Origin of the sequence: Rubellimicrobium rubrum, assembly GCF_006152115.1 — a bacterium.
Classification (GTDB): Bacteria; Pseudomonadota; Alphaproteobacteria; order Rhodobacterales; family Rhodobacteraceae; genus Rubellimicrobium; species Rubellimicrobium rubrum.
The window spans coordinates 1-52,002 of record NZ_VDFU01000028.1 but is presented as its reverse complement, the minus strand read 5'-3'; the positions used below and the strand labels follow the sequence as shown (position 1 = coordinate 52,002).

Genomic DNA, 52,002 nt, shown 5'->3' with positions numbered 1-52,002 from the left:
AGTTCCCCGGCCGTGACCTCGTTGTCGCCGATGTTGAACAGCAAGAGGGCCTGGACGGGGTTCACGTCCAATATGTTCAGCCTCTCGAACTCGTCCTTGATGACATCGAGCAGAAGGCGATGAAGTCGTTCCACCAGCGTCAGCGCATCGAGATAGCTGCGCATGAACGCGGCATCCCGGGCCGGGAGGATGGAATCGACGGGTGTCCGGACATTCATGTCGGTTCTCCGTTGTGGCGCATTTGCGGCAAGGTGCCAGAAAAATTGCCAAGAACGGGTTAAGGCCGTTCCACGAAGGTTCTAAAGACGCCGACAAGTTACAGAAAAGCCGATCATTCCGGCCGGGTGAGACCCACGGCGGTTGCCCGGATGCGTGCAATCAGCGCGTCGTAGCGGGCGGGCGTGGGGATGGCTCCGCTGATCCAGGCCAGCAGGTCATGGTCGTTCTCAGCCAGCATTGCCTCGTAGAGGTCGAGCGTGTCGGGCGGGAGGCCCGTAAGCTCCCTGTCGGCGAAGTCGCGAAGGATCAGGTCCATCTCGCGGATGCCGCGCCACATGGAGCGGGTCTTCAGGCGGCCCAGGCGGGCTTCGCGGGTTTCCGTCATGGATCGCCTCCCTTGGTGCTTGTGAGCGACGCGGGCGGGGCGTAAGGCCGGATTGTCCCCTTGCGCCCGAGAGACCCCCATGGCCTTCCTGTCCACGACGCTCGACCGCGTCAAGCCGTCCCCGACCATCGCGGTCACGACCCGTGCCCAGGAGTTGCAGGCCATGGGCCGCGACGTGATCGGGCTCGGGGCCGGAGAGCCCGACTTCGACACGCCCGCCAATATCCAGGAGGCCGGCATTCGCGCCATCCGCGAGGGAAAGACCCGCTACACGGCGGTGGATGGCATCCCCGAGTTGAAGCGCGCGATCTGCCAGAAGTTCGACCGGGAGAACGGCCTGGTCTACCAGCCCAGCCAGGTGACGGTCGGCACCGGGGGCAAGCAGGTGCTCTACAACGCGCTGATGGCGACACTGAACCCCGGCGACGAGGTCATCATCCCTGCGCCCTACTGGGTCAGCTATCCCGACATGGTGCTGCTGGCGGGCGGGCAGCCGGTCTTTGTCGCGGCGGGACCCGAGGCCGGGTTCAAGATCAGCCCCGAGCAGCTCGAGGCGGCGATCACGCCGCGTACCAAGTGGCTGATCTTCAACTCGCCATCGAATCCGACAGGGGCGGGTTACACGGCAGCCGAGATCAAGGGCCTGACGCATGTTCTCATGCGGCATCCCCAGGTCTGGGTCATGGCCGACGACATGTACGAGCATCTCGTCTTCGACGACTTCAAGTTCGCCACCCCTGCCCAGGTGGAGCCAGGCCTTTATGAGCGGACCCTGACCGTGAACGGCGTCAGCAAGGCCTATGCCATGACGGGCTGGCGGATCGGCTATGCGGCCGGCCCCGTGCCGCTGATCCGTGCCATGGCCAAGATCCAGTCGCAGAGCACCTCGAACCCCTGCTCCATCAGCCAGTGGGCCGCCGTGGAGGCGCTGACGGGGCCGCAGGACTTCCTTGAACCGAACAGGATGCTGTTTCAGCGCCGGCGCGACCTCGTGGTGGGCATGCTGAACGAAGCCGAAGGCGTGCATTGCCCGAGGCCCGAAGGGGCGTTCTATGTCTATCCCGACATTTCGGGCTGCATCGGCAAGACGAGCCGCAGCGGCGCCCGCATCGAGACGGACGAGGACTTCGCGACCGCGCTGCTGGACGAGACGGGCGTGGCGGTCGTCTTTGGCGCGGCGTTCGGCCTGAGCCCCGCCTTCCGGGTGAGCTATGCCACCAGCGAGGCTCAGCTCCGGGAGGCCTGCTCGCGCATCCAGGACTTCTGCAAGGGCCTGAGCTGACTCAGGCCCGCCGTTTCTGGAATCCGCGCAGGACCCGGTAAAGGTAGAGCGCCACCATCGCGACGACCACGAAGGTCGAGACGGGGTTCACCCAATGCTCGACGCGTTCGTAGTTGTCCTCGAGCAGGTAGCCCGCTCCGGCGAGGATCGCGATCCAGGTGGCACTGCCCGCGGTGGTGTAGAGCAGGAACGACAGGAACGACATCTCGGACAGGCCAGCCGGCACCGAGATCAGCGTGCGCACCGTGGGAACCAAGCGGCCCAGGAACACCGCGACAGGGCCGTGGCGCTGGAACCATGCCATGGCCGTTTCCGCCTCCTCGCGCGACATGGTCAGCCAGACGCCATGCCGGTCCAGGAACCGAAGGAAGCGATCGCGCCCCCAGGCCCGGGCGAGGCCGTACCAGAGCAGCGTCCCCACCGTCGATCCCAGGGCGGCCACGATCAGCAGCCCGAACAGGCTGAAGCTGCCCTGCGCGGCCTTGAACCCGGCCAGCGGAACGATCAGCTCGGACGGGATCGGGGGGAAGACGTTCTCGAGGATCATGAGGAGGCCTACGGCCAGCAGGCCCCCCTGCTCGATCCAGCCGATGATGAAGTCGAACATTTACGCGTGCAGTCCTGACAAGGGGCGCGAGGCCCGGCGCCAGAACCGTGCCATGAGCAGCGCCGACGCCGCAATGAGCGAGGTGACGAGGCCGACCCAAACGCCGACCTCTTGCCAGCCCAGCACGAAGCCCAGGACATAGCCCACCGGCAGGCCGAACACCCAATAGCTGAGCGCCGCGAGGACCATGGGCACGGTCGTGTCCTGAAGGCCGCGAAGGAGGCCGATGGCCAGCACCTGGGCCCCGTCGAAAAGCTGGAAGACGGCTGCAAGCGCAAGGAGCGTCACGCCCACGGCGATCACCTGAGGCCGCTTGGGGTCGGACGGGTCGACGAAGACAGCCATGAGCTGTTCGGGGAACAGCAGGAAGACCACGCTGGCCAGCAGCGCGAAGAAGGCGGACAACCCGATCCCCACGAGGCCCCCCTGCACCATGCCCTCACGGTCGCCGCGCCCGAGCGCCTGGCCCGTGCGGACGGTCACCGCCTGGGACAGGCCGAGGTGGATCATGAAGGTGGCCGAGGCCATCTGGAGCGCAACGCCGTGGGCCGCAAGCTGCACCTCCCCTACCCAGCCCACCATGATGGCGGAGCCGGCAAAGAGCCCGACCTCGGCCAAGAGTTGGCCGCCGATGGGCCAACCCAGGCGGAAGACGCGACCCATCGCCGACCAGTCGGGGCGCCAGAACCGGGTCAGCAGGCCATACTGCGGCAGCCGTATCAGGGCATAGCCGAGCAAGAGCGCGGCCGAGAGCGTTTGCGTGGCCAGTGCGGCCCAGGCGGCGCCCTCGATCCCCATCTCGGGCATCCCCCAGACACCGAAGATCAGCGCATAACCCCAGACCGCGTTGAGCACCGCTGCCCCGATGGTCGAGATGAGGAGCACGGAGGGCCGTTCCAGCGCGGTGAGGAACGAGCGCAGCACCATGCCGATCAGCACCGGGATGATGCCCCAGCCCGCGATCTCGAGATACCGCCCGGCCAGACGCGCCACCTCGGGCTCCTGCCCCAGGGCGGCGAAGATGCGTCCCGAGGGCAGCAGGATCGCCAGCGACACGGCGGCATAGGCCAGCGACAGCCAGAGGCCCATCCGTGTCACACGCCGCACCTCGCGCACGTCGCCTTCCTGGGCGGCCTTGGCTGCGAGCGGCATCACCGCCCCGGCAAAGCCCGAGCCCATGAGCATGATGATGAACCAGAGCGACCCGGCCAGAACGATGCCCGCCAGCGCGGTCACGTCGTACCACCCCAGCAGCACCGTATCGGTGAGCTGGATCGCAAAACCCGCGAGATTCGAGCCGATCAGCGGCACCGCGAGCGCGAGAAGGCCACGCACATGGCCGGACCAGCCCGTCTGGGCGGGGGAAAGGGCTGCTGCTTGGGTCATGGCGGCGCACTTAGGCTGGAACGACCTTAGGGTCCAGCGGCACGATCACGGATTGTTCAGTTTGGCGCGGATTCGCGCGTCGTGGAAACCTTCGAGCCGCCCTTCCGCAGTTGTTTGGTGCGCGCCTGAACAGGCCGGTTAGGTCCCGGTCGCCGTGAACTTGGCCCGGAGGTAGGGACCCGAGCGGACGGGCGCGTAGGCGTCGGAGCCGTCGAGGGGGACGATCTCGGCCTCCCAGTCCGGCTGATGGAAGAAGGCGAGGCTCTGGCGTGCGGGCTGGCCGGGGATGGCCACGACGCGGTGGAGCGTGGACACCCAGCGGTCGGCGGTCCAGCGGGCCATCAGGTCGCCGATGTTGACCACGAAGGTTCCGGGTGGGGCCGCGACCTCGGTCCATTGGCCGCTGTATGGATCGCGGATCTCCAACCCCCGCGACCCAGGCTGGGGCCGCAGGATCGTCAGGGAGCCGTAGTCCGTGTGCGCCCCGGCGCGCTGCTGCCCCGGAAGAGCAGCCTCTGGCATGGCCGGGTAGTGGAGCGCGCGAAGGGCCGAGACGGGTGCGCGGAGGTAGGAGTCGAAGAAGGACTCGGGCAGGTTCAGCGCCACCCCCATCGCTCGCATGACGCGCGCGGCGAGGTCTTCGAGGGCGCGATAATAGGCTTCCCATGCCTCCCGAAAGCCGGGCAGGTCGGGCCAGAGCGTCGGCGCGTAGCAGAAGGCGTAGGCATCGGGATCGGCGATGCCTTCGGGACGCGTCAGGGGACCGCCGTTGAACGACTCCTTGAGATCGGGGGGCGTGTCCTCGCCCTTGGACCGAGCGAGCGCCTCGCGGTTGGGGCCCAGCCAGCCATAGGGATAGCCGGGATACGGGGCGGAAACCTGGGCCTTCTCCTCGGGCGGGAGGGCGAAGAAGCGCCGAGCGGCTTCCCAGACTCCTTGGACAGTCGCCTCGGGCACCCCATGCCCCGAAAGGACGAGGAACCCGGTTTCACGGCAGATGCGGTCAAGCTCCCGCGCCCTGCCCTCCCGGTCGGCGCCGGTCGCGCCCTCGAACGCCGCAAGGTCGAAGGCCCGGATCAAGGGGGCGGCTGCGACGTTGCTCACGGCAGGTCACGCCAGCCGTGCGAGGGAGCATAGTTCAGCAGGCGCTTGGCCTTGTCGGAGCTGTAGAAGGTCTCGAACTCGCCCAAGGGCCGCTTGAGCGGGATGCCCTTGTAGAAGCGCTCGATCACCTCGGCCGACGGAGTGCCCACCGAAGAATCGTCGTTCGAGACATTGAAGACCTGATAGCCCAGCCCGTCCGTCCGCAGGCAACGATCCACCATGTGGCCCAGGTCGCGCGCGTCTATATAGGCGAAGATGTTGCGGCGGCGGACCTCGGGCGTCTCGCGCCAGGTCTTGGCGTATTGCAGGTATTCGTGCGGCTCGATGACGTTGTTGATCCGCAGCGCGTAGATGTCGAGACCCGTGCGGGCCTGGAAGCTGCGGGCCGTCGCCTCGTTGCAGACCTTGGACATGGCGTAGCTGTCCTGGGGCACCGTGGGGTGCTCCTCGTCCACGGGGATGTAGTCGGGGCGCACCTCGCCATCGGCGAAGCAGACGCCGTAGGTGGTCTCGCTGGAAGCGACGATGATCTTGCGGATGCCGAGCTTGGTCGCGGCATCGAGGACGTTGTAGGTGGACAGGACATTGACGCGGTAGGTTTCGTTGTCCGCCGTCAGAAACATCGAGGGAATGGCCGCGAAGTGGACCACGGCGTCGTAGGGACCGATGGGGGCGTCAAGCTCCGCGCCCGAGGCCGGCGAGGCCATGGCGTTGAAGACCTGATGCCCGTCGGTCAGGTCCACGCGCAGGTCGGGGACGCCCGGATGGTTCAGCTTCGCAAGGTCGATGTTGGTGACCTGGTGCCCCTGCTCGACCAGATGGGCGATCGCGTGGCGACCGGCCTTTCCGGCCCCGCCGGTGAAGAAGACGCGCATGGGTGTTCCTCCTTTGCCGCGCCGGGAGTGAACCCTGCCCCGTTCCGGCTTTCAAGGCCGCGCGAGGGCGTCTAGCAAGGAGAGGTCCAGACAGGAGGACTCGTCCATGCCCGTGCTCTACGGCGCCCACCGCAGCCGCGCGACCCGCAACCTCTGGCTCGCCGGGGAGATCGGGCTCGAGCTGGAGTTGCGGCAGGTGTGGCAGGCCTACCGGCTGGACCGCGCGGACGGGCCAGAGGCCCCCCTCAACACCCGCTCGCGCGAGTTCCTGGAATTGTCGCCCATGGGGGCGATCCCGGTCCTGGTCGACGGCGACCTCGTGCTGACCGAGTCGCTGGCGATCAACCTGTATCTGGCGCGGCGCTATGGCGGCGACCTGGGTCCGCGCGACGAGGCCGAGAACGCGCTGATGACGCAGTGGACCCTGTTCGCGGCCACCTCCATGGAGGAGCCGGGGCTCGCGATCCAGAACGCCTACACCTATGGCCGCGCCGATACCGAGGCCGGGCAATCCGAGATCGCCCACATGGTCGAGCGGCTGGGACGCCCTCTCCGGGCCCTTGAGCGGCACCTGTCGCGCGAGCGTCACATGGTGGGCGGGCGGTTCACCGTCGCCGATGTGAACCTTGCGGAGATCCTGCGGTACGGGCAGGCCCACGAGCCTCTGCTGGCGGACTACCCATCCACGGATGCCTGGCTGCGCGCCTGCCAGGCCCGTCCGGCCTTCAAGGCCATGTGGGAGAAGCGGTCCGCCGAGCCCATGTGGCTTTGATGTGCCCTGCGTCACCCTGAAACGTTGCGGAAAGGCTGGAAAATGACTAGCTGGGAAGAACACAACGAGAACGCCCTAGCCATGCCCGACGATCTGCTGAACGTGACCGAAACCTACGACGCATCCTCCATCGAGGTGTTGGAGGGGCTTGAGCCCGTCCGCAAGCGGCCGGGCATGTATATCGGAGGCACAGACGAGGCGGCGCTGCATCACCTCGTGGCCGAGATCCTCGACAACTCCATGGACGAGGCGGTGGCGGGTCACGCCAACCGCATCGAGGTGGAGCTGCTGGCGGACGGGTCAGTGACCATCCGAGACAACGGGCGTGGCATGCCCATTGACCCGCATCCCAAGTTCCCCGGCAAATCGGCGCTGGAGGTCATCCACTGCACGCTCCACGCGGGCGGCAAGTTCTCGGGCAAGGCCTACGAGACTTCGGGCGGCCTCCACGGCGTCGGCGCGTCGGTAGTGAACGCGCTATCGGACAGCCTTATCGTGCAGGTCGCGCGGAACAAGGTCCTTTACGAGCAGCGATTCTCGCGTGGGATTCCGCTTGGGCCATTGCAGACCCTGGGGGCCGCACCCAATCGCCGGGGGACGTCCTCGACCTTCCACCCGGACGAGGAGATCTTTGGCCACCACAAGCTGCGCCCGTCGCGCATGTTCAAGATGGTGCGGTCCAAGGCCTACCTGTTCTCGGGCGTGGAGATTCGCTGGAAGTCCGAGATCGAGGACGGCGACACGCCCGCCGAGGCGGTGTTCCGCTTTCCGGGCGGGCTGGCCGACTACCTGACCGAGACGCTGGGAGCCGCCAGCACCTATGCCGACAAGCCGTTCGCGGGCACGGTCTCGTTCCCCGAGAAGTTCGGCGTTCCGGGCAAGGTCGAGTGGGCGATCAACTGGACCCCGGCGCGTGACGGGTTCCTGCAATCCTACTGCAACACCATCCCGACCCCCGAGGGCGGCACGCACGAGACCGGGTTCTGGACCGCAATTCTCAAAGGCCTCAAGGCCTACGGCGAGCTGGCGAAGAACCGGAAGGCCGCGGATATCACCCGCGAGGACCTGCTGACAGGCGGCTGCGCGCTGGTGTCCTGCTTCATCCGCGAGCCGGAGTTCGTGGGCCAGACCAAGGACCGCCTGGCGACCGCCGACGCCGCGCGCTTGGTCGAAGGCGCCGTGCGCGATCACTTCGACCACTGGCTGGCCGCCAACACGAAAAGCGCGGGGGCGATCCTCGACTTCCTGGTTCTACGGGCCGAGGAGCGCATCCGCAGGCGGCAGGAGAAGGAAACGGCGCGCAAGTCGGCCACACGCAAGCTGCGGCTGCCCGGCAAGCTCGTGGACTGCTCGGCCACGAACCGGCAAGGGACGGAATTGTTCATCGTCGAGGGCGACTCGGCGGGCGGATCGGCCAAGATGGCGCGGGACCGGCGAACCCAGGCGTTGCTGCCGCTGCGGGGCAAGATCCTGAACGTTCTGGGGGCAGCTTCCTCCAAGCTGGGAAGCAACCAGGAGATCGCCGACCTGTCGCAGGCTCTGGGCGTGTCGCTGGGCTCCAAGTTCAACGTGGACGACCTGCGCTACGAGAAGATCATCATCATGACCGACGCCGACGTGGACGGGGCTCACATCGCCTCGCTGCTGATGACGTTCTTCTTCACGCAGATGCGCCCGATGATCGACAAAGGGCACCTGTATCTGGCCTGCCCGCCGCTTTACCGGCTGACGCAGGGGACGAAGCGGCTTTACGTGGCCGACGACGCCGAAAAGGCAAAGTGGATGGCCAAGGGCATCGGCGGCAAGGGCAAGATCGACGTTCAGCGCTTCAAGGGCTTGGGCGAGATGGACGCCAAGGACCTCAAGGACACCACCATGGACCCTGCGACCCGGCGGCTGATCCGGGTGAGCCTGCAGGACGACGAGCCCGGCGAGACCGAGGATCTGGTCGAGCGGCTGATGGGCAAGAAGCCGGAGATGCGGTTCCAGTTCATCCAGGAGAACGCACGCTTCGTCGAAGAACTGGACGTGTGAGATGGAGGGGGCGCCGCAGTGCCCCCACCACCCGCCATCAGTACACCCGTTCGACCTCCATCCCTAGTGCCATCCGTCCGGCATACTCTGCCTGAGGCCCAGCCTGCATCGGGTGGTAGCGAGCGCCTTGTAGGTCGCGGAACCGTCGTTCCAGCCCGTTTCTGCGGTAGAAGGCCGCCCCACCAGCCGCCTCCATCGCCAACTCGCCCGCCGCGAGGGCGTGACGTGCGACCAGCGTCCTGCCCATCATTACCCGGTTGACGCTGTCGGCCGCTGGCGCGTTCTCGGCGATGACATCGAGCATGCCCTGAAGCGCGAGGCGAGCGCCCATGAGTTCAGTGTCCATCCGGCCGACAAGGGCGATCGTGTGGGCGTTGGGGTGGCGCTTGGCGAGCACCACGGCGGCGTCGCGGGCCCCCTCGGCCACACCGACATAGGCCGAATAGATGATCGGCACCGCGATGGTGGCGATGACCTGGAAGACCGGGTGCCACTGGCCAGCCGGGCGACGGAGCGAGACGCCAGCCTCGGGCACCACATGACCGTCGATCAGCACGTCCTGCGAGCCGGTCCCTCGCATGCCCAACGTATGCCAGGTGTCCTCCAGCCGGACATGGGGCGACCGGAGCGGCACGGCGAAATGCAGCACCTGATCCCCGCCGTCCCCGTCCCTGAGCACCGCCATGGTCATCATGAGGTCGCCTACAGGAGCCGAGGAGGAAAAGACCTTGCGGGCCTGGATGCGGTAGCCGCCCTCCACGGGAATGGCGTCGCCGCCGCCGCCGACCCAGTCGGAGCCACCGGTGGATACGAGGACCAGCTTCTCGGCGGCGATGCGCCTGAGAAGAGGCTCGACGGCGCCAACGCCCTGGTGCCGCCAGCGCCAGGCCGGGATCGCGACCTGGTGGGTGTGCATGGCCAAGGCAAGGGCCGTCGATCCGCAATGCCGCGCGAGGGTGCGCAGCATCAGCGACAGTTCAGGAATGTCCGCGCCGCCGCCGCCCAGTTCGGCTGGCACGCCCGCTTCCAGAAAGCCCGCAGCCTTGAGGTCCGCGAAGTTCTCGGCGGCGAAGGTGTCGGTGTCATCAAGAGCCTGGGCACGGTCTTCAAAGGCCGATCCCAGGATCTTGGCCTTCTCGGCCAGGGTGGTTGGGGTGGAAATGGCGTCAAGAACGGTCATGGAAACCTCCGGTTCAAATGCCGGAAAGTGTCTGCCCAAGGCGCGAATCGATCCAGTCATGAATCTGTACTGGACCGAGGATGGTCTCGGGCGCATCATCCAAGCAGATGCGGAGGCCCCTGATGAGCTCCTCCTATGGCCAGTTCTGTCCGGTCTCGATGGCGGCGGAGGTGGTCTGCTCGCGCTGGACCATGCTCGTCGTGCGCGAGCTTCTTTGCGGCTCCACCCGGTTCAACGACTTGCGGCGCGGGGTGCCGCGCATGTCGCCCGCGCTCCTGTCCAAACGGCTCAAGGAGTTGGAGCAAGCTGGCGTGGTCCGTACCGAGCCCACCCGTCAGCCGGGCGTGAACGACTACCGGTTGACCCAGGCAGGGGAAGAGCTGCGGCCCCTGGTTATGGGCCTGGGCACTTGGGGACAGAGGTGGGTCGAATCATCTTTGTCGCTGCGGAACCTCGATCCCACGCTGCTGATGTGGGACATGCGGCGCTGGATCGACGTCCGCGCCTTTCCGCCCGGACGCACGACGGTTCAGTTCCTGTACCCCGACGTGGATGAGAAGCGACGCCACTACTGGCTGGTGATCGAGGATGGCGAGGCGGATCGCTGTCTCATCGATCCAGGGCACGAGGTGGACCTGCACGTGCGCAGCCCGCTCCGCACGATGACGGCGATCTGGATGGGTTACACCACCCTTCGGGCCGAGATTGCTGCGGGCGTAGTCGAGGTGGACGGGCCGCCTGCCCTACGGAGCTCCATGTCGTCGTGGCTTGGGTTGTCGCCCTTTGCCAAGGAGGCTCGCCCCTCTTCGGTGGCCTGAGACGCGCCCTCTTGTTCCCGCTGGTTCCGCATGGCCTGATCGGGAGATGCGCCGAACCCTGCTTGCCCTTCTCCTCCTGACGGCCTGTGGCCGGCCCCTCACGCCTGGCGAGGTGGCCTTCCTGTCCGGTCTTCATGGGCCCGCTCTCGACACATCAAGGGTGCGACTCCACGACGCCCAACGGCTGAGCGCCACGCGAATTCTCCCCACGCCCCCACGGCTGACCTGTCAGGCACGGCTCTTCCCACCTCCCCAAGGCGAGACGATCCGGACGGCAACAGGGGCGATCTCCCTGTTCGAGGATATCTACGTGCGCCGCGACCTGTACCGCGACGACATGGTCGAAGGGTGGCCCGAGGTACTGCCGCTGGCGGACGCGATGCTGCTGGCGCACGAGATGGTTCATGCCTGGCAGTGGCAGAACCGGGCGCTGACGCGTTACCACCCGCTCAAGGCGGCTCTCGAGCATGCGGGTTCGGCGGACCCTTACCTTTTCGACCTCGATACCAGCACGGACTTCCTCGGCTACGGCTACGAGCAGCAGGGCTCCATCATGGAGGAATATGTCTGCTGCCGCAGCCTCGCGCCCGAGTCCGACAGGACGGAGCGGCTCCATACCATGCTGTCCGAGTACTTCCCGCTCCGGCCTCTCGACGAGCCCATGACGGAGTGGATCGCCCTGCCCTGGGACGGCGTGAAGGTCGAGGGGATCTGCGACGGAGCGCCCCTCCCCGACCGAGGCGACTGACGGACGTCAGCCCGGCCTCAGGGCTCCTGGATGCTTTCGAGATAATCGGCCAGCGCGAGCAGCCGTTCGGGCACGGGCGTTCCGACGCCGGGGGTTTCCTCGACCACGACGGTCTCGCCTAGGTCGGTCTCGCCGAACTCGGGCATAGCGGGGCTGAAATGCGCGCCGCGGGCGAAGCCGTCGATGGTGCTCATGACCCGGTCGCGCGGGAAGGTGCCCCCGTTCCGCGCCGCAATGGTCGTGAGGTCGGCGGGGCGGGGATCAAGGCCCTCGGCCATGGAGCCGGTGCCCTTGGCGTCCACGCCGTGGCACGAGGCGCAGGACTCAAGGAAGGCGTTGCGGCCCGAGACGTCCTCGTGGGGGTCGGCGGGCACGCAGGCCATGAGCGCCAGCGGCGCAAGAAGGATGAGGTGACGCATGGAGGCTCCTGCTCTGTCCCGGGTGGCGATCCTTGAGTCGCCTTGCCCCGACTATGCCGGAACCACCCGCCCCGCGTCGAGCCTCAGCACCCGGTCCATGCGCGACGCCAGGCCGAGGTTGTGCGTCGCGATGAGCGCCGCAAGGCCTGTCGAGCGCACGAGAACCATGAGCGCCTCGAACACCCGGTCAGAGGTGTCGGGATCGAGGTTGCCCGTCGGCTCGTCCGCCAGCAGCAGGCGCGGCGCATTGGCAAGCGCCCTGCAGAAGGCCACCCGCTGCTGCTCGCCCCCGGACAACTGCGCGGGTCGATGCAAGGCGCGGGGTCCGACGCCCACGCGGTCCATCAGGTCGCGGGCACGATCCTCGGCCGCCTTGCGAGGCGTGCCGTGAGCGAGTTGCGGCAGGACGATGTTCTCCAAGGCCGTGAACTCGGGCAGGAGGTGATGGAACTGATAGACGAAGCCCACGAGGTCGCGGCGGGCCAGTGTCCGCTGCCGGTCGCCCAGACGCGTCATGTCGGTCCCGTTGAGCTGAACCTGCCCTTCGTCCGGGGTGTCGAGCAGGCCCGCGATGTGCAGGAGCGTGGACTTGCCCGCCCCGGAGGGCGCGACGAGGGCCACCACCTCGCCCGGCGCGATGGCGAGGTCCACGCCGCGCAGGACCTCCACCGCGGTGGGGAGGCCCAGGTTGTAGGTCTTGCGGATGCCGCGCAGGGCGAGCGCCTGTCCGGAAGCCTCACTCATAGCGCAGCGCCTCCACAGGGTTCATGCGGGCGGCGCGGCGCGCGGGGAACAGCGTGACGACCCAGGACAGGAACAGCGACAGCGTCACGGCCGACAGCACGTCCGCCCATTCCAGCTTGGCCGGCAAGCGGTAGATGCCCCGGATCGACGGATCCCAGACGCCCCCGCCCGACAGGTAGTTCACGGCGGCGAAGATCGGGTCGATCCAGATGGCGAAGGCACAGCCCAGGATCACGCCCAGGATCGTGCCGATCGTTCCGATGGACGCCCCGCACAGGAAGAAGACGCGCAGGATCGCACCTTCCGTCAGGCCCATGGTGCGCAGGATGCCGATGTCCCGGCCCTTGTTCTTCACCAGCATGATGAGGCCGGAGATGATGTTCATGGAGGCGATCAGCACCAGCACCGACAGGATCACGAACATCACGTTGTCCTCCACGGTGAGCGCCTGGAGGAAGGCGCCCGAGGAGTCCTTCCAGGTCCAGGCCAGCGCCGTGGGCCCGGCGGCCTCCAAGATGGCGGGGACAAGGGCCTCCACGTTGTCGGGATCGGCGGTCATGACCTCGATCTCGTCCGCGACGCGCGCGCGGTTGAAGAAGGTCTGGGCCGCCTCCATGGGCAGATAGGCGCGGGTGCGGTCGATGTCGTAGCGTCCGGCGGTGAAGACGTAGACGACCTCGTAGGCCGAAACGCGAGGCGAAACGCCCATGGGCGTGCGCGCCCCGTCGGGCGAGATGATGCGAAGCCGGTCGCCGACCCCGACCCCCAGTTCACGCGCGATGCCCGAGCCGATCGCGATCCCTTCGGGGAACCGGGCGAGGTCGCCCTCCGACTCCTGGGGGGTGGCGACCCGGGGGATGCCGGCCAGATCCTCGGGCGCGATGCCGAAAACCTCGACACCCGAGTTGCGCCCCTCGAAGGTCGCCATGACTTGGCCGCGCACCAGCGGCGCGGCGCGGGTCACGCCGGGCACGGCCTCGATCCGGTCGGCCATTGCATCGGCCTCGGGGATGGTGCGGATCTCCTGCCCCTGAGGACCGATCTGGGGGGTCTGGTAGACCGTCACATGGGCGTTGGAGCCCAGGATCGTGTCCACGAACTCCTCCCGGAAGCCCGAGCGGACCGCGAGCGTCGCGATCAGCGCAAAGACGGCCAGAGTGACCCCCACAAGGCTGATCCAGGTCATCACCGACACGCCCCCTTCGGCCCGCTTGGCGCGCAGGTAGCGCCAAGCGATCATCCATTCGTAGGGCGCGAAAGGGGCGGGGCTGCGGGCCATGGGGCCTCCTCGGGGATGCGGGGCATCCTTGGGAGGCGCGCGCGGCAGGGTCAAGCCCACCACCGGTCCGAAACCCCGGTGCGCCTCGCTGCGTTCCGCAAGCGTGATCGGTTGGGAGCAGGACATGGCCGGAGCGAAGCGGACGAACCCGAAGCTATGGGAGACGGTAAAGGCCGAGGTCACGGCCGGCAACAAGGGCGGGGATCCGGGCGAGTGGTCGGCCCGCAAGGCGCAGATGGCCGTGCGCGAATACAAGAAGCGCGGCGGCGGCTACGACGACAAGGGTCCCAAGCAGGCCGACACCGACCTGCACCACTGGACCGAAGAGGATTGGGGCACCAAGTCCGGCGGCAAAAGCGACAAAACGGGCGAGCGCTACCTGCCCAAGATCGTCCGGCTCCTGCTGACCGAGGAGGAATATGCCCGGACCACGGCCAAGAAGCGGGGCGGGCGGCTTCAGTTCGTGGACCAGCCCGAGGACATCCGTGACAAGGCGGCGGCGATCCGCAAGGACGGCCCCACCCGCGCGATGCTGGACGCCCGCGCGCGGGAACTGGAGATCGAGGGACGTTCGACGATGAACGACGCCGATCTCCTTAAGGCCATCGAGGCGGCGACCGATGCCAACGGGCGCGCCAAGGCCAAGGGGTCCAGCCTGCAAGGTAGGAACAAGAGTGAGTTGATGGCGCTCGCCCGAGAGCGCGGGCTCGAGGGGCGGTCACGGATGACCAAGGACGAGCTCGCGCTGGCGCTGGGGGGCTGACGCCTACCAGTGACTACCGGGGCTTTGGAACTGGTCCACCCCTCGCCCGGCCGCGAGCGCCTTGCCCTCGGCAGCCCAGAGAAGCCCGCGTCGCAGCATCTCGAAGGGGGCGCCTTCGGCGATCACGTTCGCCTTGTGGCCGAGCGCGTTGTAGTACACGCGGCCCAGACCCCAGGCGCGGGTCCAGGCGACGGGCATCTCCACCGTGCCATTCGGGGAATGATACCAGGGCACCGTCGGGAGTTGGGTGGTGGCAAGGACGTTGTTCGCCGGGTCCACGTGCAGGTAGTACTGTTCGGTCTCGACCTCGAAGTCCGGGATGTCGCGCACCAGCGCTTCGTCGGGCCGGGTGATGCGGACCGTGTAGCGCTGCCCGTCGCCGCCCGGATGCGCGACCCACTGGCCCCCGGTGATGAACTGCCAGAGCGGGTTGCCGCGGAAGGCGTCGCACATTCCGCCATGGCAGCCCGCGATCCCGGTGCCGCGCGCCACGGCCTCGGACACGTTGGTGGCCCGCTCGCGGCTGAGTTCGCTCATGGTCCAGACCGGGACGATCAGGTCCAGGGCGCGCAGCCCTTCGGCATCGTCGAAGCAGTCGAGGGAGTCGGTCACGGTGACCTCCATCCCTTCGGCCTCCAGCATGCGCCGGAAGAGGTCGGCCACGACCTCGGGCTCGTGCCCCGGCCAGCCGCCCCAGGTGATGAGTGCTTTCATTCGTCGTCCTCCTTGCGGGGGACGGGACAGGATTCAGCCGGGCAGGTCAAGCCGAGCGGGACGGCGAGAACGCGCCGCCCCGGGTCGGTGCCGGTGTCACAGATGGGCGGCGTAGATCTGCGCCACCCGGTCGATCGCGGCCTCGGGCGACATCTCCTCGCTCTCGCCGGTGCGGCGGGAGGTGAGTTCGACCACGCCATTCTTGAGGCCCCGCGGCCCCACGGTGATCCGCCAGGGCAAGCCGATCAGGTCGGTGGTCGCAAACTTCTCGCCCGCCCGCGCGTCGCGGTCGTCGTAGAGCGGATCGAGGCCGCGCGCCCTGAGGCCCGCGTAGATCGCCTCGCAGGCCGCATCCGCCTCTCCGTCGCCCTGCTTGAGGTTGACGATCGCGGCATGGAACGGGGTGACGCCCTCGGGCCAGATGATGCCCTTGTCGTCGTGGCTGGCCTCGATGATCGCGCCGAGGAGGCGGGACACGCCGATGCCATGCGAGCCCATCTCCACCGGCACCTTGCGGCCGTCGGCGGTGGTCACGGTCGCGCCCATCGCCTCGGAGTACTTCGTGCCGAAGTAGAAGATCTGCCCGACCTCGATGCCGCGTCCGACCTTGCGGCGGTCCTCTGGGATCTGGTCGAAGAGCGCCCCGTCATGCGTCTCGTCGGTGCGGGCGTAAAGCGTTGTGAACTCCTGGCAGACGGCCGCGACCTCCTCGCGGTTGTCGTAGTCCACCTCGCGGTTGCCGAGCTTCAGGTCGGTTACGGTCGAGTCGTAGAAGACCTCGGACTCCCCAGTGCTGGCCAGCACCAGGAACTCGTGGGTGTTGTCGCCGCCGATGGGTCCCGAGGCCGCGCGCATCGGGATCGCGGTCAGGCCCATGCGTTCATAGGTCCGGAGATAGCTGACCATGTGGCGGTTGTAGGCGTGCAGGGCCGCGTCACGGTCCACGTCGAAGTTGTAGCCGTCCTTCATGAGGAACTCACGACCCCGCATCACGCCGAAGCGGGGGCGCATCTCGTCCCGGAACTTCCACTGGATGTGGTAGAGCGTGAGCGGCAGGTCCTTGTAGCTGGTCACGTGGCTCCGGAAAATGTCGGTGATCATCTCCTCGTTGGTGGGGCCGTATAGCAGCTCGCGCTTCTGGCGGTCGGTGATGCGGAGCATCTCCTCGCCGTAGTCGTCGTAGCGCCCGGACTCGCGCCAGAGGTCCGCGGTCTGCAGCGTGGGCATCAGGAGCGGGATATGCCCTGCGCGCTGCTGCTCCTCGTTGACGATCTGCTCCACGCGGCGGAGAACCTTCAGGCCGAGCGGGAGCCAGGAATAGATGCCCGCCGCCTGCTGCTTGATCATGCCCGCGCGCAGCATGTAGCGATGCGAGACGATCTGCGCCTCCGCCGGGTTTTCCTTGAGGACGGGGAGAAAGTAGCGGGAGAGGCGCATTCTTGGGTCCTTCACGGCGAAAACGGTCGCGCCGTGTTAGGACAAGGGAACCGGCCGGGCAAGCGCGCGGCTGCCCGGCCATCACTCGTTACTCCCCGGGGTCACTCGGCCGGCGTCAGGGCGGCATCGAACCGCTCGTCCCGCGACAGTGCAGGGGCGGCGCCGAAGCCATGACGGATCACGGTAAACAGGAACACCAACATGGACGCTGCCGTCATGAGCGAACCCAGGATCGCGACGGGCAGGAACTCGGGCCGGCCGGAGAACTCGGCCGCGAGGCCGCCGGTCATCAGGACCACGCCCGGTATAGCCAAAAGGGCATGCACCCGGGGCAGCCAGCCCAGCGCCGCAGCGGGCGTCAGGCGGTAATAGATGGCGAACAGCGCCATCGTCGCCCAGCCCACGAGGTTGAGATGGGCGTGGACCGGCGCATAGGTGAAGTTTTGGGCGATGCCCATCCAGATGCCCAGGGCCATGCCACCCGTGACGCAAAGAACGGCCGCAAGAAAAAATACGAAAGCAATGTCGCGCACGACGCACCCTTTATTCAATATCGACGATCAAGGTCATTTGCAGGAGGCGCGTCAAATTTGGCGCTTCCGAAGACAGGACCCGAAATGTGCCCCGGCTCTGATCCGAATTGAACACCTCGGGCCCTGTGTCCGTCAAGACTGCGCATGGGGGAGGTATGGAATTCCGGAAGTGGCGGGTCACCCATCCGTCAGCCCCGGCCTGGTGAGGCCTTCAAGGATCAGGGTGTAACGAGCGGGGCGTTTGGACGGGGACCGGTCCTGAGATTGGACCGAGTGACGAACCACATGCCTGTAAGCAAGCCCTGCACACACGCAAGAAGGGATTGTTCGGACAGCGCGGGCCTGATCAAAACCATCGGTCCTGCTTGGCTCCCCAATGGGCCGAAGCTGGCCCGCCCAGACCATTCCGGCCCGAAGCCTGGGGACCTTTATTCGTTTGTCGGGGCGCTAATCCATGTCCCCTGCGCAAGGCGTCGGGGTCGGTCCTGCGTCGCGCGGGGCTGGCAATCACGGGCAAACGGATTGGCCGATCCCGATCAACATTCGGGAAAAGACTTTGCTCCGAATGACCGATCAGAACGATCCCTGCGATGATGTCCGTTTCAACGACCGACGTTGAGAAACGGGCGAGGTCCATTCGCATGGACTGGATGGAACAGGGAATCGGACTTCCACGAGGCTGGTAATTCAACTGGAATCCATTCGGCTTCTTCTGCCTTTGCCCAGCCTGTTACGGCGAACGATGGTCAGTCGGTCCTTCAAGACGACGGACTGTGCCTGAACCGGGCGTGTGGGCAGCGGCGACCCTGCCCACAAGCCAGCAGCCCGGCGACTTGGCTTCGAGCCACCGCCTTCCCTGCAGGGTTCGCCACCCCTGCCGGGTTCAGCCCCAAGCAGCCGCCGCCATCATTCGGCGGCAAGGCCCAGATCGTGCCGGGTCAGCGCAGCGATGAGCCGGAGCTCGGTGACGGCCCGAACCTCGTGCGTGGTGCCGCAGGGGATCAACAGGCTTTCGCCAGCCCGGCGGCGCAGGATGCGGTCGGGCATGCGGAACTCAGCTATTCCGGACACGACCAGGCAGACTTCGTCCTCATGGGCGTGGCAATGGGGCGCGATGCAGGTTCCGGCCCTGATGGTCGCGTGCACGGCGCTGAGGGCTCCGGTGTCCTGGGACGACAAGGTGGTATGGAAAGTGATCGGACCGGGCTGCAGGCCTGCCGCCCCGAGCAGGTCACGGGCCATGGCGGCGGAATGGTCGGACACGACGGACAGGCCGCGGGCGAAAGCGTTCATCGGGAACTCCGTTCGAAATGGGAACGTGAAACGGTTTAATGCGCCGACGCTATGCGGGTCTGCCAATCCGATGAAGTCGGGTTTCCCCGACCCCGCGCCTGTCGCCCATCCTTGCCAAGCCTTATGACGTCGGCCAAATCTGGACAGAACTTGGAGAGGGGCGCGCCACGATGGCCGTGACGGTCGGGCAGCAGGCACGGATCTGGGGCGTCGCGGCGCTCGTGTTCTTCCTGCTGCTCTGGTTTCTGGGCGCCGTGCTCCTGCCCTTCATCCTGGGCGCGATCGTGGCCTATCTGCTCGACCCCATCGCCGACAGGTTGGAGCGGGCCGGGGTCAGGCGAGTTTGGGCGGTGGTGCTGATCACGCTCTGCGCTCTTTTGGCCATCGTGATCGCGAGCCTGATCATCGTGCCCACGCTGGTGAACCAGGCGACCGCCCTGATCCAGATCGCCCCGGACCTCGTGACCCGCACCGGAACCTGGCTGACGGCCCGCTTTCCCACGCTGGTCGAGGCGGACAGCCCCCTTCGCCAGCAGATCACCGAACTGGGAACAGGAATTCAGGAACGGGCGGGCACGCTCCTCAACACGATCCTGAGCTCTGCCGTGGGCGTCATCAACGGACTCCTGATCGTCGTGGTGGTCCCGGTCGTGACCTTCTATCTCCTGCTCGACTGGGACTCGATGGTCGCGCGGATCGACGATCTCCTCCCACGCGAACATGCGCCCACGATCCGGGCCCTGGCGCATGAGATGGACGACCGGCTCGCGGCCTTCATCCGGGGCCAGGGCCTCGTCTGCCTCATCCTAGGGACATATTATGCCGTGGCGCTGGCGCTGGTGGGGCTGAACTTCGGCCTCGTGATCGGAGCCATCGCCGGGGCGCTGACCTTCATTCCTTATGTGGGCGCGCTGGTGGGCGGGCTGCTGGCCATCGGGCTTGCGCTGTATCAGTTCTGGGGAGACTGGATCTGGGTGGTGGCGGTCTGGGCCATCTTCCAGTCCGGCCAGTTCGTCGAAGGCAACTTCCTGACCCCCAAGCTCGTGGGGGAACGGGTGGGCGTGCATCCGGTCTGGCTGCTGTTCGCGCTGTCGGCCTTTGGCGCGCTGTTCGGCTTTCTGGGCGTGATCGTGGCCGTGCCGGTCGCGGCGGTGCTGGGCGTCCTCGTTCGCTTTGCGATCGCCAAGTACAAGGAAAGCCGCATCTACCAGGGTGCGCGGCTGCCATGACCGACGAGCAGCTGAGCTTTCTTGCGGCCGACGACTGGCCAGAGAAACAACGTCGGGTGCCGCGCACGACCGCCCCCGCGCTCGATGCGGAGCAGTTGAGCTTTGACTGGGCGCTGCCGGTTTCCCTGGGACCCGAAGACTTCTTCGTGTCCGACTCGAACGCGGACGCTCATGCCATGATTGCAGGCGGGCTGCGCTGGCCTGACGGCAAGTTGGCTCTCGTGGGGCCAGAGGGATCAGGCAAGACCCATCTCGTGCGGATCTGGCAGGGCCTGACCGGAGCCGAGAGGCGGGACGCGCGCGAACTTTCCCCCGACCTGCCCGTCCCCGGTGCGGCAATCGCGGTGGAAGATCTCGAAGCCCTGCCCCGCGAATCCGAGACCGCCCTGTTCCACTTGCACAACCATCTCGTCTCCACCGGGGGACGGCTTCTGCTGACCTCGGACCGACCCCCCGCACGTTGGGGGGTCCGGCTCCCCGACCTCGCCTCGCGCATGGAGGCCACGACGGTGGTGCGGCTGGACCCTCCGGACGATACCTTGGTCGAGGCTTTGCTCGCCAAGCAATTCGCGGACCGGCAGTTGTTCCCGGCTCCCGGCGTGCTGACCTTCGTTGCGCGGCGAATCGAGCGGTCCCACGCCGCCGCCGCCGGCGCGGTCGCGACCCTGGATCGGGCCAGCTTGTCCGAGGGCCGGCGGGTCAGCCTCGCATTGGCGCGGCGGGTCCTCGACAGCGGCGAGCCTGCGTCCTAGCCTTTGGGCTCCAGGAGATCCCCGATGCCCGACGCCGACTTCCTCAAGGCGCCCTTTCCGTCCCCCCTTGCCTCGCCCGCCGACATGACGGGCCCTGCCCGCTTCTTCAACCGGGAGCTCTCGTGGCTGGGCTTCAACTGGCGCGTCCTGGAGGAGGCGCAGAACCCGCGCGTGCCGCTTCTCGAACGGCTGCGGTTCCTGTCGATCTCGGCCACCAACCTCGATGAGTTCTACACCGTGCGCGTCGCGGGCCTGCGGGAGCTGGCGCGGGCCGGAAACACGACGCCGTCGCCGGACGGCCTGACCCCGGCCCGGCAACTGGCCCTGATCGACGCCGAGGCACGCCGGCTCATCGCGCGCCAGCAGGCCACCTGGGAGGTGCTCAAGGCCAAGATGGCGCAGGAAGGGATCGTGATCCTCACCCGTGCCGACGTGACGGACGAGGACCGGCCCTTCCTGGAGGATGTCTTCCTCAGTCGCGTCTTCCCCATCCTGTCGCCCCTGGCCATCGACCCGGCGCACCCGTTCCCCTTCATCCCGAACGAGGGCTTCGCTCTTGCCCTGTCGCTGGAGCGGACGGGCGAGAGGCGTTCGCTGCGCGCGCTGCTGCCGCTACCTCCGCAAGTGGACCGCTTCGTGCCGCTGCCCACGGCCGGGGGCCAGCGCTTCCTTCCGCTCGAGGAGCTTTTGCTGCTGCATCTCGACCGGTTGTTTCCGGGCTACCGGGTCACCGGTTCCTGCGCCTTCCGGGTGCTCCGCGACAGCGACCTGGAGGTCGAGGACGAGGCCGAGGATCTCGTGCGCGAGTTCGAGACGGCGCTGAAGCGGCGGCGGCGGGGCGAGGTCGTTCGCCTCAAGATCACCGCCGGGGCGCCGCCCTCCTTGCGGACCCTGGTCATGGACAACCTGACCGTGGAGCCGCAGGAGGTCGTGGAGGTGGACCGGATGCTGGGCATCGGGAGCCTGTCGGAACTGGTGCTCGATTCCCGCCCGGACCTGCTGTGGCCGCCCTTCCTCCCCCGCGTCCCCGAACGGGTGCAGGACCATGGCGGCGACATCTTTGCCGCGATCCGGCAAAAGGACATGCTGCTCCACCACCCCTACGAGACCTTCGACACCGTGGTCCGCTTCCTCCAGCAGGCGGCGCGGGACCCGGATGTCGTGGCGATCAAGCAGACGCTTTACCGGACATCGCGCAACAGCCCCATCGTGGACGCTCTCTGCGAGGCGGCCGAGGATGGGAAGTCGGTGACGGCGCTGGTGGAGTTGAAGGCCCGATTCGACGAGGCCGCCAACATCCGCCAGTCGCGGCGGCTCGAACGGGCCGGCGCGCACGTCGTCTACGGCTTCACGACCCTCAAGACCCATGCCAAGGTCAGCGTCGTCGTCCGCCGCGAGGGGGACCGGCTGGTCACCTACACCCATTTCGGCACCGGCAACTACCACCCGATCACGGCACGCATCTATACGGACCTGTCGCTGTTCTCGACGGACCCGCGGCTTGGGCGAGATGCGACGAAGCTCTTCAACTACGTGGGCGGCTACGCGACCCCCGAGGGGATGGAGAACCTCGCCATCTCTCCGCTGACGCTCAAGCCCCGGCTCCTGGAGATGATCGCCGCCGAGGCCGAGCACGCCCGCGCCGGGCGGCCCGCGGCGATCTGGCTCAAGGCCAATTCCATCACCGAGGAAAGCCTGATCGACGCGCTTTATGCGGCATCGCAGGCGGGGGTGAAGGTCAGCGTGATCGCGCGCGGCATCTGCTGCCTGCGTCCTGGCATTGCAGGGCTGAGCGAGAATATCCGCGTCAAGTCGATCATTGGCCGCTTCCTGGAGCATTCGCGCATCGTCTGCTTCGGCAATGGCTATGGCCTCCCCGCGCGGCGGGCGCGGGTGTTCCTGTCGTCGGCCGACTGGATGGGCCGGAACATGGACCGCCGCGTGGAGTCGCTGGTCGAGGCCATGAACCCCACCGTCAAGGCGCAGATCGTGGACCAGATCATGGCTGCCAACCTTGCCGACGTGGCGCAGTCCTGGGTCATGAACCCCGACGGCAGCTTCGCCCGCGCGCGCCAGCCCGACGACGGCCACGGCTTCTCATGCCACAAGTTCTTCATGGAGAACCCGTCCCTATCGGGGCGGGGCTCCAAGGGGGCGGCGGACGTGCGCCCCCTAACCCTGGGCGAGCCTTGAGCGGGCATTGACGCCCGCTGCCGCCGCCCCAACTCAGCCCAAGACCAAGATCAGGAATACCATGACCATGGCTCCCGACGCCGCCCTCGAGTACGGCGCCCCGCCACCTTCCGCTTGGGGAGAGGCCCGATCCCTGTTCGACGGAAGCGCTGGCGAGACCCTGCATGTGGGCGTGATCGATGTGGGCTCGAACTCGGTCCGCTTCGTGGTCTTCGACGGGGCCGCGCGCTCTCCGGCATACTTCTACAACGAAAAGATCATGTGCGCCCTGGGCTCGGGCCTGAGCGAGTCGGGCCGGCTCAATCCCAAGGGCCGCGTGCGGGCGCTGGACGCGCTGTGCCGCTTCGCGGCGCTGGCACGGGGCATGGGGCTTGAGACGATGATGGCCGTGGCGACCGCAGCGGTGCGCGAAGCCGAGGACGGTCCCGCCTTCGTGGCCGAGGTGGAGCGGCGCACCGGCCTGCAGCTGCAGGTCATCCCCGGGGACGAGGAGGCGCGACTTTCGGCCCAGGGGGTGCTGCTGGGCTGGCCGGGCAGCTATGGCCTCGTCTGCGATATTGGCGGCGCGTCCATGGAGTTGGCCGACCTCGCGCAGGGGCGCGTCGGGCGGCGGGTGACCTCGCCCCTGGGCGGGCTCAAGCTGCAGGAGGTCAAGGGCGGCCCCAAGGTGCTGTCCGCCCACATCGCCAAGGTCATGGCGCGGCTTCACGCCGACATGGACCATGAGACGGGGATGCGCCTGTTCCTCGTCGGGGGGTCATGGCGGGCCATCGCCCGCGTGGACATGGACCGGCGGAACTGGCCGCTGACGGTGCAGCACGAATACCGCATGACCCCCGCCGCCGTCGCGGCCACCAAGGCCTATATCGAGAAGGCGGACTTGGGCGCGCTCCAGCGGAAGCTCGGCATCTCGGGCGACCGCATGGCCCTGGTGCCGGTGGCGGTTCAGGTGCTGGACGAATTGGTCCGCGTCTTCAAGCCCAAGGACATCGCCGTGTCCTCCTATGGCATCCGCGAGGGGATGCTCTACGAACGGATGCCCCCCGCCCTGCGCGAGCGCGACCCCCTGCTCGAGGCCTGCCGATTCCAGGAGCGGCGGGACGCCCGGCTGCCCGGCTTCGGGCGGGTGCTCTTCAACTTTGTCCTGCCGCTCTTTCCCGACGCCGATTGGCAGCGCCGTCGCATTATCGAGGCGGCCTGCCTGCTGCATGACGTGAACTGGCGCGCGCACCCCGACTACCGCGCCGAAACCTGCGTGGACGCGGCCACCCGCGCCAACCTGGGCGGCATCAAGCACGAGGAACGGGTCTACATGGGCCTCGCGCTCATGTACCGCTATTCCTCCCGGCGCGAGGGGACGCGGTTCGACGCCCTGTTCAAGCTGCTGTCGGACGCCGACGCGCGCGAGGCCGAGGTTCTGGGCCGCGCCATGCGGCTGGGCGCGATGCTCTGGCTCGGGGCGCATGACGCACCCGGCGTGTTCCGCTGGCGGCCCGAGAAGAAGACCCTCACCCTTACGGTCGAGGCTCGGGCACGGCCCCTGTTCGGAGAGGTCGCCAAATCACGCCTCGACGCCCTGGCTCAAGCCATGGGCGCGGAGGCCAAGGTCGCCTTTACTGACGACTGAGCCGCCTGTCCGGCGACCGCACCGAACCGGTCAGAGCTCGACCTCGGGCCCGATGGACTGCCCGTCCAGATCAAGGTTCGGGGCGGGGTCCGCTTCGGGAGGCGGCGTCAGATCGAATTCGGGTTCCCGTTCAGGCCGTTCCGACTGTGGCCTCTCCGGTTCGCTTGGTTCGACTGGGGGCTCAGGGGAAAGCTCCGGCTCTGGCGCGCTGTCCGGTTCGGCATCGGTCTCCGAAGGTGTCCATGCCGGGGCATCGGGACTGCGGCGCAGGACGATGTCGCCATTGGGCAGGATCTCGGGCGACTCGTAGTTGGTGATGGAGTCGACCCGGCCAAGGACATCGACGAAAGCCGGCCCCATCTCCTGCGCTAGGATCTGGAAGGTCGGCAGGACCTCGGCGCTGATGCCAGCGAGTTCCTGAAGCGGCGGTGCGACCTCTTCGAGCAGCCCCCGCAGGATCATGTCGGCCCCCTGGTCAAGCAGGCTCCCCCCATCCTCCGAGTCCTGGGCTACGACGGGGAGGGCCAAGAGCGTGGCGGCGAAGGCGAATGGCAAAAGGCGTGTCATGCCCCGGATATAGGGCGCGCTACGCTGCGTTTAAGGCTCAAAGGTCGAGCGTGACCGGGAAATGATCCGAGGCGTGCAGCAGGGCGCTTCGCAGATCCTCGTTCTTCCAGCAGGCCGGATCGTCGAAAGGGTGCCAGATCCGCCAGCGGGGCCGCTGGGCCCTGATATCGGGCGAGACCATGATGTAATCGAGCAGCGCCGACAGCCAGCGTCCGTCCGGCGGCATGCGGAAACGCGCGGTGGCCGGCGCGGCCGCGGTCGGGCCGCTGAGCGCCTGGGCAGCGTGTGGGTCGAACAGGCGGGTGCCGCCGTTCTCTCCCAGCACGATCTCCACGCCCGAACGGCCAAAGAGCGTCTCGAACTCGTCCAGACCCGGACCGTCGTTGAAGTTCCCCAGGACCACCAGCGATTCGTTCGCCGCAAGGTGCCGGTCCACCCGCGCCCGAAGCCAGAGGCATTGAGCCAGTTGCTTGCGGCGGTTCTCGATGGCAATGCGGCGAGCCTGCGCCTCGTTCCCCGCGCCGTGGGGAGCCTTGGACTTGGCGTGGACCCCGATCAGGCGCAGATCCCGCCCCTCGCTGGTGCGAAGGGCCACCTCCAGCGGGGGCTTGGACCAGGTAACAGGCTCGGGCTGACCGTCACCGTCGAGATCGACGCGGAAGGCGCTGTCGAATGGCGGCGGATCGCCATCCTGCGGATCGTGGACGGCGTCGATCCTGTCCGGGTCGAAGATCAGCGCGATCTCCTGCTGGGAGCCGCTGGGGAAGCCCATCAGCACCTTGCGCGCCCTGAGGTCGAAGCGGCGCGCGAAGCCGGCCAAGGCCTCTGCACCGTCACGTTTGCGATGCCGGGCGTCCGGAGCCTCGATGATCATCACCGCGTCGGCGTCCAGCGCCCGGAAGACCCGGCCCAACGCAACGGTCTGCTCATGCCGCGTGACACCTTCGCGGCCGCTAACGGCGCCGTCGTCCCACAAGCGTCCCTTGTTGTCGAACAGCGTGTCGAACCACTGGACGTTGTAGGTCGCCAGCCGCATCAAGCCGCCTTGGCCGAGATCTGCTCCCAAGCGCGGTTAATGCAGATGAGCCGCTTCTCGGCCATGCGGATCGCCTCTTCGGGGAGGCCGTGGGCGATGAGGCGGTCGGGATGCGTCTCGCGGACCAGTGACCGCCATGCGGCGCGGACCTGATCCATCGGCGCGCCATGGGGGACACCCAGCACGTCATACGGGTCGCGCTCGGCGTCGGGGACGAACTCGGCGCGGATGCGCATGAACTCGTGGTCGGGGAGGTCGAAGATCTGCGCGACGCGGAGGAGGAACTGGTTCTCCTCGGGGTGGTAGTCGCCGTCGGCCACGGCGATGTGGAACAGCCCCTCCAGCAGGTCGGCCAGTTGCACGGCCCCTTCCCCGAACATCCGCCGGATCCGGCTGGCGTAATCCTCGAACCCGGCGATGTCCCGGCGAGCCAGATCATACACGCGGGCGACGTTCGCTTCCTCCCCTTCCGGGATGATGAAGACCTCGCGGAACGCGGCAACCTCGTTTTTCGTGACAAGGCCGTCGGCCTTGGCGATCTTGGCCCCCAGCGCGACCATGGCTATGGCAAAGCCCACCGTCTTCTCGGGCGGGGTGTGCAGCCGTTCGAACAGCGTGGACAGGCCATCGCCGCCTCCGAGGCTCGCAAGGAGGTCCATGACGCGCGTCCAGATGGACATCAGGCGAAATCTCCGCGGTTCCGAGGTCACAGCCGACGCCCCATCAGCACGAGGTCCAGCCAGCGTCCGAACTTGTAGCCCACCTCGGGCAGGCGTCCATATGCCTGGAACCCGCAGGCGGCATGGAAGGCGATGGCCGCCTCGTTCTCGGCGCTGATCGCGCCGATCATGGCATGTTTGCCCTGCGCGGCGGCAGCCTGCGCGAGGGCGTCCATCAGGCTGCGGCCGATGCCCCGACTTCGTGCATTCGGCGCAAGAAGGATCGTGTGCTCCACGGTGCGGGTATAACCGTTCCCGGCGCGAAAGGGAAAGCAGCGGGCAAAGCCCAGCACGCGCCCATCGTCCGCCCAGACAAGGAACGGGTCTTCACCCTGGGTCAGCGCGGCGATCTCCTCCTCGGAGCGTTCGGTGGTGTGGAAGATGTGGGTCGTTTCCCGGATGACGGGGGTCCAGATGGCATGAAGGTCGCCCGCGTCGGTGGGCAAGGCGGGACGGATCACAGCGTGACCTCGCCCCTGGGGGTCAGGAAGCGGGCGCGCAAGGATGGCTCGTCGGTTGTGATGATGGATAGGCGCGGGTCCGTAAGGCCGGCCAGAAGTTGCTTCAGACGCGGCGCGCGGGGGTGGCCCACCTCCAGCCCGATCAGCCTGACGCCCTTGTCCGGAAGCCGGTCGGCGGGATGCAGGCCGGGACTCCATCGGATCAGCGTCGGATGGGCTCCGCCCCAGGGAAGGCTGCCGTCCGGCGGGACCGTCACGGTCCAGGACAGGTCGCCCCGCGACAGGGGTAGCGCCTCGCCCACCTCGGGCGGCGCATCGGCGAGCGCGGCATCGAGGTCCGGCACGCGCACGATCCAGTTGCCCAGCCGGGGGTCACCAGCATGGTCGAGGTCGAACCACCGCGTCACGGCGGGGGCGGTCCCCGGCTCGGGCGCGATCACCTCCAGGTAGAGACCGGGGCCGAGGGACAGGAGACGGTTCCACGTCCCAAATCGCTCATGCCGCCCGCCGGGGTCGAGAGGCACGCCCAGGCGCTCCTCCACCCAAGCCGCGCCCTCCTCCAGAGAGGCGCAGGTCACGGCGAGGTGGTCGATTTCCATGGGCGCGGATCCTTGGTCAGTCACTGCGCCGGTTGAAGCCGTCCTTGGCGGATAAGGTCAAGGACCTCCTTGGCGGCCTTGGGGATGGAGGTGCCGGGCCCGAAGATCGCCTTGACCCCCGCCGCCCTGAGCGCCGCATGATCCTGCGCCGGGATGACTCCGCCGCAGACGACCAGGATCTCCTCTGCGCCCGCTTTGCGCAGGGCCTCCACGAGGCGCGGCGCAAGGGTGAGGTGCCCCGCCGCCTGGCTGGAAATCCCGACCACATGCACGTCGTTGTCCAGCGCGTCCTGTGCCGCTTCCTCGGGGGTCTGGAATAGCGGACCTACATCTACGTCGAAGCCGAGGTCGGCAAAGGCGGTGGCGATGACCTTGGCGCCTCGGTCGTGGCCGTCCTGGCCCATCTTGACCACCAGCATTCGGGGCCGACGGCCCTCCTCCTCGGCGAAGCGGTCGATCTCGGCGCGGATGGCGTCGAAGCCTTCGTCCCCGTCCCAGGCCTGGCCATAGACACCGTTCAGGGTCCGGACTTCGGCGCGGTGGCGGCCGAAGACGTCCTCCAGCGCCTGGCTGATCTCTCCGACGGTGGCGCGCGCCCGGGCGGCGGGGATGGCAAGCTCCAGAAGGTTGCCGTTGGCGCGGGCCCCTTCGCGCAATGCGTCGAGAGCGGCCTGACAAGCTGCCTCGTCTCGGGACGCGCGGACCTGGCGGAGCCGCTCGATCTGATTGGCGCGGACGGCGTGGTTGTCGATGGCCCGGATGTCGATGGGCTCCTCGCCGTCGGCGCGGTACTTGTTGACGCCGACGATGACCTCCTCGCCCCGGTCGATCCTGGCCTGCCGTCTCGCGGCGGTTTCCTCGATCCGCAGCTTGGGCATCCCCGACGCGACCGCCTTGGTCATGCCGCCCATCGCCTCGACCTCCTCCATGAGCGCCCACGCGGCCTCGGCCATCTCGTGGGTCAGGGCCTCGACGTAGTAGGAGCCGCCGAGGGGATCGACGACCTTGGTCACGCCGGTCTCCTCCTGCAGGATCAATTGCGTGTTCCGCGCGATCCGGGCGGCAAAGTCCGAGGGCAGCGCCATCGCCTCGTCGAAGGAGTTGGTGTGCAGCGACTGGGTGCCGCCCAGCACGGCCGCCATGGCCTCGTAGGCGGTGCGGACCACGTTGTTCATCGGGTCCTGCTCCTGCAGCGATACCCCCGAGGTCTGGCAATGGGTCCGAAGCATGAGGCTTTCGGGTTTACTGGCGCCGAAGCCGGACATGATCCGATGCCAGAGGAGGCGTGCCGCCCGCAGCTTGGCCGCTTCGGCAAAGAAGTTCATGCCGATGGCGAAGAAGAACGACAGGCGCGGCGCGAAGCTGTCCACGTCGAGCCCCCGCGCCAGGGCGGCGCGCACGTATTCACGCCCATCCGCCAGCGTGAAGGCCAGCTCCTGCACGAGGTTCGCCCCGGCCTCCTGCATATGGTAGCCCGAGATGGAAATGCTGTTGAACCGGGGCATCTCGCGGGCGGTGTAATCGATGATGTCGGCCACGATCCGCATGGAGGGCTCGGGCGGATACACATAGGTGTTCCGCACCATGAACTCCTTGAGGATGTCGTTTTGCACGGTGCCCGACAGGACCGCGCGGGGGACGCCCTGCTCCTCTCCCGCGACGATGAAGCTGGCAAGGATCGGAATGATCGCGCCGTTCATGGTCATCGACACCGACACGCGGTCGAGCGGGATGCCGTCGAACAGGATCCGCATATCCTCGACCGAGTCGATAGCCACGCCCGCCTTGCCGACGTCCCCTTCGACGCGTGGATGGTCGCTGTCATAACCCCGATGGGTGGCGAGGTCGAAAGCCACCGAGACGCCCTGCTGCCCGGCGGCCAGCGCCTTGCGGTAAAAGGCGTTCGACTCCTCGGCGGTGGAAAAGCCCGCGTACTGGCGGATCGTCCAGGGGCGGCCTGCATACATCGTGGCGCGCACTCCGCGCACGAAGGGCCCCTCGCCGGGCAGGCCGGTGTCCGGAAGGCCGGCCGTGTCCTCGGGGGTGTAGAGCGGCTTGACCGCCAGTCCCTCCAGCGTGCGCCATGTCAGCGCGTCCGGCGAGCGGCCCCTGAGCTCTGCCCTCGCCCGCTCCTCCCAAGACGACAAGTCACCCATCGCGTGCCTCCCTTGGTTTGTGATCCCTGTTTTGCATGTGCGGCGCGCTGCGCCAAGCCGCGGGGTGTTGCGGCCTTGAATACCGCGCATCTTAGCAAGAGGCGGCCGGAGGCCTATATGGGGATCATGCTCCGTATGGCCGCCCTCCTGCTTTTCGCCGCAAGTCCCGCCTGGTCCCAGGATGTCTTGCCTGATCCCGATCCGATAGCAGCGGACTCTCCCGCCGTTCCGGAGGTTCCTGCCGATCCCGTGGCGGCCTGGGAGGCCGACCGGACGACGATCCTCGATGCGGCCGAGGTGGACCTCGAGGCCTTCGAATACCTGGCCCGGCCACTGGTGGTGTTTGCCGACAACCCGCGCCAGCCGCAGGTGGCCGAGCAGTTGCGCCTGATCGAGGCCGACCTGAATACGTTGGCACTTCGCGACGTGGTGGTGATCGTCGACACCGATCCCGATGCCCGCAGCGCCGTCCGACAGACGTTGCGGCCGCGTGGGTTCGGCCTCGTTCTCGTGGACAAGGACGGGCGGGTCACCCTCCGCCGCCCCGCCCCGCTGTCGGTGCGCGAGATCGCCCGCGCCATCGATCGCACACCGATCCGGCAGGAGGAACTGCGGAACGGGCGCAGTTCGACTAAAGCCGAGTAGGGGTTCAGGCGAATTCCAAGATCACCTGATCGACCGCCAGCGTCTCGCCCTCGCGGGCCTTGACGGCGCGGACCGTGCCGCGTCGTTCGGCCTTGAGCGTGTTCTCCATCTTCATGGCTTCGACCGTGGCGAGGGCCTGACCCTCCTCCACCTCCTCGCCCTCGCTGACCAGCAGCCGCGTGAGCAGCCCCGGCATCGGGCAGAGGAGCGACTTGGAGGTGTCGGGCGGCAGCTTGACGGGCATCAGCGCCGCCAGTTGTGCCTCGTGTGGGGTGCGGACATGCACGCGAAGGTCCGCGCCATGCGTCCGCAGGCGGAAGCCGCCCGTCGCTTTCTGGACCTTGAGCACCAGAGGTCGGCCGTCCACCGTTAGACGGGCCAAGCCCTGCCCAGGTGTCCATCCGCCCTCGACCCGCAGGGTCGGCCCATCCTCGAAAGTCACGTCCGATCCGCCGGGCTCGGCCAGGATGGCGACGCGATGCGGCTCGTCCCCGATCTGGACCACCCAGTCCGAGCCGACCTTGCGCTCGTGATTGTCGAGACGGCCCGAGATGCGCGCGCGCCGGATCTCGGCCACGCGATGCATGGCGACGGCTGCAGCGGCAATGCGGCGCATCTCTGCGTCGGGAAGAGTGACCCCCTTGAAGCCGTCGGGCCATTCCTCGGCGATGAAGGCCGTGGTGAGGCGCCCCTCGCGAAAGCGCGGATGCTCCATGACGGCCGCCAGGAAGGGCAGGTTGTGTCCGATCCCCTCCACCTCAAAGGCGTCGAGCGCCTCGCCCATCGCGTCGATGGCCTGTTCGCGCGTCGCCGCCCAGGCGCAGAGCTTGGCGATCATCGGATCGTAGAAGCGGCTGATCTCCCCACCTTCATAGACCCCGGTGTCGTTGCGGATCACAGCATCGCCCCGGGTGCCCTCGGCCGGCGGGCGGTAGCGGGTCAGGCGTCCGGTGGAGGGCAGGAACTTTCGGAATGGGTCCTCGGCGTAGAGACGGCTTTCGACGGCCCAGCCGTTGAGCGGGATCTCCTCTTGCGCGAACGGCAAGGGCTCTCCGGCGGCGACGCGGATCATCTGCTCCACGAGGTCGATACCGGTGATGAGCTCGGTGACCGGATGCTCCACCTGCAGGCGGGTGTTCATCTCCAGGAAGTAGAAGTTGCGGTCGCCGTCCACGATGAATTCGACGGTGCCGGCCGACTCATAGCCCACGGCGCGGGCGAGCGCGCAGGCCTGCTCGCCCATGGCCTTGCGGGTGGCCTCGTCGAGGAAGGGGCTCGGCGCCTCCTCCACGACCTTCTGGTTCCGCCGCTGGATGGAGCATTCGCGCTCGTGCAGGTAGACCGTGTTGCCGTGCTTGTCGGCAAGGACCTGGATTTCGATGTGACGGGGCTGGTCCACGAACTTCTCGATGAAGATACGGTCGTCGCCGAAGCTGGCGGCCGCCTCGTTCTTCGAGGCCTGGAAGCCCTCGCGCGCCTCGGTGTCGGACCAGGCGATGCGCATGCCCTTGCCGCCGCCTCCGGCGCTCGCCTTGATCATCACGGGGTAGCCAATCCCCCCGGCGATCTGCACGGCCTCCTCGGCGTCGGCGATCAGGCCCATATGGCCGGGAACGGTGCTCACGCCCGCCTCGGCCGCGATCTTCTTGGAGGTGATCTTGTCGCCCATCGCTTCGACCGCCGAGGCCGGGGGGCCGATGAAGGCCACGCCCGCCTCGGCCAGCGCGGCGGCAAAGCGCGGATTCTCGGACAGGAAGCCATAGCCGGGGTGGACGGCCTGCGCCCCGCTAGCGCGGACGGCTTCCATCACGCGGTCGATGTTGATGTAGCTTTGCGCTGCGGGCGCGGGGCCGATCAGGTAGGCCTCGTCCGCCATCTGCACATGCAGGGCGCGGGCGTCGGCCTCGCTGTAGATGGCCACGGTCCGGATCCCGAGTCGGCGGGCGGTCTTGATGACGCGGCAAGCGATCTCGCCACGGTTGGCGATCAGGATCTTCTGGAACATTCGGGCCATCTTCCGGGCGGGGTTGACATGAAAAAGGCCGCCGGGGCGCGAACCCCGGCGGCCTTGACGACGATCAGGGGCCAGTCGCCCCTGGAATCAGTAGCAGTTCGGAGCGCCGGGCGTGACGTTGCAGACGACCGCGCCAGCAGCCGCGCCGTAGAGCGCGCCTTCGGCGAGACTGCCATCGGTCGCCGCCGCAACGGCGCCGCCGATCGCGGCACCGGTAGCCGCGCGCTCCACGTCCGTCTCGCCGCAGGCGGCGAGGGTCGCGGCGACGGCCAAGACGCCGAACAGGCGGAGGGTGATTGCCATGAAAGTTCTCCAGATGGTGTGGCCCCAGATACGGGCAGGGATGCCATTCTCAACGAGGGGGTGCAAGGCAGGGTTTCCCGCCCTGCGGGAAATCCCGCCGGAGCCGTGGCAGTTGATCCCAGGTTCCCGGCAGTCCTGGACCGCAGCCCGTCCGGACAGCCGGCCGGCCCTCGATCCCGTTGTGCCCGGAAGTGAGGCCCGGAGGCACGGGCAGGCAGCCCTGCCCTTTCGCCCGTCCGTCGCCTCCGGGGCCCCTCGGTCATTCCTCGAACACCTCGGGGAACGACGCGCGCGCGCGATTTACGTCGATGCGCAGCAGCGCCTCATAGCTTTCAGGGTCGAAGGGTTCTTCGGCCGGCACGACCTCGCGGCCGAAGAACCAGGACAGCCGGCCGGCGTCGAGGTTCCCGCGCACGAAGGGCTCTTCCCCGAACTGCTGCCATAAGGCCGCCATGAAGGCCTCGTCGGCCGCGCGATCAAGAGCCCTGCGATCGCGGTAGCGCTCGCGGGAGACGAGCTTGGTCGCACCCTCCTTGGCGGCGCGGCGGATGGTGAACTGGAGGTCGGTGCCTGACAGGCGGCTCGGGAAACCCCGGTGCTTTTCCATCAGAAGGCTTGCGGGACGCAGGTCCCGCCCTCGATCCGGAAGCCCTCGAAGAACTGGACCGCCTCGGGGGCGGGGGCACCGAACTCCACCTGTCGGTCCGACAAGGCAATGACCACCTCGCTCGCAGTCCAGCCATTCGCCGCCAAGGCTGGAAGGGCCAGCGACTCGCAAAGCCAGGCAAAGTCCTGCGCGACGGCCTCGTAATCCGCGCCGCCTTCCCCAAGGCCAGGCACGACGAGCCGGAATCGCGCCAGCCCTCCGCTGGACGCACCGGCGGCTGAGACTTCGGTCTTCCGGTCCGGCGCCCGGTCGAGAGCGCCATCGTCTGTCGGTTCTTCCTCGGGCAGCGCCTCGGGGTCGGTAAAGGCGTCAGGCGCCATCGCGCCCTCGGCCGCCTCCAGCACCACGTCGTACAGCATGGCCGAGTGACCCGATGGGAGTTGCACCTCCTGCGCAGCAAGGGGCCCGCCGATCCCCAGGGCCATGGCGAGCCATCCGGCGCGGGCAGGCCAGTCAGAGCGGGATGTTGTCATGTTTCTTCCAGGGGTTCTCGAGCTTCTTGTTCCTCAGCATGGCAAAGGCACGTGCCACGCGGCGGCGGGTGGAGCGGGGCTGGATCACCTCGTCGATGAAGCCGCGCTCGGCGGCGACGAAGGGATTGGCGAAACGGTCCTCGTAGTCGCGGGTGCGCTGGGCCAGGGCCTCGGGGTCACCCCGCTCGGCCCGATAAAGGATCTCGACGGCGCCTTTCGCGCCCATTACCGCGATCTCGGCGGTGGGCCAGGCGTAGTTGACGTCGCCGCGAAGGTGCTTGGACGCCATCACGTCATAGGCGCCGCCATAGGCTTTGCGTGTAATGACGGTGACCTTGGGAACCGTCGCCTCGGCATAGGCGAACAGCAGCTTGGCCCCGTGCTTGATGATGCCGTTGTATTCCTGAGCCGTGCCCGGAAGGAATCCGGGGACGTCCACCAGCGTCAGAATCGGGATCTCGAAGGCGTCGCAGAAGCGCACGAAGCGCGCGGCCTTCCGCGAGGCATCGATGTCGAGGCAACCCGCGAGATGCAGGGGCTGGTTGGCCACGACACCTACGGTCGAGCCTTCCAACCGGATGAAACCCGTCAGGATGTTCTTGGCGAAGTCGGCCTGGATCTCATAAAGATCGCCCTCGTCCGCGACCTTCTGGATCAGTTCCCTCATATCGTAGGGGGTGTTTGCGTTGTCGGGGATGAGCGTGTCGAGGCTGGGCTCCACCCGCGCAGGATCGTCGAAGAAGGGGCGCGTGGGGACGCCCGAGCGGTTCGACAGCGGCAGGAAGTCGATCAGCCGCCGCGCCTCGATGATGGTCTCGACGTCGTTCTCGAAGGCGGCATCGGCGACAGAGGACCGGCGGGTGTGCGTGACCGCGCCCCCCAACTCCTCGGCGGTGACGACCTCGTTGGTGACGGTCCTGACCACCTCGGGTCCGGTGACGAACATGTAGGACGTGTCCTTCACCATGAGGATGAAGTCCGTCATCGCGGGGGAATAGACTGCCCCGCCGGCGCAGGGTCCCATGATCAGGCTGATCTGCGGAATGACGCCCGAGGCCAGGACATTGCGCTGGAACACCTCGGCGTAGCCAGCCAGGGAAGACACGCCTTCCTGGATGCGCGCCCCGCCCGAGTCGTTGATGCCCACCACCGGAGCGCCGTTGCGCAATGCCATGTCCATGATCTTGCAGATCTTCTGGGCATGCGTTTCCGACAGGGAGCCCCCAAAGACGGTGAAGTCCTGGGAGAAGACATAGACCAGGCGACCGTTGACCGTGCCCCAGCCCGTCACCACGCCGTCGCCGGCAGGGCGGTCCCGCTCCATCCCGAACTCGGTGGCGCGGTGGGTGACGAACATGTCGAACTCCTCGAAGGAGCCCTCGTCGAGCAGAAGCTCGATCCGCTCGCGGGCGGTGAGCTTGCCCCGCGCGTGCTGCGCCTGGATGCGCGCCTCGCCCCCGCCCAGCCGGGCGGCCTGCCGCCGGGCCTCGAGCTCGTGCAGGATGTCGTTCACGCTTTCCTCCCTCATGCCGCGGTACGCGCGACGTGGCATCACGAAAGCCTAGATCAGGGCCGTTGCCAATCCCCCTGGCCGTCTGGTTGCGCTAACCGCCCGCTTGGGCCAGAGCAGGAAGGCCCTCCGGAGTCTTTCCATGCCCGCTCTACCCATTCCGCTCACCACCATCGGCCTGCTGCTCGCCTCCAACATCTTCATGACCTTCGCGTGGTACGGGCACCTCAAGCACAAGGGGGCGTCCCTCCTCCTCGTGATCATGGTGTCTTGGGGCATCGCCTTCTTCGAGTACTGCCTGCAGGTTCCAGCGAACCGGATCGGTTCGACCGTGTTCTCAGCCGCGCAACTCAAGACCATTCAGGAAGTTCTGACGTTGTCGGTCTTTGCCGTGTTCTCGGTGACGTACCTCAAGGAGCCGCTGACCTGGAACCATCTCGTGGGCTTCGGCTTCATCGCTTTGGGCGCCTTCTTCATCTTTCACAAATGGAGCTGACATGGCCACGCACGCCGCCGTGCGGTTCCTGGACCGCACCACCCCGCCTCACATCGCCACGCTGATCCTCGCCTCGGGGATCGCTTCGCTGAACGTGTCGGTGTTCCTGCCGTCGCTGGCGCGGATGGCAGACCATTTCGGCGCGAGCTACGCCGTGATGCAGCTGGCGGTGTCAGGCTATCTCGCGATGACGGCCGTGCTCCAGATCGCCATGGGGTCGGTCGCGGACACCCTGGGCCGCCGGCCCGTCATGATCGGAGCGATGGCTCTGTTCATCCTGGCGACGCTGGGGGCCCTGTTCGCGCCCACGGCCGGGGTCTTTCTTGCCTTCCGCATGGCGCAGGCGGTCGTGATCACCGGGATCGTGCTGTCCCGCGCCGTGGTCCGCGACACGGTGGGCGCCACTGAGGCCGCTTCCCGGATCGGCTACATCACCATGGGCATGGCGCTCATTCCCATGGTCGGCCCGATGATCGGCGGTGCTCTCGACGAAAGCTTTGGCTGGCAAGCGTCCTTCGTGCTCCTGGCGGTCGGCGGAACGCTGGTGCTGATGCTTGTCGTCGCCGACCAGGGCGAGACGGCGCAGGCGCGGGGCGATGGGCTCGCGGCGCAGCTTGCGCATTATCCGGCCTTGCTGGGATCGCGACGGTTCTGGGGCTATTCGCTCTGCGCCGCCTTCGCTTCGGGGGCCTTCTTCGCGCTGCTGGGCGGCGCGTCCTTCGTTTCCGGAGAGATCTTCGGACTGTCGCCGGTCTGGACCGGGATCGCCCTGGGCTCGCCCGCCATCGGCTACACCTTGGGCAACTTCTTGTCCGGTCGCTTTTCGGTCCGCGTGGGCATCGACCGCATGGCGGCCTGGGGCTGCGTGGTGGCGACGCTGGGCCTTGTGGCGTCGCTCGTGCTGACGGTGTCGGGCCCGGATAACCCCTGGGTTTTCTTCGGCTTCTGCACGGCCCTGGGTCTGGGCAACGGCATGACCCTGCCCAACGCCATGGCGGGATCGATCTCGGTCCGCCCGGACCTTGCCGGAACGGCGAGCGGCCTGTCCGGCGCGATCATGACAGCCGGAGGGGCCGCGCTGTCGGTCCTGGCCGGAGCGATGCTGAGCCGGGAGTCGGGGGCTTGGCCGCTCCAGGCGCTGATGGCCGGATCGGCGGCGCTGGCGGGGGTGTCTCTCCTGCTGGTCCGGGGCACGCAGGACGGCTAACGCGCCGCCCGCCATCCCGCGGCCTGGGCCTCCTCCTCCGAGCAGAACCAACGTTCGCCTGCAGACTCGTCGATGCGGGTGGCTGCGTAGCTGCGACCGCCGGGCCTATGGTAGATGCGGTCCGTTCCGGAGATGTTACCCTTGATCTGGCATCCTCCCGCTGAATCCACCACCGCGACATCCGTCACAACGAGGGTCGGACCCCGGCGGTAGTCCTGGGGTATCTGGAACTCGCCCCGCCACACGCCGACCCTGGCGCCCTGTGCCGATGCTTCCTGCGGAAGGTAGTCGTCGGAATAGTCACGATAGGCCAGCGCCATTCCGCCCGAGACGAGCGTCGCCCCTAGGTCGATGCCATTGACCTCGCAGCGCGCGACCGTTCGCCCGTACCGGTCGATGTCGAGCCGTTCGCAACCGGCGGTGCGGCCCTCCCAGCGGGCCTCGGCCTGCTCGACGGACCAGGCACCGCAGGGCCACTCCTGACCATCGGCATCGAGACAGGTCTGATCGCTTTCAGGCGCATCGACGCCATGGAGCCGGACCCGGATCTCGCCCACATCGAAGGTATCCGCATCGATGACATGAACCCTCCCCGACAAGTCGGGGGCGTCCTCGACCGACAGGCCCAGGACAGCGGACAGGAGCAACGCCAACAGCAGGGAACGGTGGACCATGCCGCTTTATGTGGAGGAAGATCGGCGTGGATCAACGGAAAGATTACCAAACGATGAACGCCCGGAAAGCCATCGGCTCCCGGGCGTTCAGCCTGCGTTTCAGAACCGCTGGCCGACCGTCACTGGTCGGTCGCGCTATCCTCGGCTGCGGGCTCGGTCGCGCCTTCCAACTGGGTGGCCGCGCCGTCGTCCGCCGTCGTGGCGGCACCATCGGTGGCCGTGGCTTCCACGTCGGTCACCTCATCGGAGGAGGCGTCGGCCGTGGCAGGCTGGGCGGCGTCACTTCCGAAGGCGGCGCGAAGGTCGGTCGTGGCCAAGTCCACGGCCTCCTTGGCCTCGGGCACCACGGCTCCCATGCCGAAGAACTCGTGGGTGACGCCGGGATAGGTCATCTGGTTGACCTCCACCCCGGCCTCCTCGAGGAGCGAGCCGAGCGCCACACCTTCGGTCGTGAGCGGGTCGATCTCGGCGTTGATGATGGTGGCCGGCGGCAGCCCCGCAAGGTCGTCTCGGCCCACGAGGTTGATGCGCGGGTCGGCGGTCTGGGACTGGTCGGCGAAGACGTTCTCGACGAACCACATCATGGCAGCGCGGCTGAGCGGCTTCGCCTCGGCATAGGACTGGTAGGAGGCCGTCTCCATGTCGTTGCCGGCGATGGGATAGACCAGCAGCATGTGGTCGGGCTGCGTGAGTTGCGCATCGCGCGCGTTGATAGCGACGTTGATGGCCAAGTTGCCGCCCGCGCTCTCGCCCGCGACCGCGAGGCGCTCACTGTCGGCGTTGAGCGAGCCCGAGTTCTCTATGATCCAGGCATAGGCCGCGTTGGCATCCTCGTGCTGGGCCGGGAACTGCGCCTCGGGGGCGTGGCGGTATTCGACCGAGACGACCACCGCGCCGGCGCCAGCCGACAGGGCGCGGGCCGAGGCGTCATAGGTGTCGATGTCGGCGATCACCCAGCCGCCGCCGTGGAAGTAGACGATCAGCGGGAACGGTCCCTCGCCTTCGGGCGTGTAGACGCGAAGCGGCTGCTCCGAGCCGTCGGCGGCAGGATAGGTGATGTCGCGCGTCGCAATCGCCGCGAGTTCGGCGGGCATCTCGATGCCTTGCTCCTCCATCACGGCCATCACGGCGTCAGCCGGCGAGGGCTGCGTGCGTGCCTCCTCGACCGACAGCTCGTCGATGGGGCGCGCGCCAAGCTCGGCGTGCTTGTCGAGGACGGCGGCCATCTGCTCGCTCGGCTCGGCCGGGATGTCGCCCGCAGCGGTCTGGGTGTCCTGGGTGCCCGCCGTGTCGGTAGCGGCATCTTCGCCGGCGGCCGCGGCGTCATCCTGGGCGACCGTCGTGTCGCCGGCAGCGGTGTCCGGCGCTGCCGTGCCTTGGGCGGTCTCGGTCTGGGTGCCGTCGGCAGGCTCGACAGCGGTGCCCTCCTCGGCGGTCATGGTGCCGCTCTCGGTCGCCGCTCCGGTCGTGGCGTCAGCGGCCGCGGCATCGCCTTGGGCCGCCGTGCCCTCCTGGGCCATCGTGGTGTCATTGGTCGCCGCCGGATCGGCCGCAGCGTCGGGGGCCGCCGCTCCGCCAGCGGTGGCGTCCTGAGCCAGCAGGGCGATGGGCGAAACGGAAAGAGCGGCCGCGAGCGCCGCGCTCGCGGTCGTCGTCTTCAACAGGGATTGCATGGAAAGTCCTTTCGGAATCCGGTGCGGATACAAGCGGACAACAAAAAGGCGGTGGCCGGGTTCCGACCACCGCCTCCTCACGAGTCCGTCAACACTCCGCTCGTGCGGGCTTAGCTCGCCTTTTCCTTGTCGTCGTCCGGCTCGGACAACCAGCGGTTCATGCGGGCCAGCATCGGTTCGGGCAGGACGCCCGCGAAGGTGGTGATGAGCTTGTTCATCAGGCCGGGCGTCATGCCCGCCTTGCCCGCCTTCATCGCCTCGTAGCCCAGGCGCGCCGTGTGATCCGGCGTGTCCTTGAGGGAGGTCTCGCCCATGGGCGTGTTCTCCATGTCGCCGCGCTTGAACACTTCGGTGTGTACAGGGCCCGGCATCAGGCAGGTGACCGTGACGCCGTGCTCCCGCATCTCGTCGTTCAAGGCGAAGCTGAGGGAATCGAGGTAAGCCTTGCTGGCATTGTAGACGGCCTGGTAGCTGCCCGGCATGAACCCGGCGATGGAGCCGGTGACGAGCACCCGCCCCTCGCCCCGCGCCTGCATCCGCGGCAAGGCGCGATGAAGGAGCAACGTCGTCCCCTCGATGTTGAGGCCGATCATCTCGCGGATGCGCGGCCACTCCTGGTCCACGAAGGCATGGCCCAAGGTCAGCCCCGCATTCGCCATGAGGTAGTCCACCTCCCGCGCGCCAACCTGATGCCAAAGGGTCAGGACGCCTTCCTCGGTGGACAGGTCGGCCTGCACCACCTCGACCGAGCCGCCGTGCTCACGAAGCTCGCGGGCGGCGTCCTCGATCTCGGCCTCGTTGGCGCAGATGATGAGGTCGCAGCCATCCTCGGCGGCGCAGCGGGCCAGTTCGCGTCCGATGCCGGAGGACGCGCCCGTGACGATGGCGAGCTTGCGATCAGGCATGGGCCAGCGCTCCCTTGGTTTGTTCCGTGCGAACCTCGGCCCCGGTGGCCAGCGACGTCTCGGTCCGGGCGCGCCCGTCCTGTCGGCGGCCCTTTTCCCACTGAGGCTTCAGGACGACCTTGGTCCATTCGTTCTGGTTGTAGGCAAAGTTCTTGTACCCGGTCGTCGCGTCCTCGAGGGACATGATGTCCGAGATCAGGAAGGTGGTGTCGATCTCGCCGTTCTCGATGCGCTGCAGCAGTTCCTTCTGGTAGCGTTGGACATGGGTCTGACCGGTGCGCAGGGTCAGGCCTTTCTCCATCAGCGCTCCGGTGGGGAACTTGTCCGACATACCACCATAGACGCCGGGCACGGACACGCGACCGCCCTTGCGGACAGCGAGGATGGCTTGGCGCAGCGCGCCGATGCGATCGGCCCCGATGCCCACCTTCTGCTTGAGCGTGTCGATCGGGTTGAAGTTGGCGAAGCCATGGCTTTCCATGCCCACGGCGTCGATCACGGCGTCGGGCCCTTGCCCGCCCGTCATCTCCATGAGCGCCTCGAGGACGTTGGTCTGACCGAAGTCGATCACCTTGCAGCCAAGCTTGCGCGCAAGCTCCAGCCGATGCGGGTAATGGTCGATCACAATGACCTGCTCGGCGCCCATCACGCGGGCCGACTGCGCGGCAAAGAGGCCCACGGGCCCCGCGCCCCAGACGACGATGGTGTCGCCCTGCTCCACGGTGGCCTGATCCGCCGCCATCCATCCGGTCGAAAGGATGTCGGTCAGGAACAGCACTTTTTCATCCTCGAGGTGGTCGGGGATGACGAGAGGTCCGACATCCGAGAACGGTACGCGGACATACTCGGCCTGCCCGCCGGGATAGCCCCCGGTCATGTGCGAGTAACCGAAAAGGCCCGACATCGAATGGCCGTACAGCGTCTCAGAGGCGTCCTGCTTTTCGGCAGGGTTGGAGTTGTCGCAATGCGAGAACTCCGCGTTGCGACAATGGAAGCAGGCCCCGCAGGAGATGGTGAAGGGGATGGTCACCCGCTGCCCGACCTTGAGGGTCGAGGACGGCCCGACCTCGACGACCCGGCCCATGAACTCGTGACCCAGGATGTCGCCCTTGAGGACGCCCGGGATCACGCCGTCGAACAGGTGCAGGTCCGAGCCGCAGATTGCAGTCGAGGTGACCTCGATGATCGCGTCGCGAGGGTTGACGATCTGCGGATCGGGGTGGGTGTCCACGCGGACGTCGTGCTTGCCGTGATAGGTGAGTGCGCGCATGATGTCCTCCTCAGACGGTCGCGGTCTGGGCCAGGTCCGCCTGGACGGCCTGCTGGTTCTGCTGGAACTTGTCGGCCTTGTCGCGCCGGTTCGCGTTGGTCGCGACCTCGCCGGTCTCGATGAGCATCTTGAGCCGCTTGAGGTCGCGCCGGGCCTGAATCGACGGCTCGGCCTGGAACAGCTTGGCGATGGCCTGCCCTGCCAGGCCCATGGGCGGCTTGTAGGCGATGATGGCTTCCACCACCGTTCCGCGCCCGCCGAGGGCCTCGCGGAACAGCACCTTGCCCTCGGTCTGGATCTGGCTGTCCTCGGTGGACCGCCAGGCGATCTGCTCGCCGGGGCGGTCGTTCACGATCCGTGACTTGACCTGCACGGTCTGCCCCAGCGGCGCCCGGATGGTCCAGGTGGACAGGCCGGGCTCGATCTCGCGCGCGTCCTGGATGTTCTCCATGAAGCGCGGGAGGTTCGCAAAATCGCGCCAGAAGCTGTAGATCCGCTCGGCGGGGGCGTTGATCGTCACGCTGCGGCCCGTCACGGCATAATCACCGAAGCGGGCCTGCTTGGCCGTCCGGCCGGGCGCATCGTCGGTCAGGCGCGGGGTCTTGGCGTGACGCTCGGACTGGGACTGGGATGGGCCCAGGTAGGAATAGGCCGCAAGGCCCGCCAGGGCGCCGAGCCCTAGGGTCATTGCAGCGGCGACGACCTTGCGTTCGGTCATCGGCGCGGTCCGGTGGTCTTGGTCCATGTCGTCTCCTGCGATGAACGGGACGCCCGGGCGGGCCGCAATCGCGATCCGCCGACCGGGTCATGTCCCTTGGTCGGAGCTTGGGGTTCGGGGCGCTCAACGCGGAACGGCCCTCTTGGGTCCGGCGGGTCGGAACCGTCCGGTGCGCTCGGGAGACTAGGTCGCGATTCGCGCCTGGCCAGAGGCAGGCCGTCAGGCGGGTACGCCGCCGCTCGCGGTTGGGCGAGAACGGGATGGCCAGGGCGGATCGAGGACGATGCGGGGAAGTCGGAGAGCAGCCGACCTGCGCGAGCCGCACTGCCTACGAGAGAGCGAACCGTTCTCGTCCGATCCGACCATCGCAAAGACCGAACGCAAAACGGCCGAGCCCGAAAGCTCGGCCGTGTCAGTTCAGGTAGGACGCACGCCTCTTGGCGTCACTCGGCCGCCGTGGAGGCCGCGCCGGTTTGGACCGTCATCCGTTCGGCCAGTCGGCGGTAGGTCGCGAGAGCCTGCCCAACGACCTGGTCCATGTTGTAGTAGCGATAGGTGCCAAGCCGCCCGAGGAAGATCACGTCGTCCCGCTGCTGAGCCAGGGCCTCGTACTTCTTGAAGAGGATCTGGTTCTCGGGACGCGGGATCGGGTAGTACGGGTCGCCCACGGCGCTCGGATACTCGTAGGTGATCGAGGTCTGATCGTGCACCTGCCCGGTGAGGTACTTGTATTCGGTGATCCGGGTGTAGGGCACCTCTTCCGCCGGGTAGTTCACCACGGCGACCTCTTGGAACCGGCGCTGGTCCAGCGTCTCGTGACGGAACTGGAGGCTGCGGTAGGGCAGCGGCCCGAAGCGGTAGTCGAAGAAGTGATCGATGGGCCCGGTATAGACCGTGAGCGGCGCGAGGTCCGAGGGCTTCAGGTCGTGGTAGTCCGCCCCCAGCGCGAGGTCGATGTTCGGATGGTCGAGCATGCGCTCGAACATCCGGGTGAAGCCTTCCTTGGGCATCGCCTGGAACGTGTCGGTGAAGTACCGGTCGTCGAGCGAGGTGCGCGTCGGCACCCGTGACGTCACGGACTTGTCCAGTTCGGACGGGTCGAGGCCCCACTGCTTGCGCGTATAACCCTGGAAGAATGTCTCGTAGAGATGCGAGCCCACGGCGTTCACGACCACGTCGCGGGACGTCTCGATCTTCTCAACCGGCTCGGCCTGCGCCGCAAGGAACGCCGCGGCGTCCTCATCGGACTGGAGATTCAGGTTGTAAAGGCCGTTCAGCGTGGTCCGGTTGATCGGCATGGGCAGCAGCTTGCCATCCACCTGCGCCAGAACCCGATGCTCGTAGGGCCGCCAAGCCGTGAACCGGGACAGGTAATCAACGACCTGTTCGCTGTTCGTGTGGAAGATATGGGGACCGTACTGGTGGATCAGCACGCCCGCCTTGTCGTGAAGGTCGTAGGCATTGCCCGCGACGTGGGGCCGCTTGTCCACCACCAGAACCCGCTTACCGGACCCTTCGGCCAGACGCTCGGCCATGATCGCGCCGGCAAAGCCCGCGCCGGCGATCACGACGTCATAGGGCCTGGAGCCGCCACGACGGATGCCGGGGGCGGCAAAGCGGTCGGGGGCGCGACGCGACCGGCGCATCTGCACCGCCTCAGCCACCAGACGGTCCATGCGCTTGAAGGTGGAGTCCCAGCTCAGGTCGGCGAGCATTCGGTCCACCTCGGGACGCCAGGCCTGCGGTGCCTTGGACAAGGCCAAGGCCGCGTCACAGGCTTGGAGGAAGGCTTCGGGCGTGTCGGCGATCTTGACGCCTTCGAGGTTGCCGTAATGGCGCACCACGTCGCGGATGGGCGTGGATACCACGGGGCGGCCAGCCGCAAGGTATTCGGGCGTCTTGGTGGGCGAGATGAACCGCGTCGCCTCGTTGATGGCAAACGGCATCAGCGCGACGTCCCAGCTCGACAGGTAGGCCGGCAGCTCGGCATAGGACTTGCCGCCCGGATAGTGGATGTTCGGCCGGCGCGGCAGGTCTTCGGGCCCGATCTTGGACAGTGGCCCTACCATCACGATCTGCCAGTCGGGACGGGCCGCCGCCACATGGTCGATCAGGGTGAGGTCGATCCGTTCGTCGATGACGCCGTAGAAGCCGAAGCGTGGGCCGGGGATGCCGGCCATGTCGGCGGGGGTCGGCAGGCCCTTGCGTGCCTGGGCGAAATGGGCGCCGTCCACCGAGGACGGAAAGGGGTGGATGTTGTCGTGCTGGAGGCGCTTGGCCTCGTAGATGCTGTAGCCGCCGGTGAACACCACATCAGCCGCCTTGAGGAGCGCCGCCTCGCGCTCGCGCAGCTCGGGCGGAGCGAACTTGAAGTGCGACAGCTCGTCCATGCAGTCGTAGACGACCGCGTCGGCTGCAACATGGGCCCCGATGGGCCACATCATGGGCGTGTAGAACCACAGAACCGGCTTGGGCCCACCCTGGAGCGCCAGAAGGTCGTCCAGCATCCCGGCCTGAGCCTGCTCGGACTGCTGAGCCGACCAATCCCGCGGGATGCGAGGACGGATCGAGCGGACCTTGTCATCGGCAAAAACGTGGATCTCGTAGTAGGCCTTGTCGTGATCGGTGGGGATAGCTTCTTCCCAAAGGATCACCCGACGTCCTTTAGCGAACCGCTTCATCAGATGCTGTGGCCGTTGCAGCACGAAATCCCAGCGAAGATGAGAAAAGCAGATCAGGAGGCCGGCGTTCTCGTTCAAGGGAAAAGGGGTCGCGTCCGCCATCGTATCTCCTGTCTCGATTGTCCCAGTTCACAACCCATCCCCCGGCGAGCGCCGATTCTGCGTTCTTCTTGGGGTCGGTTGTCGTGCGCCCGTCGCCTAGGCGTGGCTGTCTAACGCTAACCGAGGGCACATTGGTTCCATCGACTGGACAGAAACCCCAATTCGCAGGGCCTGACCAAGCGGAAGTGACAGGAACCGTGCCGGTTGGAAGCCGTTGGAGGCCGACCGGAACGGGGCGCCTGATGCCCATTGGAACGATGATGAGGGACCTGATTGGCGGATGACTTTCCTCTCGGCCTGGAAGCCGCGCGCCTTCTCACGTTGCTTGAGGCATCCGACGGCCGCCCCCTGCTCCACATGACGACCGGGGAGCACAGGGCCGAGGAGATCGCGCGGTTCCTGGTCCAGGTCGCCCCATCGACGCGGGCTGTGGCCTTCCTGCCCTGGGACGTGCTGCCCTATGACTTCGCCTCCCCGTCGGCCACGGCGATGGGCCGGCGCATGGCCGTGCTGCGCCAGCTTGCAGAGCCCGAGGCCCCGTCCATCGTCGTCGCCACCCCTGCCTCACTGCTTCAGCGCGTGCCTCCTCCGGGAGCGGCGCGCGGTTTCCGGATGCAGGTGGGCGAGTCCCTGGACGAGGAAGCCTTGCGCCGCTTTTGTCTGGAGACGGGCTACCATGTCGACGAGCGGGTGGACGAACCGGGCGAGGTCGCGGTCCGCGGCGAGGTCATCGACATCTACCTCGCCGCCTCGGACTGGCCCTACCGGATCGAGGTCGCGGACACGATCACCGCCATCCGCCGCTATGACCCCGCGACCCAACTGTCCGTGGGCGACGTCGATGCCCTTGTCGTCGACGCGGCGTCGGAGTTGCCGGGGCTGTCGCAGGGTGACGAAGAGGAGGAGGACAAAGGCGTGGAGCATCGCCTGCCCGACGCCTATCCCAGCCTGTCATCGCTGTTCGATCACATGCCATCTGCCCGGCTGTCCTTCACCCCCGAGGCCGAGCGGGCGCGCAGGCAGGCGCTGTCGCTGATCGCGGAGGCCTATCGTGAACGATCAGCGCAGGACACCGCGGCCCGGCGCGCGCCCCCGCCCGAGCGGCTGTACCTTTCGGCGGAGGAGCGGGACCGTATCGCCAACCGCGAGAACGCCGGACTGATCGACGGCTCGGACGCCGCGGTCATTCCCCCTTTTGCGGAGAACCGGCGCGCCCGAGCCGTCATCGCAACCTTCCTGTCGGAGCAGGCCGAGGCCGGGCGGCGTGTGGTGGTCGCGGGGTTCGCCGGACGCGACCGGGATCGCCTCGCGAGGCGGCTTCGCGACGTGGCAGGAGAGACGCCCGAGCTTGTGGCTGACTGGCCCGCCGCCCTGGCCGCCGAGCCGGGCAAGCCCGTGGCATTGAAGACGGCGCTGGACGAAGGATTCGTCGATCGGCGCAGCGGCGTTGCGGTGATCGCCGCGCGCGACGTGCTGGGCAGCCGCGCCGGAACAGCGGGCCACGAAACCGTGGCGGCGCCCTGGACCCTTGAGGCGGCGGAGCTGCACGAAGGGGACATCGTGGTCCACATGGATCATGGGGTCGCCCGGCTCGATGGGCTGGAAGCCATCAGCACCGAAGGCTTGGACGGAGAAGCGATCCGCCTGGCCTATGCCGAGGATCAGGATCTTCTCGTGCCGGCGGGCGAAGCCGGAAAGATATGGCGCTATGGTTCGGACGAAGGCGAGGTGGCGTTGGACCGGCTGAACAGCGGAAGCTGGGACAAGCGCCGCACCAAGGTGTCCGAGGGCTTGGCCGAGACGGCTCGCGCCCTGATCCGCGCGGCGGAAGGGCGGCACGCGACTCAGGCTCCAAAGCTCGTTCCGGATGGCACCCTTTACGAACGGCTGGCCGCGCGCTTTCCCTTCGAGGAAACGCCCGATCAGGCGCGGGCCATCCGAGCGACGTTGGAGGATCTGGCTTCGGGCACGCCGATGAACCGGATCGTCATCGGCGACGTGGGCTTCGGCAAGACCGAGGTCGCGATGCGCGCCGCTGCCGCCTGCGCCTTCGCGGGCCGGCAAGTGGCGATCCTTGCCCCCACGACCGTGCTGGCCCGCCAACATTTCTCCAACGTCCAGCGCCGGTTCGACGGCCTGGGCCTGGAGATCGCGCACCTGTCCCGCCTCGTGGGCGCGACCGAGGCCAAGCGCGTCAAGGATGGCCTGGCGAACGGCTCCATCCACATCGTCGTGGGCACCCAGGCGATGCTGGGCAAGGGCGTCACGTTCGCGAACCTTGGGCTGATGGTGATCGACGAGGAGCAGCGGCTGGGCTTTGCGGACAAGGACAAGGCACGGGCGCTGGTAGGCGAGGCGCACCTGCTGACCATGACCGCCACCCCCATCCCTCGCACCCTGCAGTCGGCCCTGGTGGGACTTCAGGACCTGTCCGTCATCGCCACCCCGCCCGCCCGCCGCCGCCCGATCCGCACCCTTGTCGTGGAACAGGACTCCGAGACGCTGAAACAGGCCTTGCTGCGCGAACGGCGGCGCGGCGGGCAAAGCTTCGTCGTCGTACCCCGCGTGGAGGACATCGAGCCCATCTCGGCCATGCTGGGCCGCCTCCTGCCGCGCTTCCGTCTGCGCGTGGCCCATGGCCAGCTTCCCGCCAAGGAGATCGACGAGGTCATGGTGGGCTTTGCCGAAGGCGACGGGGACGTGCTGCTGGCCACCAGCATCATCGAGTCCGGCCTTGATGTGCCCCGCGCCAACACGATGGTCGTGCTCAGGCCCGACCTGTTCGGTCTCGCGCAGCTTCACCAGTTGCGCGGTCGGGTGGGACGCGGTGGCGTGCAGGCCTTCTGCTACCTGATGACCCAGGAAGGGCAGGAGCTTCCTCCGGCGACGATGAAGCGGCTGGGCACGCTCCAGGCGCTGGACCGGCTGGGCGCGGGCATGGCCATCAGCGCCCAGGACCTTGATCTGCGCGGCGGAGGCGAGCTGTTCGGGGACCGGCAGACCGGCCATGTGCGCCTGATCGGACTGGGCCTTTATCAGGATCTGCTTGGCGACGCGATCCGCGCCGCCAAGGGCGAGCCCATCCGTCACCGGGAGGTGGAGTTCCAGGCCGAGGCCACGGGCACCCTGCCCGCCGACTACATCCCCGAGCCCGAGGTGCGCATCAACCTCTACCACCGGCTCGCGCGCACGCAGGACGCAGGGGACGTGGACCGCATGACGGACGAGATCGCCGACCGCTTCGGCCCTCCCCCGCCCGCCGTGCGGGAACTGCTGCGCGCCGGGCAGATCCGGGCGCTGGCGCGGACTCTTGGCGTGACTCGGATCTCGGTCGGACCGGCCGCGATAGCGCTCGACTTCGAGGACGAGGCCGAAGAGCGGTTCGCGGAGGCCGTCACGGCTTCGGACCTTGCGCTGGAATGGATGAACGGACGCCTCGTGCTGCGGCACGAGAGCGGCACCGCCGAAGAGCGCATGGGTCTGGTGCTGGACCTGCTGGAAGAGCTGACCTGATCCGTCGGGCCGGAACCTCGCCCGCCGCTTGCGGTTCCTGTCCTGCCAGGGACGCGGAGGGCCTGTCATGTTCGACCTGTCCGACGGGATCGCCACCGTGAGCGGGCTCCCATCGGGCATCGGTCAGGCGTCCGTCCCCCGGGAGGCCATCGTTGTCGTTCTTGACCGGAGGCCCTGAGCGGATGGACTTCACGCTCGCCCGTGCCCTCATGGTGGACCAGCAGATTGCCCGGCGTGGCATCGGGGACCCTCGCCTGCTCCGGGCCATGGGGGAGGTCCCTCGCGAGGTGTTCGTCCCGCCGGCCGTCGCGGCGCGGGCCTACGCAGACGAGCCGCTTTCCATCGAAGAGGGGCAGACGATATCCCAACCCTACATCGTGGCTCGCATGATCGAGGCAGCGGCGGTCGGGCCCATGGACCGCGTACTGGAAGTGGGCGCGGGCTCCGGCTACGCCGCAGCGGTGCTGGGCCACCTGGCATCCCGCGTGATCGCGGTCGAGCGTCATCCGGCCTTGGCAGAAGCCGCGCGGGAGCGGCTGGAGCGTCTGGCTTTCGGGAATGTGGACATCCATCTGGCGGATGGCACGCTGGGCTGGCCCGGCGATGCGCCTTACGACGTCATTTTGGTTTCGGCGGGCGCCCCGGATGTGCCCGAGGCGCTGAAGGCGCAACTCGCCATGGGCGGACGGCTCGTGATCCCGGTGGATCGGGGCGACCGAACCCAAGACCTTGTCAGGATCACGCGCGTGGGCCCCTCGGACTACCATCGACTGACGCTTGAGCCCGTGCGCTTCGTTCCGCTGATCGGCGCGCAGGGATGGAAGGAGACGCCATGACCCCCACGAACGGCATGATGGCCACACAGGACCTGGCCCGGATGATTGCGGACGCGGCCCAGCCCTTGCCCGCTTTCGACGACCCGACTTTCGGACGTTTGTTCGACCGATACGCCGACCGGCGCGTGGTGCTCTTGGGTGAGGCAAGCCACGGAACCTCCGAGTTCTACCGCGCCCGCGCCGCCATCTCGCGCCACCTGATCGAGCACCACGGCTTCACCGCCGTCGCCGTCGAGGCCGACTGGCCCGACGCCGCCGTACTCGACCGCTATGTCCGCCACCGGCCCGGCCGCGACGGGACAGAGCCGCCGTTCCAGCGCTTTCCAAGCTGGATGTGGCGCAACACCGACGTGGCGGCCTTCATCGAATGGCTGCGCGCCTGGAACGCCGACAAGCCGCCCGAACGGCAGGCGGGCTTCTTCGGGCTCGACATGTACAACATGAGCGGCTCCATCGGCGCGGTCCTGAACTATCTCGACGAGGTGGACCCCGAGGCCGCAAGCGTCGCGCGGGAGCGCTACGGCTGCCTGCATCCCTGGCAGGAGGAGCCCGCCCGCTACGGCCGCGCCGTGCTGACCGAAGGCTACCGGCGCTGCGAGAAGGCGGTCACCCAGCAATGGCGCGACCTGCTGGAGAAGCGCCTGTCCTATGCGGCCGAGGATGGAGTAGGCTTCCTCGACGCGGAGCGGAACGCACGCCTCGTCGCCTCGGCCGAGCGGTACTACCGCATCATGTACTACGGCGACGAAGAGTCCTGGAACCTCCGCGACACCCATATGTTCGAGACGCTGCAAAGCATCCTCGACGCGCAAGGGCCGCAGTCCAAAGCCGTGGTCTGGGCCCACAACTCCCATATCGGGGACGCGCGGCACACCGACATGGGCCAGCGGCGCGGCGAGTTGAACATCGGCCAGCTTTGCCGCGAATGGTGGAAGGAAGAGGCCGCGCTGATCGGCTTCGGCACCCACACCGGCACTGTCGCCGCCGCGACCGACTGGGACGGCGACATGGAGGTGAAGCAGGTCCGCCCCTCACGGCCGGACAGCTACGAGCGGCTGTCCCACGACTCGGGCGTGCCGCGCTTCCTGCTCGATCTCCACCGCGACCCCGACCTGACGGCGGCCCTGGGAGAGCCCCGTCTGGAACGCTTCATCGGCGTGATCTACCGGCCCGAGTCGGAGTTGGCGAGCCACTACGCCCGCTGCACCCTGCCCCTTCAGTTCAACGGCTGGGTCTGGTTCGACGAAACGACCGCCGTGACCCCGCTCGGTCCCGAGCACCATGCGGAGCATGGCCCGGAGGGTGTGCCCGACACCTATCCGTTCGGCCTTTGACCGTCCTTGCCGTGCCAGCCACCAAACGCCAGATGAGGCCCCATGCGCGCCTTTGTTGCCATCGACATGCCCGATCCTGTCCGGACCGCCCTGGAGGATCTTCAGGACCATGTGCCTGTCGGCCGCCTGACGGACCCCGATCAGATGCACCTGACGCTTGCCTTTCTGGGCGAACAGCCAGACGACCTGATCCAGGCGGCGCACGAGGCGCTGACCGGCATCCGCTTCCCACCCTTCGAAATGCAATTGGCAGGCCTGGGCACCTTTGGGAACCGTGAGCCCACGGTGCTCTGGGCAGGGATCAAGGATCCGGCGCAGGTCAAGGCGCTCCATGACAAGGTGCTGCCGGCCCTGCATGGCGCGGGCCTGCCGCTCGAGCGGAAGCGGTTCCGGCCGCATGTCACGCTGGCACGCTTCGACCGGTCAGGTCCGGACGAGCACGAGAAACTCGCAAGGTTCCTGACGCGCTGGCAGAGCTTTCCTTGCCCGCCCTTCTTGGTGGACGGCTTCGGGCTCTGGCGATCCACGCTGCGCAAGGCGGGTGCGATCCATGACGAACTGGCGCGCTACTCGCTGGCTTGATGGTCAGCCGGCCTTGGCATCCTTGCGCTCCGACTGGGCCATCTCCTCGCGGAAGTGGTCGATGGTGCGCTGGAGGCCTTGACGCAGGTCGATGCTGGGCATCCATCCCAATTCGCTTTGGGCACGGGCGATATCGGGGCGGCGCTGGCGCGGGTCGTCGGGGGGCAAGGGCCGGTGCACGAGGGGGGACGCGGAGCCCGTCAGTTCACGCACCATCTCGGCCAGTGCCCGCACGGTAAACTCCCCGGGGTTGCCGAGGTTCACGGGCCCTTCCACAGCCGACGCCATGAGCCGCATCAGTCCCTCTACGAGGTCGTCGACATAACAGAAGGAGCGCGTCTGCTCGCCTTCGCCGTAAAGCGTCAGCGGTTCGCCCGCGAGCGCCTGGCGTACGAAGTTCGACACCACGCGCCCATCCTCGGGGCTCATGCGGGGGCCGTAGGTGTTGAAGATGCGGGCTATCCGCAC

The 52,002-nt window shown here is 67.6% G+C and carries 49 protein-coding genes; 17 read left to right on the top strand and 32 right to left on the bottom strand.

All coding sequences use genetic code 11. The features are described 5' to 3' along the window. Together FHG66_RS17400 and FHG66_RS17395 are read right to left on the bottom strand one after the other, a co-directional pair. Positions 1-218 (bottom strand): MarR family transcriptional regulator (locus FHG66_RS17400; protein WP_139078315.1); only part of this gene is annotated, 218 nt, incomplete at its 3' end. Positions 219-331: 113 nt separating this feature from the next. Then, a complete protein-coding gene (locus FHG66_RS17395) occupies positions 332-604 on the bottom strand; it encodes a succinate dehydrogenase assembly factor 2 (protein WP_139078314.1) in 273 nt (90 codons plus the stop codon). A 79-nt stretch (positions 605-683) separates the two neighbouring features. On the opposite strand from FHG66_RS17395, the gene FHG66_RS17390 reads away from it, so the two are divergent. Next, positions 684-1,886 (top strand): pyridoxal phosphate-dependent aminotransferase, encoded by a 1,203-nt coding sequence (locus FHG66_RS17390; protein WP_139078313.1) that lies wholly within the window; start codon positions 684-686, stop codon positions 1,884-1,886. A 1-nt stretch (position 1,887) separates the two neighbouring features. Here the strand turns inward: FHG66_RS17390 and FHG66_RS17385 are convergent, their stop codons facing one another. The 4 genes from FHG66_RS17385 to FHG66_RS17370 form a co-directional block, all read right to left on the bottom strand. Beyond that, entirely contained in the window at positions 1,888-2,493 is a 606-nt protein-coding gene (locus tag FHG66_RS17385) for a DedA family protein (RefSeq protein WP_139078312.1), read from the bottom strand. Next, positions 2,494-3,879: an MATE family efflux transporter gene (locus FHG66_RS17380; RefSeq protein WP_139078311.1), complete on the bottom strand. Its 1,386-nt coding sequence runs from the start codon at positions 3,877-3,879 to the stop codon at positions 2,494-2,496. Between the two features lie 138 nt (positions 3,880-4,017). Next, entirely contained in the window at positions 4,018-4,983 is a 966-nt protein-coding gene (locus FHG66_RS17375) for an isopenicillin N synthase family dioxygenase (RefSeq protein WP_246082666.1), read from the bottom strand. Further along, the gene (locus FHG66_RS17370; protein ID WP_139078310.1) at positions 4,980-5,858 is read right to left on the bottom strand and encodes an NAD-dependent epimerase/dehydratase family protein; all 879 of its coding nucleotides are present in this window, start codon (positions 5,856-5,858) and stop codon (positions 4,980-4,982) included. Before FHG66_RS17370 ends, FHG66_RS17375 begins: the two co-directional genes overlap by 4 nt. A 106-nt stretch (positions 5,859-5,964) precedes the next feature. Here FHG66_RS17370 and FHG66_RS17365 point away from each other — a divergent pair, with 106 nt between their 5' ends. Continuing rightward, positions 5,965-6,630, top strand: a complete 666-nt coding sequence (locus tag FHG66_RS17365) for a glutathione S-transferase family protein (protein WP_139078309.1) — start codon at positions 5,965-5,967, stop codon at positions 6,628-6,630. An 81-nt stretch (positions 6,631-6,711) separates the two neighbouring features. Further along, on the top strand, positions 6,712-8,664 hold the full coding sequence (gene parE, locus FHG66_RS17360) for a DNA topoisomerase IV subunit B (protein ID WP_139078324.1): 1,953 nt from the start codon (positions 6,712-6,714) through the stop codon (positions 8,662-8,664). A 37-nt stretch (positions 8,665-8,701) separates the two neighbouring features. On the opposite strand, the gene FHG66_RS17355 is transcribed toward parE, so the two are convergent. Then, a complete protein-coding gene (locus tag FHG66_RS17355) occupies positions 8,702-9,844 on the bottom strand; it encodes an acyl-CoA dehydrogenase family protein (RefSeq protein WP_139078308.1) in 1,143 nt (380 codons plus the stop codon). Between the two features lie 122 nt (positions 9,845-9,966). Between FHG66_RS17355 and FHG66_RS17350 the strand changes: the two genes are divergently transcribed. Both FHG66_RS17350 and FHG66_RS17345 read left to right on the top strand, forming a co-directional pair. Then, positions 9,967-10,662: a winged helix-turn-helix transcriptional regulator gene (locus tag FHG66_RS17350; protein WP_246082665.1), complete on the top strand. Its 696-nt coding sequence runs from the start codon at positions 9,967-9,969 to the stop codon at positions 10,660-10,662. A gap of 46 nt (positions 10,663-10,708) precedes the next feature. Beyond that, positions 10,709-11,410: a hypothetical protein gene (locus FHG66_RS17345; RefSeq protein WP_139078307.1), complete on the top strand. Its 702-nt coding sequence runs from the start codon at positions 10,709-10,711 to the stop codon at positions 11,408-11,410. Positions 11,411-11,427: 17 nt separating this feature from the next. Here FHG66_RS17345 and FHG66_RS17340 read toward each other — a convergent pair whose 3' ends face one another. From FHG66_RS17340 to FHG66_RS17330, 3 genes are read right to left on the bottom strand one after another with little or no spacing between them, the layout of a single operon-like run. Next, complete coding sequence (locus FHG66_RS17340; protein WP_139078306.1) at positions 11,428-11,829, bottom strand: c-type cytochrome; 402 nt, start codon at positions 11,827-11,829, stop codon at positions 11,428-11,430. 51 nt (positions 11,830-11,880) lie between these two features. After that, entirely contained in the window at positions 11,881-12,573 is a 693-nt protein-coding gene (locus tag FHG66_RS17335; protein WP_139078305.1) for an ABC transporter ATP-binding protein, read from the bottom strand. Next, positions 12,566-13,852 (bottom strand): lipoprotein-releasing ABC transporter permease subunit, encoded by a 1,287-nt coding sequence (locus FHG66_RS17330; protein WP_139078304.1) that lies wholly within the window; start codon positions 13,850-13,852, stop codon positions 12,566-12,568. Before FHG66_RS17330 ends, FHG66_RS17335 begins: the two co-directional genes overlap by 8 nt. A 124-nt stretch (positions 13,853-13,976) precedes the next feature. Here FHG66_RS17330 and FHG66_RS17325 point away from each other — a divergent pair, with 124 nt between their 5' ends. Next, on the top strand, positions 13,977-14,615 hold the full coding sequence (locus FHG66_RS17325) for a Rho termination factor N-terminal domain-containing protein (RefSeq protein WP_139078303.1): 639 nt from the start codon (positions 13,977-13,979) through the stop codon (positions 14,613-14,615). Positions 14,616-14,618: 3 nt separating this feature from the next. Here FHG66_RS17325 and FHG66_RS17320 read toward each other — a convergent pair whose 3' ends face one another. From FHG66_RS17320 to FHG66_RS17305, 4 genes are all read right to left on the bottom strand, one after another. After that, on the bottom strand, positions 14,619-15,329 hold the full coding sequence (locus FHG66_RS17320) for a ThuA domain-containing protein (RefSeq protein WP_139078302.1): 711 nt from the start codon (positions 15,327-15,329) through the stop codon (positions 14,619-14,621). A gap of 96 nt (positions 15,330-15,425) precedes the next feature. After that, positions 15,426-16,766 (bottom strand): proline--tRNA ligase, encoded by a 1,341-nt coding sequence (proS, locus tag FHG66_RS17315; RefSeq protein WP_139078301.1) that lies wholly within the window; start codon positions 16,764-16,766, stop codon positions 15,426-15,428. Positions 16,767-16,867: 101 nt separating this feature from the next. Further along, positions 16,868-17,299 (bottom strand): hypothetical protein, encoded by a 432-nt coding sequence (locus FHG66_RS17310; protein ID WP_139078300.1) that lies wholly within the window; start codon positions 17,297-17,299, stop codon positions 16,868-16,870. Positions 17,300-18,205: 906 nt separating this feature from the next. Beyond that, positions 18,206-18,592 (bottom strand): cupin domain-containing protein, encoded by a 387-nt coding sequence (locus FHG66_RS17305; protein ID WP_139078299.1) that lies wholly within the window; start codon positions 18,590-18,592, stop codon positions 18,206-18,208. A gap of 170 nt (positions 18,593-18,762) precedes the next feature. Between FHG66_RS17305 and FHG66_RS17300 the strand changes: the two genes are divergently transcribed. From FHG66_RS17300 to FHG66_RS17285, 4 genes are all read left to right on the top strand, one after another. Next, positions 18,763-19,821: an AI-2E family transporter gene (locus tag FHG66_RS17300; protein ID WP_139078298.1), complete on the top strand. Its 1,059-nt coding sequence runs from the start codon at positions 18,763-18,765 to the stop codon at positions 19,819-19,821. After that, positions 19,818-20,573: a P-loop NTPase family protein gene (locus FHG66_RS17295; protein WP_139078297.1), complete on the top strand. Its 756-nt coding sequence runs from the start codon at positions 19,818-19,820 to the stop codon at positions 20,571-20,573. Before FHG66_RS17300 ends, FHG66_RS17295 begins: the two co-directional genes overlap by 4 nt. Before the next feature lie 24 nt (positions 20,574-20,597). Beyond that, a complete protein-coding gene (locus FHG66_RS17290; RefSeq protein ID WP_139078296.1) occupies positions 20,598-22,766 on the top strand; it encodes an RNA degradosome polyphosphate kinase in 2,169 nt (722 codons plus the stop codon). Between the two features lie 67 nt (positions 22,767-22,833). After that, a complete protein-coding gene (locus FHG66_RS17285; RefSeq protein ID WP_139078322.1) occupies positions 22,834-24,393 on the top strand; it encodes a Ppx/GppA family phosphatase in 1,560 nt (519 codons plus the stop codon). Positions 24,394-24,423: 30 nt separating this feature from the next. Here FHG66_RS17285 and FHG66_RS21710 read toward each other — a convergent pair whose 3' ends face one another. The 6 genes from FHG66_RS21710 to scpA are packed head-to-tail and all read right to left on the bottom strand — an operon-like array spanning position 24,424 to position 29,931. Beyond that, on the bottom strand, positions 24,424-24,960 hold the full coding sequence (locus FHG66_RS21710) for a hypothetical protein (RefSeq protein ID WP_176556318.1): 537 nt from the start codon (positions 24,958-24,960) through the stop codon (positions 24,424-24,426). A gap of 37 nt (positions 24,961-24,997) precedes the next feature. Continuing rightward, entirely contained in the window at positions 24,998-25,996 is a 999-nt protein-coding gene (locus FHG66_RS17275; protein ID WP_139078295.1) for an endonuclease/exonuclease/phosphatase family protein, read from the bottom strand. Next, positions 25,996-26,676, bottom strand: a complete 681-nt coding sequence (locus FHG66_RS17270) for a molecular chaperone DjiA (protein ID WP_139078294.1) — start codon at positions 26,674-26,676, stop codon at positions 25,996-25,998. Before FHG66_RS17270 ends, FHG66_RS17275 begins: the two co-directional genes overlap by 1 nt. 26 nt (positions 26,677-26,702) lie before the next feature. After that, positions 26,703-27,176 carry a GNAT family N-acetyltransferase gene (locus FHG66_RS17265; protein ID WP_139078293.1) on the bottom strand — a complete coding sequence of 158 codons (474 nt, stop codon included), beginning with the start codon at positions 27,174-27,176 and terminating at the stop codon, positions 26,703-26,705. Then, entirely contained in the window at positions 27,173-27,775 is a 603-nt protein-coding gene (locus tag FHG66_RS17260; RefSeq protein ID WP_139078292.1) for a VOC family protein, read from the bottom strand. Before FHG66_RS17260 ends, FHG66_RS17265 begins: the two co-directional genes overlap by 4 nt. 20 nt (positions 27,776-27,795) lie before the next feature. Then, positions 27,796-29,931, bottom strand: coding sequence for a methylmalonyl-CoA mutase (gene scpA / locus FHG66_RS17255; protein ID WP_139078291.1), 2,136 nt, complete (start codon positions 29,929-29,931; stop codon positions 27,796-27,798). A 117-nt stretch (positions 29,932-30,048) separates the two neighbouring features. On the opposite strand from scpA, the gene FHG66_RS17250 reads away from it, so the two are divergent. Beyond that, complete coding sequence (locus tag FHG66_RS17250) at positions 30,049-30,576, top strand: DUF4174 domain-containing protein (protein ID WP_246082664.1); 528 nt, start codon at positions 30,049-30,051, stop codon at positions 30,574-30,576. 4 nt (positions 30,577-30,580) lie between these two features. Here the strand turns inward: FHG66_RS17250 and FHG66_RS17245 are convergent, their stop codons facing one another. From FHG66_RS17245 to FHG66_RS17225, 5 genes are all read right to left on the bottom strand, one after another. Continuing rightward, positions 30,581-32,581 carry an acetyl-CoA carboxylase biotin carboxylase subunit gene (locus FHG66_RS17245; protein WP_139078290.1) on the bottom strand — a complete coding sequence of 667 codons (2,001 nt, stop codon included), beginning with the start codon at positions 32,579-32,581 and terminating at the stop codon, positions 30,581-30,583. Positions 32,582-32,677: 96 nt separating this feature from the next. Further along, positions 32,678-32,893 carry a hypothetical protein gene (locus FHG66_RS17240; RefSeq protein ID WP_139078289.1) on the bottom strand — a complete coding sequence of 72 codons (216 nt, stop codon included), beginning with the start codon at positions 32,891-32,893 and terminating at the stop codon, positions 32,678-32,680. Positions 32,894-33,152: 259 nt separating this feature from the next. Then, entirely contained in the window at positions 33,153-33,500 is a 348-nt protein-coding gene (locus FHG66_RS17235) for a hypothetical protein (RefSeq protein WP_139078288.1), read from the bottom strand. Beyond that, positions 33,500-34,033, bottom strand: a complete 534-nt coding sequence (locus FHG66_RS17230) for a DUF6497 family protein (protein WP_139078287.1) — start codon at positions 34,031-34,033, stop codon at positions 33,500-33,502. Before FHG66_RS17230 ends, FHG66_RS17235 begins: the two co-directional genes overlap by 1 nt. Further along, on the bottom strand, positions 34,014-35,546 hold the full coding sequence (locus tag FHG66_RS17225; protein WP_139078286.1) for an acyl-CoA carboxylase subunit beta: 1,533 nt from the start codon (positions 35,544-35,546) through the stop codon (positions 34,014-34,016). Before FHG66_RS17225 ends, FHG66_RS17230 begins: the two co-directional genes overlap by 20 nt. Positions 35,547-35,685: 139 nt before the next feature. On the opposite strand from FHG66_RS17225, the gene FHG66_RS17220 reads away from it, so the two are divergent. Beyond that, the gene (locus tag FHG66_RS17220) at positions 35,686-36,039 is read left to right on the top strand and encodes a DMT family protein (RefSeq protein WP_139078285.1); all 354 of its coding nucleotides are present in this window, start codon (positions 35,686-35,688) and stop codon (positions 36,037-36,039) included. Position 36,040: 1 nt separating this feature from the next. Continuing rightward, positions 36,041-37,246, top strand: coding sequence for a multidrug effflux MFS transporter (locus tag FHG66_RS17215; RefSeq protein ID WP_139078284.1), 1,206 nt, complete (start codon positions 36,041-36,043; stop codon positions 37,244-37,246). Here FHG66_RS17215 and FHG66_RS17210 read toward each other — a convergent pair. The 6 genes from FHG66_RS17210 to glf form a co-directional block, all read right to left on the bottom strand. After that, positions 37,243-37,920 (bottom strand): thermonuclease family protein, encoded by a 678-nt coding sequence (locus tag FHG66_RS17210; RefSeq protein ID WP_139078283.1) that lies wholly within the window; start codon positions 37,918-37,920, stop codon positions 37,243-37,245. The genes FHG66_RS17215 and FHG66_RS17210 overlap by 4 nt on opposite strands. A gap of 119 nt (positions 37,921-38,039) precedes the next feature. Further along, entirely contained in the window at positions 38,040-39,593 is a 1,554-nt protein-coding gene (locus FHG66_RS17205; RefSeq protein ID WP_246082663.1) for an alpha/beta hydrolase, read from the bottom strand. Positions 39,594-39,703: 110 nt separating this feature from the next. After that, positions 39,704-40,498: an SDR family NAD(P)-dependent oxidoreductase gene (locus FHG66_RS17200; RefSeq protein WP_139078282.1), complete on the bottom strand. Its 795-nt coding sequence runs from the start codon at positions 40,496-40,498 to the stop codon at positions 39,704-39,706. Then, a complete protein-coding gene (locus FHG66_RS17195) occupies positions 40,491-41,768 on the bottom strand; it encodes a zinc-dependent alcohol dehydrogenase (protein ID WP_139078281.1) in 1,278 nt (425 codons plus the stop codon). The genes FHG66_RS17200 and FHG66_RS17195 overlap by 8 nt, the downstream gene beginning before the upstream one ends. A 10-nt stretch (positions 41,769-41,778) precedes the next feature. Then, entirely contained in the window at positions 41,779-42,513 is a 735-nt protein-coding gene (locus FHG66_RS17190) for an SRPBCC family protein (RefSeq protein ID WP_218013895.1), read from the bottom strand. Between the two features lie 416 nt (positions 42,514-42,929). After that, positions 42,930-45,269 (bottom strand): UDP-galactopyranose mutase, encoded by a 2,340-nt coding sequence (gene glf, locus FHG66_RS17185; RefSeq protein ID WP_218013894.1) that lies wholly within the window; start codon positions 45,267-45,269, stop codon positions 42,930-42,932. A gap of 273 nt (positions 45,270-45,542) precedes the next feature. Between glf and FHG66_RS17180 the strand changes: the two genes are divergently transcribed. The 4 genes from FHG66_RS17180 to thpR all read left to right on the top strand — a co-directional run bounded on the left by FHG66_RS17180 (position 45,543) and on the right by thpR (position 51,534). Continuing rightward, on the top strand, positions 45,543-48,782 hold the full coding sequence (locus tag FHG66_RS17180; protein WP_246082662.1) for a DEAD/DEAH box helicase: 3,240 nt from the start codon (positions 45,543-45,545) through the stop codon (positions 48,780-48,782). A 182-nt stretch (positions 48,783-48,964) separates the two neighbouring features. Continuing rightward, on the top strand, positions 48,965-49,618 hold the full coding sequence (locus tag FHG66_RS17175; RefSeq protein ID WP_218013893.1) for a protein-L-isoaspartate(D-aspartate) O-methyltransferase: 654 nt from the start codon (positions 48,965-48,967) through the stop codon (positions 49,616-49,618). Then, positions 49,615-50,952 (top strand): erythromycin esterase family protein, encoded by a 1,338-nt coding sequence (locus FHG66_RS17170; RefSeq protein WP_246082661.1) that lies wholly within the window; start codon positions 49,615-49,617, stop codon positions 50,950-50,952. The genes FHG66_RS17175 and FHG66_RS17170 overlap by 4 nt, the downstream gene beginning before the upstream one ends. Before the next feature lie 42 nt (positions 50,953-50,994). Continuing rightward, a complete protein-coding gene (gene thpR / locus FHG66_RS17165) occupies positions 50,995-51,534 on the top strand; it encodes an RNA 2',3'-cyclic phosphodiesterase (protein WP_139078279.1) in 540 nt (179 codons plus the stop codon). 3 nt (positions 51,535-51,537) lie between these two features. Here the strand turns inward: thpR and FHG66_RS17160 are convergent. Next, a partial coding sequence (locus tag FHG66_RS17160) for an NAD-dependent epimerase/dehydratase family protein (protein WP_139078278.1) occupies positions 51,538-52,002 on the bottom strand: 465 nt, incomplete at its 5' end.

What these genes read in the sequence shown, in the direction of transcription:
- FHG66_RS21710 (WP_176556318.1), bottom strand. Translation starts at nt 24,960, where the DNA reads ATGACACGCCTTTTGCCATTCGCCTTCGCCGCCACGCTCTTGGCCCTC.
- FHG66_RS17205 (WP_246082663.1), bottom strand. Translation starts at nt 39,593, where the DNA reads ATGCAATCCCTGTTGAAGACGACGACCGCGAGCGCGGCGCTCGCGGCC.
- FHG66_RS17260 (WP_139078292.1), bottom strand. Translation starts at nt 27,775, where the DNA reads ATGGAAATCGACCACCTCGCCGTGACCTGCGCCTCTCTGGAGGAGGGC.
- parE (WP_139078324.1), top strand. Translation starts at nt 6,712, where the DNA reads ATGCCCGACGATCTGCTGAACGTGACCGAAACCTACGACGCATCCTCC.
- FHG66_RS17235 (WP_139078288.1), bottom strand. Translation starts at nt 33,500, where the DNA reads ATGGAAAAGCACCGGGGTTTCCCGAGCCGCCTGTCAGGCACCGACCTC.
- FHG66_RS17395 (WP_139078314.1), bottom strand. Translation starts at nt 604, where the DNA reads ATGACGGAAACCCGCGAAGCCCGCCTGGGCCGCCTGAAGACCCGCTCC.
- FHG66_RS17270 (WP_139078294.1), bottom strand. Translation starts at nt 26,676, where the DNA reads ATGTCCATCTGGACGCGCGTCATGGACCTCCTTGCGAGCCTCGGAGGC.
- FHG66_RS17330 (WP_139078304.1), bottom strand. Translation starts at nt 13,852, where the DNA reads ATGGCCCGCAGCCCCGCCCCTTTCGCGCCCTACGAATGGATGATCGCT.
- FHG66_RS17195 (WP_139078281.1), bottom strand. Translation starts at nt 41,768, where the DNA reads ATGCGCGCACTCACCTATCACGGCAAGCACGACGTCCGCGTGGACACC.
- FHG66_RS17240 (WP_139078289.1), bottom strand. Translation starts at nt 32,893, where the DNA reads ATGGCAATCACCCTCCGCCTGTTCGGCGTCTTGGCCGTCGCCGCGACC.
- FHG66_RS17335 (WP_139078305.1), bottom strand. Translation starts at nt 12,573, where the DNA reads ATGAGTGAGGCTTCCGGACAGGCGCTCGCCCTGCGCGGCATCCGCAAG.
- FHG66_RS17200 (WP_139078282.1), bottom strand. Translation starts at nt 40,498, where the DNA reads ATGCCTGATCGCAAGCTCGCCATCGTCACGGGCGCGTCCTCCGGCATC.
- FHG66_RS17340 (WP_139078306.1), bottom strand. Translation starts at nt 11,829, where the DNA reads ATGCGTCACCTCATCCTTCTTGCGCCGCTGGCGCTCATGGCCTGCGTG.
- FHG66_RS17345 (WP_139078307.1), top strand. Translation starts at nt 10,709, where the DNA reads ATGCGCCGAACCCTGCTTGCCCTTCTCCTCCTGACGGCCTGTGGCCGG.
- FHG66_RS17370 (WP_139078310.1), bottom strand. Translation starts at nt 5,858, where the DNA reads ATGCGCGTCTTCTTCACCGGCGGGGCCGGAAAGGCCGGTCGCCACGCG.
- FHG66_RS17305 (WP_139078299.1), bottom strand. Translation starts at nt 18,592, where the DNA reads ATGAACGCTTTCGCCCGCGGCCTGTCCGTCGTGTCCGACCATTCCGCC.
- FHG66_RS17250 (WP_246082664.1), top strand. Translation starts at nt 30,049, where the DNA reads ATGGGGATCATGCTCCGTATGGCCGCCCTCCTGCTTTTCGCCGCAAGT.
- FHG66_RS17290 (WP_139078296.1), top strand. Translation starts at nt 20,598, where the DNA reads ATGCCCGACGCCGACTTCCTCAAGGCGCCCTTTCCGTCCCCCCTTGCC.
- FHG66_RS17245 (WP_139078290.1), bottom strand. Translation starts at nt 32,581, where the DNA reads ATGTTCCAGAAGATCCTGATCGCCAACCGTGGCGAGATCGCTTGCCGC.
- FHG66_RS17365 (WP_139078309.1), top strand. Translation starts at nt 5,965, where the DNA reads ATGCCCGTGCTCTACGGCGCCCACCGCAGCCGCGCGACCCGCAACCTC.
- FHG66_RS17295 (WP_139078297.1), top strand. Translation starts at nt 19,818, where the DNA reads ATGACCGACGAGCAGCTGAGCTTTCTTGCGGCCGACGACTGGCCAGAG.
- FHG66_RS17320 (WP_139078302.1), bottom strand. Translation starts at nt 15,329, where the DNA reads ATGAAAGCACTCATCACCTGGGGCGGCTGGCCGGGGCACGAGCCCGAG.
- FHG66_RS17380 (WP_139078311.1), bottom strand. Translation starts at nt 3,879, where the DNA reads ATGACCCAAGCAGCAGCCCTTTCCCCCGCCCAGACGGGCTGGTCCGGC.
- FHG66_RS17210 (WP_139078283.1), bottom strand. Translation starts at nt 37,920, where the DNA reads ATGGTCCACCGTTCCCTGCTGTTGGCGTTGCTCCTGTCCGCTGTCCTG.
- FHG66_RS17190 (WP_218013895.1), bottom strand. Translation starts at nt 42,513, where the DNA reads ATGGACCAAGACCACCGGACCGCGCCGATGACCGAACGCAAGGTCGTC.
- FHG66_RS17215 (WP_139078284.1), top strand. Translation starts at nt 36,041, where the DNA reads ATGGCCACGCACGCCGCCGTGCGGTTCCTGGACCGCACCACCCCGCCT.
- FHG66_RS17325 (WP_139078303.1), top strand. Translation starts at nt 13,977, where the DNA reads ATGGCCGGAGCGAAGCGGACGAACCCGAAGCTATGGGAGACGGTAAAG.
- FHG66_RS17220 (WP_139078285.1), top strand. Translation starts at nt 35,686, where the DNA reads ATGCCCGCTCTACCCATTCCGCTCACCACCATCGGCCTGCTGCTCGCC.
- FHG66_RS17355 (WP_139078308.1), bottom strand. Translation starts at nt 9,844, where the DNA reads ATGACCGTTCTTGACGCCATTTCCACCCCAACCACCCTGGCCGAGAAG.
- FHG66_RS17175 (WP_218013893.1), top strand. Translation starts at nt 48,965, where the DNA reads ATGGACTTCACGCTCGCCCGTGCCCTCATGGTGGACCAGCAGATTGCC.
- FHG66_RS17285 (WP_139078322.1), top strand. Translation starts at nt 22,834, where the DNA reads ATGGCTCCCGACGCCGCCCTCGAGTACGGCGCCCCGCCACCTTCCGCT.
- proS (WP_139078301.1), bottom strand. Translation starts at nt 16,766, where the DNA reads ATGCGCCTCTCCCGCTACTTTCTCCCCGTCCTCAAGGAAAACCCGGCG.
- FHG66_RS17390 (WP_139078313.1), top strand. Translation starts at nt 684, where the DNA reads ATGGCCTTCCTGTCCACGACGCTCGACCGCGTCAAGCCGTCCCCGACC.
- glf (WP_218013894.1), bottom strand. Translation starts at nt 45,269, where the DNA reads ATGGCGGACGCGACCCCTTTTCCCTTGAACGAGAACGCCGGCCTCCTG.
- thpR (WP_139078279.1), top strand. Translation starts at nt 50,995, where the DNA reads ATGCGCGCCTTTGTTGCCATCGACATGCCCGATCCTGTCCGGACCGCC.
- FHG66_RS17385 (WP_139078312.1), bottom strand. Translation starts at nt 2,493, where the DNA reads ATGTTCGACTTCATCATCGGCTGGATCGAGCAGGGGGGCCTGCTGGCC.
- FHG66_RS17275 (WP_139078295.1), bottom strand. Translation starts at nt 25,996, where the DNA reads ATGCGGCTGGCGACCTACAACGTCCAGTGGTTCGACACGCTGTTCGAC.
- scpA (WP_139078291.1), bottom strand. Translation starts at nt 29,931, where the DNA reads ATGGGTGACTTGTCGTCTTGGGAGGAGCGGGCGAGGGCAGAGCTCAGG.
- FHG66_RS17350 (WP_246082665.1), top strand. Translation starts at nt 9,967, where the DNA reads ATGAGCTCCTCCTATGGCCAGTTCTGTCCGGTCTCGATGGCGGCGGAG.
- FHG66_RS17300 (WP_139078298.1), top strand. Translation starts at nt 18,763, where the DNA reads ATGGCCGTGACGGTCGGGCAGCAGGCACGGATCTGGGGCGTCGCGGCG.
- FHG66_RS17230 (WP_139078287.1), bottom strand. Translation starts at nt 34,033, where the DNA reads ATGACAACATCCCGCTCTGACTGGCCTGCCCGCGCCGGATGGCTCGCC.
- FHG66_RS17170 (WP_246082661.1), top strand. Translation starts at nt 49,615, where the DNA reads ATGACCCCCACGAACGGCATGATGGCCACACAGGACCTGGCCCGGATG.